At 62.7% G+C, this 56,523-nt stretch carries 51 protein-coding genes and 2 riboswitches (1 of these 53 only partly in view); of the genes, 26 read left to right on the forward strand and 25 right to left on the reverse strand.

The features are described 5' to 3' along the window. Positions 1-222: 222 nt before the first annotated feature. The 4 genes from LQK84_RS14735 to LQK84_RS14750 form a co-directional block, all read right to left on the reverse strand. Positions 223-1,065, reverse strand: a complete 843-nt coding sequence (locus LQK84_RS14735; RefSeq protein WP_230829488.1) for an ABC transporter permease — start codon at positions 1,063-1,065, stop codon at positions 223-225. A gap of 5 nt (positions 1,066-1,070) precedes the next feature. After that, positions 1,071-1,952 (reverse strand): ABC transporter permease, encoded by an 882-nt coding sequence (locus LQK84_RS14740; RefSeq protein ID WP_230829489.1) that lies wholly within the window; start codon positions 1,950-1,952, stop codon positions 1,071-1,073. Then, positions 1,949-3,061: an ABC transporter ATP-binding protein gene (locus LQK84_RS14745; protein ID WP_230829490.1), complete on the reverse strand. Its 1,113-nt coding sequence runs from the start codon at positions 3,059-3,061 to the stop codon at positions 1,949-1,951. Before LQK84_RS14745 ends, LQK84_RS14740 begins: the two co-directional genes overlap by 4 nt. Before the next feature lie 62 nt (positions 3,062-3,123). After that, positions 3,124-4,299, reverse strand: coding sequence for an extracellular solute-binding protein (locus LQK84_RS14750; protein ID WP_230829491.1), 1,176 nt, complete (start codon positions 4,297-4,299; stop codon positions 3,124-3,126). Positions 4,300-4,467: 168 nt separating this feature from the next. Here LQK84_RS14750 and LQK84_RS14755 point away from each other — a divergent pair, with 168 nt between their 5' ends. Genes LQK84_RS14755 through LQK84_RS14770 form a run of 4 tightly spaced genes read left to right on the forward strand, consistent with a single transcriptional unit; the run spans position 4,468 to position 9,301 of the window. Next, positions 4,468-5,190: a GntR family transcriptional regulator gene (locus tag LQK84_RS14755; protein ID WP_230829492.1), complete on the forward strand. Its 723-nt coding sequence runs from the start codon at positions 4,468-4,470 to the stop codon at positions 5,188-5,190. A 53-nt stretch (positions 5,191-5,243) separates the two neighbouring features. Further along, positions 5,244-6,431, forward strand: coding sequence for a mannonate dehydratase (uxuA, locus tag LQK84_RS14760; RefSeq protein ID WP_230829493.1), 1,188 nt, complete (start codon positions 5,244-5,246; stop codon positions 6,429-6,431). A 9-nt stretch (positions 6,432-6,440) separates the two neighbouring features. Next, positions 6,441-7,856, forward strand: coding sequence for a glucuronate isomerase (uxaC, locus tag LQK84_RS14765; protein WP_230829494.1), 1,416 nt, complete (start codon positions 6,441-6,443; stop codon positions 7,854-7,856). Continuing rightward, positions 7,853-9,301: a mannitol dehydrogenase family protein gene (locus tag LQK84_RS14770; protein WP_230829495.1), complete on the forward strand. Its 1,449-nt coding sequence runs from the start codon at positions 7,853-7,855 to the stop codon at positions 9,299-9,301. Before uxaC ends, LQK84_RS14770 begins: the two co-directional genes overlap by 4 nt. An 18-nt stretch (positions 9,302-9,319) precedes the next feature. Here the strand turns inward: LQK84_RS14770 and LQK84_RS14775 are convergent, their stop codons facing one another. The 7 genes from LQK84_RS14775 to LQK84_RS14805 all read right to left on the reverse strand — a co-directional run bounded on the left by LQK84_RS14775 (position 9,320) and on the right by LQK84_RS14805 (position 16,468). Beyond that, the gene (locus LQK84_RS14775) at positions 9,320-10,675 is read right to left on the reverse strand and encodes an FGGY-family carbohydrate kinase (RefSeq protein ID WP_230829496.1); all 1,356 of its coding nucleotides are present in this window, start codon (positions 10,673-10,675) and stop codon (positions 9,320-9,322) included. A gap of 14 nt (positions 10,676-10,689) precedes the next feature. After that, positions 10,690-11,019 (reverse strand): L-rhamnose mutarotase, encoded by a 330-nt coding sequence (gene rhaM, locus LQK84_RS14780; RefSeq protein WP_230829497.1) that lies wholly within the window; start codon positions 11,017-11,019, stop codon positions 10,690-10,692. Further along, entirely contained in the window at positions 11,016-12,017 is a 1,002-nt protein-coding gene (locus LQK84_RS14785; protein WP_230829498.1) for an ABC transporter permease, read from the reverse strand. Before LQK84_RS14785 ends, rhaM begins: the two co-directional genes overlap by 4 nt. Beyond that, positions 12,014-12,994: an ABC transporter permease gene (locus LQK84_RS14790; RefSeq protein WP_230829499.1), complete on the reverse strand. Its 981-nt coding sequence runs from the start codon at positions 12,992-12,994 to the stop codon at positions 12,014-12,016. Before LQK84_RS14790 ends, LQK84_RS14785 begins: the two co-directional genes overlap by 4 nt. Then, positions 12,991-14,505, reverse strand: coding sequence for a sugar ABC transporter ATP-binding protein (locus LQK84_RS14795; protein ID WP_230829500.1), 1,515 nt, complete (start codon positions 14,503-14,505; stop codon positions 12,991-12,993). Before LQK84_RS14795 ends, LQK84_RS14790 begins: the two co-directional genes overlap by 4 nt. A gap of 128 nt (positions 14,506-14,633) precedes the next feature. Further along, on the reverse strand, positions 14,634-15,626 hold the full coding sequence (rhaS, locus tag LQK84_RS14800; protein ID WP_230829501.1) for a rhamnose ABC transporter substrate-binding protein: 993 nt from the start codon (positions 15,624-15,626) through the stop codon (positions 14,634-14,636). Positions 15,627-15,664: 38 nt separating this feature from the next. Next, positions 15,665-16,468, reverse strand: a complete 804-nt coding sequence (locus LQK84_RS14805; protein ID WP_230829502.1) for a DeoR/GlpR family DNA-binding transcription regulator — start codon at positions 16,466-16,468, stop codon at positions 15,665-15,667. A 181-nt stretch (positions 16,469-16,649) separates the two neighbouring features. Here LQK84_RS14805 and LQK84_RS14810 point away from each other — a divergent pair, with 181 nt between their 5' ends. The 11 genes from LQK84_RS14810 (at position 16,650) to LQK84_RS14860 (ending at position 31,015) form a co-directional block, all read left to right on the forward strand. Continuing rightward, positions 16,650-18,752, forward strand: coding sequence for a bifunctional rhamnulose-1-phosphate aldolase/short-chain dehydrogenase (locus LQK84_RS14810; RefSeq protein ID WP_230829503.1), 2,103 nt, complete (start codon positions 16,650-16,652; stop codon positions 18,750-18,752). Positions 18,753-18,865: 113 nt separating this feature from the next. After that, on the forward strand, positions 18,866-20,152 hold the full coding sequence (gene rhaI, locus LQK84_RS14815; protein ID WP_230829504.1) for an L-rhamnose catabolism isomerase: 1,287 nt from the start codon (positions 18,866-18,868) through the stop codon (positions 20,150-20,152). 203 nt (positions 20,153-20,355) lie between these two features. Beyond that, positions 20,356-21,282, forward strand: a complete 927-nt coding sequence (locus LQK84_RS14820; RefSeq protein WP_230829505.1) for an ArsR/SmtB family transcription factor — start codon at positions 20,356-20,358, stop codon at positions 21,280-21,282. A 172-nt stretch (positions 21,283-21,454) separates the two neighbouring features. Continuing rightward, positions 21,455-22,966: an arabinosylfuranosidase ArfA gene (arfA, locus tag LQK84_RS14825; RefSeq protein WP_230829506.1), complete on the forward strand. Its 1,512-nt coding sequence runs from the start codon at positions 21,455-21,457 to the stop codon at positions 22,964-22,966. Positions 22,967-23,002: 36 nt separating this feature from the next. Next, the gene (locus tag LQK84_RS14830) at positions 23,003-24,103 is read left to right on the forward strand and encodes an ABC transporter ATP-binding protein (protein ID WP_230829507.1); all 1,101 of its coding nucleotides are present in this window, start codon (positions 23,003-23,005) and stop codon (positions 24,101-24,103) included. Further along, positions 24,096-25,019 carry a carbohydrate ABC transporter permease gene (locus LQK84_RS14835; RefSeq protein WP_230829508.1) on the forward strand — a complete coding sequence of 308 codons (924 nt, stop codon included), beginning with the start codon at positions 24,096-24,098 and terminating at the stop codon, positions 25,017-25,019. Before LQK84_RS14830 ends, LQK84_RS14835 begins: the two co-directional genes overlap by 8 nt. After that, positions 25,019-25,867 carry a carbohydrate ABC transporter permease gene (locus tag LQK84_RS14840; protein WP_230829509.1) on the forward strand — a complete coding sequence of 283 codons (849 nt, stop codon included), beginning with the start codon at positions 25,019-25,021 and terminating at the stop codon, positions 25,865-25,867. The genes LQK84_RS14835 and LQK84_RS14840 overlap by 1 nt, the downstream gene beginning before the upstream one ends. Before the next feature lie 91 nt (positions 25,868-25,958). Next, positions 25,959-27,278, forward strand: a complete 1,320-nt coding sequence (locus tag LQK84_RS14845; RefSeq protein ID WP_230829510.1) for an ABC transporter substrate-binding protein — start codon at positions 25,959-25,961, stop codon at positions 27,276-27,278. 272 nt (positions 27,279-27,550) lie between these two features. Next, positions 27,551-28,933, forward strand: a complete 1,383-nt coding sequence (locus LQK84_RS14850) for an aspartate aminotransferase family protein (RefSeq protein WP_230829511.1) — start codon at positions 27,551-27,553, stop codon at positions 28,931-28,933. A gap of 65 nt (positions 28,934-28,998) precedes the next feature. Beyond that, entirely contained in the window at positions 28,999-30,378 is a 1,380-nt protein-coding gene (locus LQK84_RS14855) for a glutamine synthetase family protein (protein ID WP_230829512.1), read from the forward strand. Positions 30,379-30,481: 103 nt separating this feature from the next. Beyond that, positions 30,482-31,015: a lipocalin family protein gene (locus LQK84_RS14860; RefSeq protein WP_330166414.1), complete on the forward strand. Its 534-nt coding sequence runs from the start codon at positions 30,482-30,484 to the stop codon at positions 31,013-31,015. 15 nt (positions 31,016-31,030) lie between these two features. Here the strand turns inward: LQK84_RS14860 and LQK84_RS14865 are convergent, their stop codons facing one another. After that, positions 31,031-31,732: an SDR family NAD(P)-dependent oxidoreductase gene (locus LQK84_RS14865; protein WP_230829513.1), complete on the reverse strand. Its 702-nt coding sequence runs from the start codon at positions 31,730-31,732 to the stop codon at positions 31,031-31,033. A gap of 119 nt (positions 31,733-31,851) precedes the next feature. Here LQK84_RS14865 and LQK84_RS14870 point away from each other — a divergent pair, with 119 nt between their 5' ends. Together LQK84_RS14870 and crcB are read left to right on the forward strand one after the other, a co-directional pair. After that, positions 31,852-33,126 (forward strand): DUF2254 domain-containing protein, encoded by a 1,275-nt coding sequence (locus LQK84_RS14870; RefSeq protein WP_230829514.1) that lies wholly within the window; start codon positions 31,852-31,854, stop codon positions 33,124-33,126. 48 nt (positions 33,127-33,174) lie between these two features. After that, positions 33,175-33,249, forward strand: a riboswitch (Fluoride riboswitch). Positions 33,250-33,342: 93 nt separating this feature from the next. After that, positions 33,343-33,729, forward strand: a complete 387-nt coding sequence (crcB, locus tag LQK84_RS14875; protein WP_230829515.1) for a fluoride efflux transporter CrcB — start codon at positions 33,343-33,345, stop codon at positions 33,727-33,729. On the opposite strand, the gene LQK84_RS14880 is transcribed toward crcB, so the two are convergent. The 7 genes from LQK84_RS14880 to LQK84_RS14910 form a co-directional block, all read right to left on the reverse strand. Next, positions 33,730-34,491: a LamB/YcsF family protein gene (locus LQK84_RS14880; RefSeq protein WP_230829516.1), complete on the reverse strand. Its 762-nt coding sequence runs from the start codon at positions 34,489-34,491 to the stop codon at positions 33,730-33,732. Positions 34,492-34,503: 12 nt separating this feature from the next. After that, a complete protein-coding gene (locus LQK84_RS14885; RefSeq protein WP_230829517.1) occupies positions 34,504-34,878 on the reverse strand; it encodes a hypothetical protein in 375 nt (124 codons plus the stop codon). Then, positions 34,875-36,242: an acetyl-CoA carboxylase biotin carboxylase subunit gene (gene accC / locus LQK84_RS14890; protein ID WP_230829674.1), complete on the reverse strand. Its 1,368-nt coding sequence runs from the start codon at positions 36,240-36,242 to the stop codon at positions 34,875-34,877. Before accC ends, LQK84_RS14885 begins: the two co-directional genes overlap by 4 nt. A 2-nt stretch (positions 36,243-36,244) precedes the next feature. Beyond that, a complete protein-coding gene (locus tag LQK84_RS14895; protein ID WP_230829518.1) occupies positions 36,245-36,694 on the reverse strand; it encodes an acetyl-CoA carboxylase biotin carboxyl carrier protein in 450 nt (149 codons plus the stop codon). A 7-nt stretch (positions 36,695-36,701) separates the two neighbouring features. After that, the gene (locus LQK84_RS14900; protein ID WP_230829519.1) at positions 36,702-37,661 is read right to left on the reverse strand and encodes a biotin-dependent carboxyltransferase family protein; all 960 of its coding nucleotides are present in this window, start codon (positions 37,659-37,661) and stop codon (positions 36,702-36,704) included. Then, on the reverse strand, positions 37,658-38,317 hold the full coding sequence (gene pxpB / locus LQK84_RS14905; RefSeq protein WP_230829520.1) for a 5-oxoprolinase subunit PxpB: 660 nt from the start codon (positions 38,315-38,317) through the stop codon (positions 37,658-37,660). The genes LQK84_RS14900 and pxpB overlap by 4 nt, the downstream gene beginning before the upstream one ends. A gap of 133 nt (positions 38,318-38,450) precedes the next feature. After that, entirely contained in the window at positions 38,451-39,623 is a 1,173-nt protein-coding gene (locus tag LQK84_RS14910) for a fumarylacetoacetate hydrolase family protein (protein ID WP_230829521.1), read from the reverse strand. Between the two features lie 292 nt (positions 39,624-39,915). Between LQK84_RS14910 and ytfQ the strand changes: the two genes are divergently transcribed. From ytfQ to LQK84_RS14935, 5 genes are all read left to right on the forward strand, one after another. Beyond that, positions 39,916-40,887: a galactofuranose ABC transporter, galactofuranose-binding protein YtfQ gene (gene ytfQ / locus LQK84_RS14915; protein ID WP_230829522.1), complete on the forward strand. Its 972-nt coding sequence runs from the start codon at positions 39,916-39,918 to the stop codon at positions 40,885-40,887. A 122-nt stretch (positions 40,888-41,009) separates the two neighbouring features. Further along, positions 41,010-42,554 (forward strand): sugar ABC transporter ATP-binding protein, encoded by a 1,545-nt coding sequence (locus LQK84_RS14920; RefSeq protein WP_230829523.1) that lies wholly within the window; start codon positions 41,010-41,012, stop codon positions 42,552-42,554. After that, positions 42,551-43,558: an ABC transporter permease gene (locus LQK84_RS14925; RefSeq protein ID WP_230829524.1), complete on the forward strand. Its 1,008-nt coding sequence runs from the start codon at positions 42,551-42,553 to the stop codon at positions 43,556-43,558. Before LQK84_RS14920 ends, LQK84_RS14925 begins: the two co-directional genes overlap by 4 nt. Next, positions 43,555-44,541: a galactofuranose ABC transporter, permease protein YjfF gene (gene yjfF, locus LQK84_RS14930; RefSeq protein WP_230829525.1), complete on the forward strand. Its 987-nt coding sequence runs from the start codon at positions 43,555-43,557 to the stop codon at positions 44,539-44,541. The genes LQK84_RS14925 and yjfF overlap by 4 nt, the downstream gene beginning before the upstream one ends. Continuing rightward, positions 44,534-45,277: a FadR/GntR family transcriptional regulator gene (locus tag LQK84_RS14935; RefSeq protein ID WP_230829526.1), complete on the forward strand. Its 744-nt coding sequence runs from the start codon at positions 44,534-44,536 to the stop codon at positions 45,275-45,277. The genes yjfF and LQK84_RS14935 overlap by 8 nt, the downstream gene beginning before the upstream one ends. A gap of 6 nt (positions 45,278-45,283) precedes the next feature. On the opposite strand, the gene LQK84_RS14940 is transcribed toward LQK84_RS14935, so the two are convergent. Beyond that, on the reverse strand, positions 45,284-46,333 hold the full coding sequence (locus tag LQK84_RS14940) for a GGDEF domain-containing protein (protein WP_230829527.1): 1,050 nt from the start codon (positions 46,331-46,333) through the stop codon (positions 45,284-45,286). 375 nt (positions 46,334-46,708) lie between these two features. Here LQK84_RS14940 and LQK84_RS14945 point away from each other — a divergent pair, with 375 nt between their 5' ends. Then, entirely contained in the window at positions 46,709-49,012 is a 2,304-nt protein-coding gene (locus LQK84_RS14945) for a xanthine dehydrogenase family protein molybdopterin-binding subunit (RefSeq protein WP_230829528.1), read from the forward strand. 222 nt (positions 49,013-49,234) lie between these two features. Here LQK84_RS14945 and LQK84_RS14950 read toward each other — a convergent pair whose 3' ends face one another. The 4 genes from LQK84_RS14950 to LQK84_RS14965 form a co-directional block, all read right to left on the reverse strand. Next, entirely contained in the window at positions 49,235-50,245 is a 1,011-nt protein-coding gene (locus LQK84_RS14950) for a FecCD family ABC transporter permease (RefSeq protein WP_230829529.1), read from the reverse strand. Between the two features lie 2 nt (positions 50,246-50,247). Beyond that, the gene (locus LQK84_RS14955) at positions 50,248-51,195 is read right to left on the reverse strand and encodes an ABC transporter substrate-binding protein (RefSeq protein WP_230829530.1); all 948 of its coding nucleotides are present in this window, start codon (positions 51,193-51,195) and stop codon (positions 50,248-50,250) included. A 30-nt stretch (positions 51,196-51,225) separates the two neighbouring features. Further along, positions 51,226-51,996: an ABC transporter ATP-binding protein gene (locus tag LQK84_RS14960; protein WP_230829531.1), complete on the reverse strand. Its 771-nt coding sequence runs from the start codon at positions 51,994-51,996 to the stop codon at positions 51,226-51,228. Positions 51,997-52,092: 96 nt separating this feature from the next. Beyond that, positions 52,093-52,306, reverse strand: a riboswitch (cobalamin riboswitch). A 58-nt stretch (positions 52,307-52,364) separates the two neighbouring features. Continuing rightward, positions 52,365-53,348: a CobW family GTP-binding protein gene (locus LQK84_RS14965; protein WP_230829532.1), complete on the reverse strand. Its 984-nt coding sequence runs from the start codon at positions 53,346-53,348 to the stop codon at positions 52,365-52,367. Positions 53,349-53,495: 147 nt separating this feature from the next. On the opposite strand from LQK84_RS14965, the gene LQK84_RS14970 reads away from it, so the two are divergent. Further along, entirely contained in the window at positions 53,496-54,629 is a 1,134-nt protein-coding gene (locus LQK84_RS14970) for a CobW family GTP-binding protein (protein WP_230829533.1), read from the forward strand. Continuing rightward, positions 54,626-54,913, forward strand: coding sequence for a hypothetical protein (locus LQK84_RS14975; protein WP_230829534.1), 288 nt, complete (start codon positions 54,626-54,628; stop codon positions 54,911-54,913). The genes LQK84_RS14970 and LQK84_RS14975 overlap by 4 nt, the downstream gene beginning before the upstream one ends. On the opposite strand, the gene LQK84_RS14980 is transcribed toward LQK84_RS14975, so the two are convergent. Further along, positions 54,904-55,938, reverse strand: coding sequence for a substrate-binding domain-containing protein (locus LQK84_RS14980; protein WP_230829535.1), 1,035 nt, complete (start codon positions 55,936-55,938; stop codon positions 54,904-54,906). The two genes, LQK84_RS14975 and LQK84_RS14980, sit on opposite strands and share 10 nt — an antisense overlap. A gap of 124 nt (positions 55,939-56,062) precedes the next feature. On the opposite strand from LQK84_RS14980, the gene LQK84_RS14985 reads away from it, so the two are divergent. Then, positions 56,063-56,523 carry the 5' portion of a Gfo/Idh/MocA family protein gene (locus LQK84_RS14985; RefSeq protein ID WP_269072089.1) on the forward strand. 571 nt of this gene lie beyond the right edge of the window, so 461 of the gene's 1,032 nt are visible here — the first part of the coding sequence; its start codon is at positions 56,063-56,065; its stop codon lies off the right edge, out of view.

Here is a 56,523-nt window from a genome sequence, read left to right on the forward strand (position 1 = left end):
GCATTCGCAAGAATGGCGGCCTCGCATTTCACGATCCATCCCCCATCGCCGGAGAAGGATGGCCGTCCTCTCCGGCGCTTCTTTATCTCACGAAGAAGCCAGAAAATCATAAGACAAGCAATTCCAGCAAAAGTGGAAACCGGTTTCGCGTCCGGAATTGCGTAAAAACAAAGAGATAGAGCGTCTTCGCGTTTCGATGAAACGCGGAAACGCGCTAGCCGCTCAATGTGACGACTGCTGCTTGGCGCGCGTCACGATCTGCGTCGGATTGACGAATTGCAGCGCGATCACCAGCCAGAACAGCGTCGTGACCATGTAGACGACCGCCATCGCATCAATCGACTGCGAGGCCCGCACGCCCGAGGCGAATACCGCGTAATAGAGCGAAACGACGAGTGTCTGTGTCGTCGGCCCGGCGACGAGGAAGGTCAGCTCGAACATGGCGAGCGCCCTGACCAGAACCAGAAGCAGCGCGGCGAGCATTCCCGGCAACAGCAGAGGCAGCAGGATGCGCAGGAAAAGGCTCGTGGTCCCTGCCCCGAAGACGCGCGCCGCCGCCTCGATGCGCGGATCGATCTGCTCGATGAAGGGGATCATCACCAGCACCACGAAGGGGAAGGACGGGACGAGGTTGATGAGCACCACGCCCCAGAAGGTGCCGCCAAGGCCGAACTGGTAAAGCACGGTCGCCAGCGGGATGCCGTAGGTCAGCGTCGGGATCAGGAGCGGCAGCAGGAACAGGAGAACGACGATCTTCTTGCCCGGAAAGTCGCGCCGCGCCAGCGCATAGGCGGTCATGACGCCGAGCACGCCCGAGAGGATCGTCACGGTAAAGACGATCTCGAAGGTCACCAGCACGACATCGGACAGCTGGAACTCCTTCCAGGCGTCGAAATACCAGCGCGTCGTCCAGCCGGCGGGAAGCCAGGTTCCAAGCCAGCGCGTGGCAAAGGAATTGATGATCACGACAGCGATCACGCCCGCCAGATTGAGGACGAAGAGGCCGGCGATGGCCCAGATGGCAAAGCGCCAGATCTTCGAGGTGAGGCCCTTGTCACGGATCATCTGGATCAACCTTTCGTGCCGCCGGCAGGGCCGCGATAGAAGAGAGACCGGCCGGCGAGCACCAGCACGACAACGACAAGCTCGACGCCGCCCATGACCAGCGCAATCGCCGAGCCCATCGAGTGGTCATATTGCTCGAAGGCTGCCTGATAGGCCGCAATGGAGATCACGCGCGTCGGTCCGGCCGGCGCGCCAAGAAGGACGGCGGACGGGAAGACCGCATAGGCCTGAACGAAGGACAGACAGAATGTGACCGCCATCCCCGGAACCAGCAGCGGCAGGAAGATGCGGCCGAACCTTTGCCGCGGTCCCGCGCCCAGCGTCGCTGCGGCCTGCTCGATGGCCGGATCGATGCCGGACACATAGGAGAGCGTCAGCAGGAAGGCGAAGGGAAAGCCGGTGATGAGCAGCGAGGCGAAAACGCCCCAGTAATTGTTCGTGAGCTTCAGCGGCTCATGCAGAATGCCGAGCAGCATCAGGACATGGTTGAACCAGCCGCGGGGCCCGAGGAACGTCAGCAGGCCATCGGCGACGAAAACCGTTCCGAGCGTGATCGGCAGGACGAGGATCGTCGTCAGCAGCCGCTGCCGGCGCATCAACCGGACGCGAAAGGCGATCGGAACGGCGAGCGCGAGGTTGACGATCGTCACCGGCAGCGCCAGCCAGAGCGTCGCAGCGATCGTGCCGTACTGATAGGGATCGCTGAAGAATTTCGCGTAGTTCGCATACCAGACGCCGCCATCCTTGGGACGCAGGGAATCGATGACCCCGAAGGCGAAGGGATAGATGAACAGCGCAAGGATGAAGAGCAGCCCCGGCAGAATCAGCATCGTCGTGCCGTCAAGGCCACGGGCGGCAAGCCGGCTGCGAAGCGAAGGCGTACTCATGCCACATCTTCCCGGAAGATCAGGGCACGGCCGGGAGCCGGCGAAAGAAAGGCCGACGACCCGCGCGGCAAGGCCTCGTCGGCGCGGAAATAGAGTTCCGCTCCGGCAGCGGTGCGCGCCAGACCGAAGAAGGCGCGGCCACGATATTCGATGCTGACGACGGTCGCCGCAATGCCGGGACCCACGGCACTTGCCACGAGATCTTCGGGACGGATCGCGAGCACGGCGCTCTCCCCGCTTCGCAAGGCCTCGCGCGCAAGCCCGGAGAAGCGGCTGCCATCGACCTCGATTTCGGCGTCGTCACCGGACACCGAGACGATGCGACCCGGCATGCGGGTGCGGAAGCCCATGAAGTCGGCGACCGTCAGATTGACCGGCCGCTGGTAAAGCTCTTCCGGCGTGCCGATCTGCTGGATGCGGCCCTGGCTCATGACGACAATGCGGTCGGCCAACGACAGCGCCTCGTCCTGGTCATGCGTCACATAAATGGTGGTGGAGCCGACCTGGTCGTGAATGGCACGGATTTCGGCACGCATTTCCAGCCGGAGCTTGGCGTCCAGATTGGAGAGCGGTTCGTCCATCAGCACGACGGGCGGACGGATGACGATGGCGCGGGCAATCGCCACGCGCTGCTGCTGGCCACCGGAAAGCTGGCCCGGCAACTTGTCGGCCTGGCTTTCGAGCCGCACCATGGCGAGCGCATCGCGAATACGCCGCTCGGCCTCGGGGCCCTTGATGCCCTGCATGGCAAGGCCGAAGCCGACATTCTTGCGCACGCTCATGTGCGGAAACAGCGCGTAGCTCTGGAAGACCATGCCGAAGCCGCGCTTTTCCGGCTCCAGCTGGTCGATGCGGCGGCCGCCCAGGCGGATTTCGCCGCCGGTGAGATCCAGAAGACCTGCAATGCAGTTGAGTGCCGTCGACTTGCCGCAGCCCGATGGGCCGAGCAGGGCGATGAACTCGCCGGGCTCGATGGCAATGTCGATGCCGGCCAGTGCATGATAGGCGCCGAAGGCCCGACGAAGGCCGTCGAGTTCGAGACGTCCACCAATTCGGGATGCGCCGGTCCCCGCTGCGGGGGCCGCATGTTCTGCCAGTGCGTTCACCATATGCTCCATTCCGGAAAGACAGGCGATGCGGGGCGCGTGCTCCGCATCGCGAGCGCTTGCAATCAGCCCTTCTTGGAACCGATCTTTTCGTCCCAGATGCGGAAGGCTTCGACCATCTGCTTGGGCTTCAGCGGCACTTCCAGCGGATTGCCGGAAATCCACTCGGCATATTCCGGCCGGCCGAATTCCTTGATCACGTCCTGGCTGGCCTTCGGAGCCATATCAAGCGTGACGTCCTTCACGGCCGGGCCGGGATAGAAATAGCCGGCGTCGAAGGCGATCGCCTGCTGCTTGGGCTGCAGGATGAAGTTCAGGACGTCCATGAGGACGGCGACCTTCTCGTCCGACACACCCTTCGGAACCACGGCATAATGCGCATCCGTCACCCAGTGGAAGCCGTCGAGCTTGGCGACCTTGGCTTCGGCCGGCACGATGCCGAGCGCGCGCGGGTTGATGTCCCAGCCGGTGGTCGAAACCATCATGTCGCGGGTGCCTTCGCCGAGTTCCTTGCAGACCTGCGTCGTGCCGCTCGGGTAGTACTGGATGTTTTCGCCAAGGGCGGCGAGATATTCCCAGGTCTTGGCCCAGCCGTTGGCCGGATCAAGCGGATCCTTGTCGCCGAGCAGATAGGGGAGCCCCATCAGGAAGGTGCGGCCCGGACCGGAATTGGCGGGACGGGCATAGATGAAGCGGTTCTTGTTCTGCTTCGTCCACTCCAGCAGTTCCTGCGCGTTCTTCGGCGGGGTCTTCACCTTGTCGGGCATGTACTCGATGAGCGGGCCGGACGGATAATAGGTGACGACGATGCCCTGGTCCTTGGCCAGCGCCTGCATCTTCCAGGCCTGCGGCAGATAGATCTTTTCCAGATCCGGCAGATCGGCCTTGCGGGCCGAAAGGTCGAGCCAGAGTTCCTGGTCGAGACCGGCCGAAAGCGCATCCGTGCCGGTCAGAACGAGATCGATATCGACCTTGCCTGCGGTCTGCTGCGCCTTGATCTTGCCCGGCAGTTCGGGCGCCGGCGCCTTGGTGAAGGCGAAGCGCGAAACCCAGTCCGGCTTCTGCGCGGCATAGGCCTCGAACATGCCCTGCGTGAGCGCCAGATTGCCGGCAACATCGGTCACCGTTATTGTGACCGGGCTCGCCGGCTTCTTGATTTCCGCGAACAGGCGGCTGGGAAAGGACCCCATGACAACCGCGCCGGCCGCGCCTCCGACAAATGTTCTACGCGTAATTTTCATGCTGGCTCCTCCCTTTGTTTCAGGCCGGCACACAGGTGCCGCAACCGTGAAATCGACTGCAAAATGGTCTGAAATCTTCAGTCGGGCCCGACCTCCTCCGTCGTGGCCCTTGGCAAGTCTGATCAACTGATATACTAGTACACTTAACCCTGTCAACAGAGCCCTTTGATGACACAGAATGAGACCGTTTCCAGTTTCGACGACCCTTCGGCCGGCAGAAGGCCGGTTGGCCTTGTCCGCGTGACCACGGCGCGCGCCATCTACGAGCGGCTTCATGCGGACATCCTGTCGCTGAAAATGCCGCCCGGCATGGCGCTGCAGGAAAAGAAGATCGCCGAGGAATTCGGCGTCAGCCGCACGCCGGTGCGCGAGGCGCTGCTGCGCCTGTCGGAAGGCGGTCTGGTCGATATCTATCCGCAATCGGGAACGGTCGTCTCGCGCATCCCGGTCTCCGCCATCCCGGAAGCGGTCGTCGTGCGCAAGGCGCTGGAGGCCACCACGGTCGAGCGGGCGACCGAGATTGCCGATGCGGCTGCCATTGCGCGGCTTGACGCCATCATCGCGCGGCAGCGCACGCGCTCGGCGCTCGGCGACACATCGGGCTTCCACGAGGAAGACGAGGCCTTTCACGAGGCGATCACCCAGATCGCCGGCTATCCGGGGATCTGGAACATCCTGAAATCGGTCAAGGTGCAGATCGACCGCGCCCGCCGCATCACGCTTCCGATCCTCGGACGCATGGACAAGGTGATCCAGGAACATGTCGACATTCGCGACGCCATCGCTGCACATGATCTTGGTCGCGCCAGGGAGGCGATCCTGCATCATTTGAGCGCCGTCATTCCCGACGTTGCGGAATTGCGGCTGAAACACCCGGATTACTTCCGGTAAGCACAGACGAACATAAAAAAGACAGGCAGGCCGAAAGGCGGGAGGAGCAAGAGTTGCGGCAGGGTTGGAGATGGTTTGGGCCGGAAGCGCCGGTCACGCTGGATGAGGTGCGCCAGACGGGTGCGACGAATATTGTATCTTCGCTGCATCAGGTCCCGATCGGTCGGGCCTGGACGGAAAGAGAGGTCGCCGAGCGCAAGTCGCTGATCGAGACGACGCCGGCGGGCCGCTCGCCCCTCGCCTGGTCGGTGGTGGAGAGCATCCCGATCCCGGATGCCGTCAAGCGCATGGGCGGCAAGGCGAAGGCGGAGATCGAGGCGTGGATTGCCAGTCTCGAGGCGGTCGCCGCCTGCGACATCCCGATCGTCTGCTATAATTTCATGCCCGTGGTGGACTGGACCCGCACCGATCTCGATTACGAGATCGAGACGGGCGCAACGGCGATGCGCTTCGACCACGAGCGCTTTGCCGCCTTCGACCTTCATATCCTGCAGCGCCCCGGCGCGGAGGCTGAATATTCAGCCGAGGATCGCGCCCGCGCCCGCACCGTCTTCGAGGCGATGAGCGAGGCGGAGATCGCGGAAATCACCCGCAACATCGCATCGGCCCTGCCTGGCTCAACCACCGAGCCGATGACCGTGCCCGGTTTTCGCGAAAAGCTCGCGCAATATAAGGGCATCGACGCCAAAATCCTCAGGCAGCACCTCATCGAGTTCCTGGAGGCCGTGACGCCTGTCGCCGAGGCGCGCGGCGTCAAGCTGACGCTGCATCCCGACGACCCGCCGCGCCCGCTCTTCGGCCTGCCGCGCATTGCCTCGACGGCCGAGGATTATGCCGCGCTGTTCGATGCCGTTCCCTCGCCTGCCAATGGCATGTGCTACTGCACAGGCAGTCTCGGCGTGCGCGCCGACAACGACCTGCCCGCCATTGCCCGCCGTTTTGCGGAGCGGATCCATTTCGTCCATCTGCGCGCCACGAAGCGCGAGGGCGATGGCCGCTCGTTCCATGAGAGCGCGCATCTGGAGGGCGATGTCGACATGGTCGCCGTCCTCAAGGAGCTCGTCACTGAAGATCGCAAGCGTGATGGCGCGTCGCAGATCGTCTTCCGCTCTGACCACGGTCACCGGATGCTCGACGATCTCAGCAAGACGGTAACGCCCGGCTACCCGGCCATCGGGCGCATGCGGGGGCTCGCCGAGCTGCGCGGCATTCTCTACGCGCTCGGCGCGATCCCGAATTGAGGAACTGACATGGACTCCAGGAACGGCATCCTCCACCCTGACCGGCTTTTCCCGTCGGATCCTGCGACACGCACGGTCGCGCGCGACCTTTATGAAACCGTCAGCGATCTCCCGATCGTCAGCCCGCACGGCCATACGGAACCCGCATGGTTTGCCAATGACACGCCCTTCGAGGATGCTTCGGCCCTGCTGGTCATCCCCGACCACTACCTCTTCCGCATGCTCAACAGCGTCGGCGTCAAGCTCGACGATCTCGGCGTCCCGCGCCTTGATGGACAGCCGGTCGCCAGGGGGCGCGATATCTGGCGCGCATTCGCCCGGCACTATTCGCTGTTTCGCGGCACGCCGTCGAGCCTCTGGGTCGATCACGCCATGTCCGCCGTGCTCGGCTGCGACGAAGCCTTGAACGCGGAAAACGCCGACCGGCTCTACGACCACATCAACGCGCAGCTCGCAAAGCCCGAATTTCGCCCCCGCGCGCTGCTGACGCGCTTCGGCATCGAGACGATCGCCACGACCGAAGGCGCGCTCGATCTCCTGCCGCATCACCAGAAACTCGCCGTCGACGGCTGGATCGGCAAGGTGCGCACGACCTATCGGCCCGACACCGTCACCGACCCGGATGCGCCCGGCTTCCGCGACAACCTGATCAGGCTCGGCGAGTTCACCGGCGCAGACGTCACCCGCTGGGACGGCATGATCGAGGCCCATCGCAACCGGCGCGCCTATTTCCGCCAGTTTGGCGCCACCGCAACCGATCATGGCGTCCCCTCCGCCTTCACTGCCGATCTCGCACCGACGGAAAAGCAGGCGCTGCTCGACAAGGCGCTGAAGGGGCCGCTCTCCGCCACCGACGCCGAACTCTTCCGCGGCCAGATGCTGACGGAGATGGCGGGGCTTTCAGCCGAAGATGGCATGGTCATGCAGATCCATGCTGGATCGCGCCGCAACACGGATGGGCAGCTTTTCGCCACCCGTGGACCCAATATGGGTGCCGATATCCCCGGCCGGACCGACTGGGTTGGCGGCCTCAGCGCGCTGCTTGGCAAGCACGGTCATGCGCCGGGCCTGAAAATCCTGCTCTTCACGCTGGATGAAACGACCTATGCCCGCGAACTCGCCCCCATGGCCGGCTATTGGGAATGCCTGATGATCGGGCCTCCCTGGTGGTTCCATGACAGCCCCGCCGGTATTCGCCGCTATCTCGATCAGGTCTCGGAAACGGCGGGCTTCGCCAATCTCGCCGGATTCAACGATGACACCCGCGCCCTTCTGTCGATCCCGGCGCGACACGACGTCTGGCGTCGCGAGGTCTGCCGTTACCTCGCGGGTCTGGTGACGGAACATCGGATGACGAAACAGGAAGCGGAACTCGTCGCGCACGATCTCTGCTACGCGAATGCGAAGAAGGCCTACAAGCTGTGACGACACGCCTGCAAAATCCGGATGGCCTGCCCGCCTCCGTCACCCGCCCTGCCTATCGTCGCGATGCGCTCACCACCGGCATCCTGCATCTCGGACCGGGCGCCTTTTTCCGCGCCCATCTCGCCGTCTATACCGATGATGTGCTGGGTAAGGACACCCGCTGGGGCATCGAGGCCGTCAGCCTGCGCAGCACCGATGTGGTCGATCATCTGAACGAACAGAACGGCCTCTACAACCTTCTGGTCCGCGACACGGCCGGCACGACCGCGCGGGTGATCGGCTCGATCGTCAAGGCCCGCGCCGCCGTCCCCGATCCGGCGGGCCTGCTCGCGCGCCTCGCCGATCCCGCCATCCGCATCGTCAGCCTGACCGTCACCGAAAAGGCCTATGGGCTCGACCCGCGCACCGGCGGGCTCGATCTCGCCCATCCCGACATCGCCGCCGACCTTGCCAATCCCACCAAGCCACGCGGCGTCATCGGATATATCGTGGCTGGTCTCGCCGCCCGCCGGGCGCTGGGCCTGACTCCCTTCACGCCGCTCAGCTGCGACAACCTGCCGGGCAATGGCGCGGTGCTGAAGCGCCTGACGCTGGAGTTTGCCGAGCGCGTTGACGCGTCGCTGCGCCACTGGATCGAGGAGACGGTTCCCTTCCCCTCCACCATGGTCGATCGCATCACGCCGGCAAGCACCGACGAGACCTATGCGGACGCGGAGCGCCTGACCGGCCAAACCGATCTTGCCGCCATCGAGACCGAACCCTTTTCGCAATGGGTGATCGAGGATCACTTCGCTGACGGCCGGCCGGCCTGGGAAGCGGCGGGGGCGGTGATGGTTTCGGATGTCTCGGCCTATGAAAAGATGAAGCTGCGGATGCTGAATGGCGCGCATTCGCTGCTCGCCTATCTCGGCTTCATCGCCGGCCACGAATTCATCCGCGACACGATGCAGGACGCCGCGCTGAAATCGCTTGCCGAACGCCACATGGAGGCCGCCGCGAGAACGCTCGATCCGGTCTCCGGCATCGACCTTGGCGCCTATGCGTCCGACCTCATCGCCCGCTTCGAAAATCGCGCGATCGCCCACCGCACCTATCAGATCGCGATGGACGGAACGCAGAAACTGCCGCAGCGGCTGCTTCAGCCCGCGACAGAGGCGCTGGCGCGCGGCGAGGATGCCGAAACCTTTGCCATCGCCGTCGCCGGCTGGATGCGGTACGCGACAGGCCTCGACCGCGACGGCAAGCCCTATGAACTCCGCGACCCCCGCGCGGCCGAAATCGCAGAGCTGTTGAGCGGATCGGAGAAGGACAGCGGGAGCATCAGCCGCGCGCTCTTCTCACTGCCCGGCCTCTTCCCGGGAGCGTTGACCAGCAATGCGGCCTGGACGAGCAGGGTCGAGCAGGCGCTTGCGGACCTGCTTCGCGAAAACCGGATCTCCGCATAAGCGACCCTGGCGCGGTTTTCAAAGAGAAGCGCGCCAGGCCTCTGCATAACGCCGCAAGGCGATTTCATTCGCAGGCCGTTCGGCCTCACCTTTGGCCCCGGCAAGGCGCGCACCCCCGACCAGAAGGGCCGCGCCAATGCTGGTGCCAGTGCCCGCCACCGCCTCGACCGGACGGCCAGCGACAGCGGCGAGCATGGCGAGATAGGCACGGTTTTCCGCAAACGGCCCTTCGACCAGAACCGGACCTTGCGCGCCGACAATCTCGAGCCCCGTTGACGTCATCAGCGCCAGATAGAAGGAAACCGTGACATATCGCTCGGCCGGCGTAAGCCGTGACTGGTCGACCGTCCACACAGCATTGCGCCCCTGGAACGGGCCCGACTGGTTTTCGATCGCCGGCAGAAGCATGGACGCGCGCGCTAGAACGGAATCAATGTCGGCGGGCGCAAAATCCTTCGGCTGGTCGCCGATCAGCCGTTCGAACTCGCGTCCGCCCATGAAGCGGGCAGACGGCACCGGGTCGCCATAGGCGTTCACATTGACCAGCGTGTCACGGGCCGGATCAAGCGCCACTTTGGCGCCGCCGACGGCCATGGAAATCACCCAGGTTCCGGTGGAGACAACGGCAAACGGGGCCTCGCGCGCGGAAAGATGCGCATAGAGCGACGCGTTGGAATCGTGGATGCCGCAGATCACGGGTATATCGGCAGGAAGACCGGTTGCCGCCGCGATCTCCGGCAGGACCGGCCCGAGCCGATCGGCAGCACGCGCCACAGGCGCCATCAACTCCCGCCATCCCTCGCGGTCCACCAGCGAAGAGTAACGCCCCTCCTCCGGCATCCAGAGATCGGTATGGCAGCCAAGCGAGGTCACTTCGTTGACCGCCACGCCGCTCAACCGAAAGGCCCAGTATTGCGGATAGGTCAGGATCGTGCGGGTCTTTTCCTTGAGGCCGGGGAACGTGCGGAACTGCCAGAAAAGCTGCGCGCCGAGGTTCAGGCCGAGCGGCAGCCGGGCCGAGCCGGTCTCTGCAAATGGGGGACGCGCGGCATCATATTCGGCGGCCAGCGTATCGGGGCCGTCGAATTCATAGTCGAGCGCCGGCGCGGCAAGCTTGCCCTCCGCATCCAGAAGAACGGCAGACGCCCCATGCGTGGTGATCGAAATCGCGTCGACGCTGAACTCGGCCTGAAAGCGCTTCAACCCGTCGAGAATGAAAGCCCAAAGCCCCTCGACATCATAATGCGGATAGGGCGGGCCCTTGAGCACCGCATTCGGCCGCTTGGCGACGGCGATCTCGGTCAGGCTGCTCAGCTCGACGAGGGCGACCTTCGCATTGGTCTTGCCGATATCGATGACGGCGATGTGGCGCATGAGGGGCTTTCTGTTCATTCCATATGGAAGACGGGCGTGAGGTCGATGGCGATGGGCTCGTGTCTGTCGTTCGTCGCCATGATATCCGCCATATGCGCCCACCATTTCTGCATGACCGCCGTCTGAGGCAGCGCAGCCATCGTGTGGTCGCGGCGACGCCAGAGCACGCCGTAGAGCACGTTCGTCTCCTCATCGAGAAAGATCGAATAGTCCGAGACACCGGCCTCGTGCAGCAGGTCGACCAGTTCCGGCCAGATCTCGTCATGCCGACGCTGGTATTCCTGCCGCATGCCCGGATTGAGGAACATCTTGAAGGCATGTTTTTCGAGATTGGCGTGGCTCATCGGCGGCGGTTCCTGAATTTCCGGAAGACGATTGGCAAGGCGATGACGAAGATCAGCAGCACGCCGATGAAGATCGACATGACGATGCCCGGCACGTTGAGAAGCCCAAGCCCGAATGTGACAAGGCCCATGATGAGGGCTGCGATCACCACACCCTGGATCGTCCCCGCCCCGCCGAGAATGGACACGCCGCCCAGCACGACCATGGTAACGGCCTCCAGCTCCCAGCCGGCGGCAATCGAGGGCCGGGTGGAATCGAGCCGCGAGGTCAAGAGCACCGAGGCAATCCCCGACATCAGTCCCGTCAGCAGGAAGAGGATGAACTTCACCCGCTCGACGCGGATGCCGGAAAAGCGGGCGGCCACGTCATTATTGCCGATGGCAAAGACCTGCCGGCCAAAATTCGTCCGGTGCAGCAGCAGGTAATAGATGAACGAGAAGACGATGAAGAGAACGAATTCGAAGGAAAAGACCCAGAAGACATAGCCCTGCCCGAAATAGGCAAAGCTCTCCGGATAGCCTTTGAACGCCTGATCGCCGAGCACGATATAGGAAATGCCGCGAAAGAAGCTCATCGTACCGATGGTGACGACGATGGAGGGCAGGCCGAGCCCGGTGACGAGGAAGCCATTGAACGCGCCGCAGATGAGGCCTGTGACAATGCCGATCAGCACCAGTTCCGGCGTGCCCGCCCCATGCTGCAAGGCCAGCCCCATCATGGTCGAGGAAAGCGCAATGATCGAGGCGACCGAGAGATCGATTTCGCCGGCGATGATCAGCAGCGCCATGGCCAGAGCGATCAGCACCTTTTCGGTGAAATTGAATGTGGCATCCGACAGCGACCAGGGCGACAGGAAGTAGGGCGAAGCCAGCGAATTGACGATGAAGAGCACCACGCCGACGACGAGCAGCAGGCTCGGCCAGGAGAAGATCGCAGCCTTCAGCGGCGTGCCGAGACGGTCAGGGATGTGGCGGGTTTCGGGGGATTGCAGGCTCATGCCGCGGCCTCCGCTTGTCTGAGAATGAGGCGCTGGCTGCGCTTGGCGCCACGCCCGTTGAGGACCACGGCGAGGATGATGGCAGCACCCGAAATCGCCATCTGCCAGAAGGGCGAGATGTTGATGACCGGCAGCGCACCGTTGATGACGCCGAGGAAGAGCGCGCCGAGAACAGCGCCGGCGACTGTGCCGACGCCACCGGAAATCGAGATGCCGCCGATGACGCAGGCGGCCACCACGGTCAGCTCATAGCCGCGCGCCACTTCGACCGAGCCGATGACATAGCGCGACACCCAGAGATAACCGCAGAAGCCCGAGAGCAGGCCGGACAGGCAGAAGGCATAGAAGGTCGTGCGCCCGACATCGATCCCGGCATAGACGGCAGCCGTCGGATTGACGCCGACCGCATAGAAGGACCGGCCAAGCGAGGTGCGCGACATGAGGATCACGAAGGCGGCAACGACGGCCACCGCATACCAGATGAGCAGCGGCAGGCCCAAAAACTCGATGCGTGTATAGGCGACGAAAGAGGCCGAGAAGGCATCCGCATTCACCCATTGCCCGCCGGCAATCAGGAAGATGACACCGCGATAGATGGTGAGCGAACCGAGCGTCACGACGATCGCCGGAATGCCGAGCCGCCAGATGAAGAGACCGTTGAGCGCGCCGAGCAGCAGGCCGCAAGAGGTGGCAATCAACATCAGCGCAGGCACCGGAATGCCGGGTGCCGCCTTGTTGATGAGCGCCACAATCATGCCCGAGAGTGCGAGGTTCGAAGCCATCGAAAGATCGATGGAACGGGTCAGGATCACCACCATCTGGCCAAGCGCCAGGATCATCAGGATCGAGGAATCCTCGACGATGCCGGAAAGCCGGCCGGGATTCGCAAAGCCCGGCGCGCGCATGTCGGTGGCAAAGACAAGGGCTGCGATCAGCACGGCCAGCCAGAATTCCCGCAACTTGAGGATGGAACTCATGCGGCTTCTCCAATGCCTGCCGCCGCCCGGACCAGCGCTTCGGGTCGCAGAGCGGCATTGTTTTCAAATTCGGTGACGATGCGGCCCTCGCGCATGACGACGATGCGGTCGCTCATGCCCATGATTTCGGGCAATTCGGAAGAGACCATGATGACGGCGAGACCTTGGCCGGCGAGTTCCGACATGAATTCATGCACGGCCGCCTTCGAGCCGATGTCGATGCCCTTGGTCGGCTCGTCGAGAATGATGACGCGCGGCTTCGTCGCCAGCCATTTGGCGATGACGACCTTCTGCTGATTGCCGCCGGAAAGATTGCCGACATGCTGGTCGAGCGAGGCGGCGCGCAGATCCAGCCGCTCGGTATATTCGCGCGCCAGCCTGAACTCTTCGGCCAGACGCAGGAAGCCATGCTTCGAGGTCTTGTTGAGCGAGGCGAGCGTGACATTCTGGAAGATCGGCAGGCCCGTGATCGCCCCCTGCTTGCCGCGATCTTCCGGCACATAGACAATGCCCCGGTCAACGGCTTCGGCGGGCGAGCGGATGACGGCGACCTCGTCATCAATGCGCACCGCGCCCTTCGATGGTTTGGTGATACCGAAGAGCGATTGCATGACCTCGCTGCGGCCGGCGCCGACAAGGCCGTAGAAGCCGAGAATTTCGCCCTCGCGGAGCGAAAAGCCGATGTCGTCGAATTCGGTCGGATGGCAATAGCCGACGACCTTCAGCACTTCCGCGCCTGGCGTGACCTGCTTTTTCGGGAAGACCTGATCGACCGCGCGGCCGACCATCATGCGGACGATCTCCTGCTGGGACGTGTCCTTCAGCAGCCCCTCGCCCACCATCTCGCCATCGCGGAAGACGGTGTAGCGGTCGGCGATGCGATAGATCTCGTCGAACTTGTGCGAGATGAAGAGAATGGCCTTGCCCTGGCCTTTCAGGAGTTCGATGAGCTCGAACAGGTCCTGGATTTCCTTGTAGGAGAGTGCCGCCGTCGGTTCGTCCATGATCACGACCTCGGCATTCACCGACAGCGCGCGGGCAACGGCGACCAGATGCTTGTTGGCAATCGACAGGTCTTTCAGCTTCGTCTCCGGCGCGATATGGCCGGCGCCGATTTCGGTCAGCAGAGACTTTGCCCGCGCATTCATTGCACGCCAGTCGATCAGCTTCAAAGCCGTACGCGGGGCATGGCCGAGAAAGATGTTTTCCGCCGCCGACAGCTCGTCAAACAGAACCGTTTCCTGATGGATGGCGGTGATGCCGGCCTGAAAGGCGGCATGCGGGGAGGCGAGCGTGACCGGCTTGCCCGAGACGCGGATTTCGCCCTCGTCCGGCTGGTAGATGCCCGTCATGGTCTTGACCAGCGTCGACTTGCCGGCGCCGTTTTCGCCGATCAGGGCGGTCACTTCGCCGGGATAGAGGCGCAGCGCCACCTTGTGCAGCGCGCGCACGCCGGGGAAGGACTTCGAGATGCCCGACAGCTCTATCTTCGGCTCTTTTTGAGGGTTCATCGGCTCTGGTCCGGTCTGCTTCTGGAGATGGCAAAAGGGGATAAAAGAAAGCCGGCAAACCGGCTTTCGCGAGATCAGGATGGGGGGCAGCGGAGCCAGATGCTCCGCCGCCTTAAGCCTTGGGAGGCTCAGTAGATCTTCGAGAACTTCTCGATGTTCGACTTGTCGAACTGGTAGGGAGCCGCCATGGCAGCCGAGTTCGTGTCGTCGAGCTTGATCGAGCCGACCTTGCCGAGCGAGAAGGAAGCACCCGGCTCTGCCTTCTTGCCCTTGATCAGCTGGTCGGAGATGTAGACAGCCGAGTAGCCGAGGTCGATCGGGTTCCACAGCGCCACGCCCTGCGACGCGCCGTTGTCGATGAACTTCTTGAACTCGGAGGGCAGAGCGAGACCGGTGACGTTGATCTTACCGATCAGCTTCTGGTCGGTGACGACCTGGGCAGCCGCCACGACGCCGACGGTGGTCGGAGCGATGATGGCCTTGAGGTTCGGATAGGACGAGATCAGGCCCTTGGCTTCGTTCGTCGACTTGACCGAGTCGTCATCGCCATAGGCGACGCTCACGAGCTTGATCTTGGGGAACTTGGTTGGCAGGATCTTCTTGGCGGCGTCGATCCAGGCGTTCTGGTTGGTCGCCGTGGAAGAAGCCGACAGGATCGCAACTTCACCGCCATCCGGCAGATGGTCGGCAGCAAGCTTGATGATCGTTTCGCCGATCAGGTTGGTGTCGGACGGGTTGAGGTGCAGCATGCGGCCGCCCTTGGCGACGCCCGAATCCCACGAAATCACCTTGATACCGCGGTCCATGGCCTTCTTCAGCGCCGGAACGAGTGCGTCGGGGTCGTTGGCGGAAATCGCAATCGCATCGACCTTCTGGGCGATCAGCGAGTTGATGATTTCGATCTGGCCTTCGGCCGTGGCCGAGGTCGGGCCGGTATAGATGACCTCGATGCCACCACCGAGTTCCTTGGCGGCATCCTGCGCGCCCTTGGCGGCAGCGTCGAAGAAGCCGTTGCCGAGCGACTTGACGACGAGCGCGATCTTCTCGGCGGCAGAAGCCGGTCCGGCCATCAGGGCGGCGGCAATCGCCGTCGAGATTGCGAGTTTATGCAGAAGTTTCATGTTCATTCCTCCCGTTGAAGTTCTCCCCCCGGCTGGCGTCACGCCACGACCGAGGCCTGTTCCTTGGCTATTTTATCCGCGATGATCAGCTCGACGCCCGCTTCCTCAAGCATCTGTCGGTCCTCGTCGCGAATTCCGTCATCCGTGATGATCGTCGTCACGCGGTCCAGCGGGCAGAGCACCAGGCTGGAACGCTTCTTGAACTTGGACGAGTCGGCGAGCACGACGAGTTCGTCCGCCTGGCCGATCAGCTTCTGCTCGGCCTGGATCAGCAGCGGATCGGCCTCCATGAGACCAAGCTTGCTCAACCCTTGAGCCCCCATGAACATGCGCTTGGCGTAGAAATTCCGCGTCACGTCGTTCTCGAAGGGGCTGAGAATGATGTTCTGCTCGCGATAGATGACCCCGCCCGAGAGCATGATCGTATTCTTCGAATTCCTGAGCAGATGTTCCGCAATCGGGAACGAATTGGTGAAGATCTGCATGCGCCGCGACGCGAGCAGATGCACCATCTGGAAGGTCGTCGTGCCGCCATTGATGATGATCGGATCGCCATCGGCGCAAAGTTCGACCGCTTTCAGTGCAATCGCGCGCTTCTGAGCGATATTGATCGTTTCGTTGACCGAGAAGGGTCGGCCGGCAAGACCGGGGAAGGCCGGCGGATTGATCGCCTCGGCCCCGCCGCGCACCCGGCGCAGCTTCTTCTGCACATGCAGCGTCGCAATGTCCCGCCGGATCGTCGCTTCCGACGATTCCGTGAGTTCAACCATTTCGCCGACGGTCACGACAGGCTTTTCCTGGACCGCTGACAGAATGATGCGATGGCGCTCTTTCTCGTGCATGAATTCCTCCCTGCCCTGAACATATTCACTCAATGTTAAATTTGTCAATCACATCCGATCAGAAATAATCATATTGCGCTGCAATATGATTGAAATTGATCGAAATCGATTGACTTGCGACAAGTTTTGCAGCATCGATACCGCAAAACTCGAAACATGCGTGTTACGCAGGGAGGAAGATATGTCGATACAAGAGGCCGGTTCGCGGCTGAAAAACCTGTGGGATAAGGCCCGCGCGAGCGGCATGAGCGAGCCCGAACTGCTTCTCTATCGCTCCAACCTGCTGGGTTCCGACAAGCGCGTCACCAATTACGGCGGCGGCAATACGTCGGCCAAGGTGATGCAGAAGGATCCGCTGACGGGCGAACTCGTGGAAGTTCTCTGGGTCAAGGGTTCCGGCGGCGATGTCGGCACGATCAAGATGGACGGCTTTGCCACGCTCTATATGGACAAGCTGCGCGCGCTCAAGGGCATCTATCGCGGCGTTGCGTTCGAAGACGAGATGGTCGGCTATCTGCCGCACTGCACCTTCAATCTGAATGCACGCGCCGCCTCCATCGACACGCCGCTGCATGCCTATGTGCCGAAGAAGCACGTCGACCACATGCATCCCGACGCGATCATCGCGATTGCCGCGTCGGCCAATTCGAAGGAACTGACGCAAAAGATCTTCGGCGGCGAGATCGGCTGGCTGCCCTGGAAGCGTCCGGGCTACGAGCTGGGCCTCTGGCTTGAAAAGTTCTGCCTCGAAAACCCGTCCGCCAAGGGCGTGGTGCTCGAAAGCCATGGCCTCTTCACCTGGGACGATGACGCGGAAGCCTGCTATGCGCTCACCATCGACATCATCAACCGGGCGATTGCCTGGTTCGAGACGGAAACTGCCGGCAAGGCCGTCTTCGGCGGCGAGAAGCACAAGTCACTCGCCCCCGCCGAGCGCCGCGCTGTGGCAGCAAGCCTCATGCCCGCCATTCGCGGCATGATCTCGAAAGAGGCCCACATGGTCGGCCATTTCGATGATAGCGATGCCGTGCTGCAGTTCGTCTGCGCCAAGAACATGGAAGCGCTCGCGGCCCTCGGCACCTCCTGCCCCGACCACTTCCTGCGCACCAAGATCCGCCCGCTGGTCGTCGATTTCGACCCTGCAAAGCCGGATATCGCCGCGACGCTCGAAAGCCTGAAGCCGAGCGTGGAAGCCTATCGCAAGGACTACGCGGCCTATTACGAACGCTGCAAGCATCCCGACAGCCCGGCGCTGCGCGATCCCAACGCCATCGTCTATCTCGTCCCCGGCGTCGGCATGATCACCTTCGCCAAGGACAAGGCAACGGCGCGCATTTCCGGCGAGTTCTATACGAACGCCATCAACGTGATGCGCGGCGCCTCCACCGTGTCGACCTACGTCGGCCTGCCGGAACAGGAAGCCTTCGACATCGAATACTGGCTGCTCGAGGAAGCCAAGCTCCAGCGCATGCCGAAGCCGAAGTCGCTTGCCGGCCAGATTGCCATCGTCACTGGCGGCGCCGGCGGTATCGGTTCGGCGACAGCCGCCCGCCTTCTCTCCGAAGGCGCCTGCGTGGCGCTCGCCGATATCGACGAGACCGCCCTTGCCTCGACAATCGACAATCTCGCCGGCCGCTACGGCAAGGATGTCGTGCGTTCGGTCAAGATGAACGTCACGGACGAGGCTGCGGTCATTGCGGCTTATGCGGATATCGCAGTCGAATTTGGCGGCATCGACATTATCGTGTCCAATGCCGGCATCGCCTCCTCCGCTCCGGTCGAGGAAACCTCGCTGGAACTCTGGAACCGCAACATGTCGATCCTGTCGACCGGCTATTTCCTCGTTGCCCGCGAAGCCTTCAAGGTTCTGCGCCAACAGGCTATCGGCGGCTCGATGATCTTCATCGCCTCGAAGAACGGCCTTGCCGCTTCGCCGAATGCGTCCGCCTATTGCACCGCCAAGGCCTCCGAAATCCATCTCGCGCGCTGCCTGGCGCTCGAAGGGGCGGAAGCCGGCATTCGCGTGAATGTGGTGAACCCCGACGCGGTTCTGCGCGGCTCGAAGATCTGGTCCGGCGAGTGGCTGGACCAGCGTGCCTCGACCTACAAGACCGACAAGGAAGGTCTCGAGGAAATGTACCGCCAGCGCTCCATGCTGAAGCGTTCGGTCCTGCCGGAGGATATTGCGGAAGCGACTTATTTCTTCGCCTCCGATGCCTCGTCCAAGTCGACGGGCAATATCATCAACGTCGACGCCGGCAACGTTCAGGCATTCACGCGCTAAGGCCACACCCCTTCCTCTCCCCTTGTGGGAGAGGAAGAAAAATCAGCATCTTAGCTTTAGCTAAGTGCTAGATTTTTCAGGTGAGGGGTCACGCACATGAGGAGGAGATTCCCATGACACAGATCGACAAGAGCGTCGTAGACGCACACAACGAAAGGGCGTCCGCAGCCCTCAAGGCGGATTATGCAGCCCTTGGCGAACATCTTTCCCGCCGGGGCATAGACATCGATGCCATCAAGGCGAAGGTCGCCCGCTATGGCGTCGCCATCCCGTCCTGGGGTGTCGGCACGGGCGGCACGCGCTTTGCCCGCTTCCCCGGCGCCGGCGAGCCGCGCAACATCTTCGACAAGATGGACGATTGCGCCGTCATCCACCGCCTGACCGGGGCAACGCCTGCCGTCTCGCTGCATATCCCGTGGGACAAGGCCGATCCGGCAGCCCTCAAGGCCAAGGCGGAAGAAACCGGCCTCACCTTCGACGCGATGAATTCCAACACGTTCCAGGACCAGCCGGACCAGGCGCATTCCTACAAGTTCGGCTCGCTCTCGCATGCCAATGCCGCAACGCGCGAGCAGGCAGCCGAGCACAACATCGAATGCATCGAGATCGGCAAGGCCATCGGCTCCAAGGCGTTGACGGTCTGGATCGGCGACGGCTCCAACTTCCCGGGCCAGACGAATTTCACCAGGCAGTTCGAGCGTTATCTCGATGCGATGCGCACCGTCTACAAGGCCCTGCCGGATGACTGGCGCATCTTCACCGAGCACAAGATGTATGAGCCGGCCTTCTATTCGACCGTCGTGCAGGACTGGGGCACGAACTACATGATCGCCGAAGCGCTGGGCCCGAAGGCCTTCTGCCTCGTCGATCTCGGCCACCATGCCCCGAACGTGAACATCGAAATGATCGTCGCCCGCCTCATCCAGGCGAAGAAGCTCGGCGGCTTCCATTTCAACGATTCCAAATATGGCGACGACGACCTCGATACGGGCTCCATCGACCCCTACCGCCTCTTCCTCGTCTTCAACGAACTGGTGGACGCGGAAACGCGCGGTGCCGATGGCTTCAACCCCGCCCACATGCTCGACCAGTCACACAACGTCACCGACCCGATCGAAAGCCTGATGGTCTCGGCCATGGAAGTGCAGCGCGCTTATGCGAGCGCCCTGCTTGTCGACCGCAAGGCACTGGAAGGTTTCCAGGACGGCAATGACGCGCTGATGGCGACGAACACGCTGAAAAAGGCCTTCCGCACCGATGTCGAGCCGATCCTCGCCATGGCGCGTCTCGAAAAAGGCGTGGCCATCGATCCGGTCGCGGCCTATCGCGCGTCCGGCTACCGCGCCAAGGTCGCTTCCGAGCGCCCGGCCGTTTCCGGTGCCGGCGGCGGCATCGTCTGAGGGGATCGGCAGGTCTGAAGGCCTGCCCAAACCCGTCATTCGGCACGTACTCCAATTGCGCCCCCGATCGTCCCCTGTGTCGATCGGGGGCGTTTGCGTGTCCGGGGTCGGTCCCGAGACGCGGCACTCCTCCTGCTTGAGGCAGGTCTTGCAAAAATCAGAAAGCAGGATACAAATCGGGAAATCGGTAGCAAAAGAGTGCCATGACGAAAAGCTTCCTCATCGTCGACCCCGAGGTCGATCAGGTCGTCCTCAAGGCGATCGCCTCGCCGGCCCGTGCGGCCATGCTCAAGCTTTTGCACGAGCGCGGCCCGATGAATGTCAACGACATCGCCGCTCTCCTGGCGCAGCCGCAATCGACGGTTTCGACGCATATCCAGATTCTCGAAGATGCCGGCCTCGTGCAAAGCGAGACGCAGAAGGCACGCAAGGGAAACCAGAAAATCTGCCGCGCCACCGTGGAAGAAGTGATCGTCGTTTTCAAGAACGAGGTGCGCGAACCGCGCAAGGACCTGATCGAGGTCTCGATGCCAGTCGGGCTCTATACGAGCTTTGAAGTGACGGCGCCCTGCGGCCTCTGTTCGCCGGAAGGGATCATCGGCCTGCTCGACGTCCCGAATGCGCTTCTCGACCCGGACCGCATGAAAGCCGGGCTTATCTGGTTCACGCGCGGCTATGTCGAATATCAGTTTCCCAACAATGCGAAGCTCTCCAACACCGCCATCAAGGAGCTGGAAGTCGCTGTCGAGCTCAGTTCGGAAGTGCCCGGCACCAGCGCCGACTGGCCTTCGGATATCACGCTCACCATCAACGGCAAGAAGGTCGGGGTGTGGACCTCGCCCGGCGATTTCGGCGACAAGCGCGGCGTCTATACGCCGGACTGGTGGAAGCTCAAGGGCTCGCAATATGGCAAGCTGAAGAACTGGCGCGTCGGTCCGGACGGCACCTTTGTCGATGGTGTCCAGATCTCCAACGTAACGCTTGCCGACCTCGATCTTGCCAGCCATCACTCGATCCGCGTGCGCATCGGCATCGACGACGACGCCTCCCATCCGGGTGGCATCAACATCTTCGGCAAGGGCTTCGGCAATTACGATCAGGACATCGTTCTCAGGCTGAAAATCGAATAGCATCAGATATTCCGATATTTAAAATATCGTCATGAAAACAATATATTGCGTCTCCAATATGGAATAGATCAGGCCAAATTCCGCCGAATGCCTTGACCTTTACCGGATTTTTCGATTTAGTATCCGTAATAGCGATCCATATCGCTTTTTATGATACTAATGGGAGGAATGCATGAAGGTTTCGGTCGTGGCGCATCCGCAGTTCGTTGTCGCGGATATCGACCCCAGGCTCTACGGGTCCTTCATCGAGCATCTGGGTCGCGCCGTTTATACGGGCATCTATGAGCCGGGCCACGCAACCGCCGACGAAGCCGGCATGCGCAAGGACGTGATCGACCTTGTGAAGGAACTCGACGTTCCGATCGTGCGCTATCCGGGCGGCAACTTCGTTTCGGCCTATAACTGGGAAGACGGTGTCGGTCCGAAGGACGAGCGCCCCGTCCGCCTCGATCTCGCCTGGCACACGTCCGAAAGCAACGAGGTTGGCCTGCACGAATTCGCCGACTGGTGCGTTTCGGCCAATACCGAGATGATGCTGGCCGTCAATCTCGGCTCCCGCGGGCTCGATGAGGCGCGCAATCTTCTCGAATATGCCAATCATCCCGGCGGCTCCGAATGGAGCAACAAGCGTATCGCAAACGGTCGCAAGGAACCCTTCGACGTCAAGCTCTGGTGCCTCGGCAACGAGATGGACGGCCCCTGGCAGATCGGCCACAAGACGGCCGACGAATATGGCCGCCTGGCCCACGAAACCGCCAAGGCCATGCGCGCCTTCGACAAGTCGCTGGAACTCGTCGTCTGCGGCTCGTCGAACGCCAAGATGCCGACCTATCCGGAATGGGAAGCGACCGTTCTCGACCACACCTACAATGAAGTCGATTACATCTCGCTGCACATGTATTTCGACAACCATGCCAACAACACGCCGAACTATCTGGCGATGAACGAGAAGCTCGACGACTACATCATGTCGGTCGCCGGCGTCATCGATTACATCAAGGCGAAGAAGCGCTCGTCCAAGCAGGTCTATATCTCCTTCGACGAATGGAACGTCTGGTATCATTCCAAGGAGCAGGACAAGAAGATCCTGGAAGGTGCCGATGGCTGGCCCTTTGCCCCGCCGCTGCTGGAAGACATCTACAATTTCGAGGATGTCCTGCAGGTCGGCCTCATCCTCAACACCTTCATCCGCCGCTCCCATGTCGTGCGGATTGCCTGCCTGGCGCAGCTCGTGAACGTGATTGCGCCCATCATGACCTCGCCGGACGGTGCGGCATGGCGGCAGACGATTTACTACCCGTTCCTGTTTGCCTCGCGCTTCGGCCGCGGCAAGGCGCTCGACCTCAAGGTCGCGGGCCCGACCTACAAGAGCGATGTTGCAGGCGAGGTCTCCTGCCTCGACGTTTCGGCGGTCCATGACGAGGAGGCGGGTGCGGTGAGCTTCTTCATCGTCAACCGCTCGGACAAGGACGTTGACGCTGATTTCGACGTTGCGGCCTTCGGCAAGAATGCCAGCATCATCGACCATCAGGTGATGACCCATGCCGATCTCAAGGCGGTCAACACCGAAGCCGACATGATGAATGTTGCACCGAAGAAGGCCGATACGGCAGCTCTCGCGGATGGCAGCCTCACGGCCAAGTTCGCCCCCTATTCCTACCAGATGATCCGGATCAAGGTCTGATCCGGCATCGCCAGTCTGGTCATGGGAGGAGAGACAATGACGGCAAGCATCGACATCAACAAAGTGACCAAGCGGTTCGGTTCGCTCACCGTTCTGGATGAGCTGTCGCTTTCCATTCCAGCCAATGAGTTCGTGGTCTTCCTCGGACCATCGGGCTGCGGGAAGTCCACGCTTCTGCGCATGATCGCCGGGCTTGAAAGTGTCGATTCCGGCGAAATTCTCATCAATGGCGAGCGCATCGACGATCAGCCGCCCGGCCAGCGCGGCGTCGCCATGGTGTTCCAGTCCTATGCGCTCTACCCGCATATGACCGTGCGCGACAACATGGCCTTCGGGCTGAAGAACATCTCCGTCGACCGCGCCGTCATCGAGGCGCGCATTGCCGAAGCCGCGCGCATGCTCGAAATCGGCCATCTGCTGGATCGCAAGCCCGGCCAGCTCTCCGGTGGCCAGCGCCAGCGCGTGGCGATCGGCCGCGCCGTGGTCAAGGAGCCGAAGGCCTTCCTGTTCGACGAGCCCCTTTCCAACCTTGACGCGGCGCTGCGCACCCGCACCCGCATCGAACTTGCCCAGCTGCACCAGCGGCTGAAATCCACCATGATCTTCGTCACGCACGACCAGATCGAGGCCATGACGCTGGCCGACCGGATCGTCGTCATGAACAACCGGAAGATCGAACAGATCGGCGCGCCGATGGAGATCTACAACCGGCCCGCCAGCCGTTTCGTTGCCGGGTTTGTCGGCGCACCGGCGATGAATTTCCTGCCGGTGACGATCCGGGAAAATGCCGGTTTCGTTGCCGCCACGACGGGGGCCGGACTTGAGCTGACGACGGCGATCCCGACAAGCGGTCTTCCGGACGGCCCGTTCGAACTCGGCATCCGCTCCGAGCATGTGCGCATCACGCCCCCAACGGCCAATGCGGCCGAAGGCGTGGTCGATGTGCTCGAACGGTTGGGCGAACGGACGCTTGTCTATGTGCGCCTCGGCGACGGCCAGCAGATTGTCGGCTCGGACAGCGGCGACAGCCGCGTCGCCGTCGGCGATCGTGTGGGTCTCGCCTTCGAGGGCGCAAAGGCGCATCTCTTCGATGCGTCGGGCCGCGCCTGGCATGGCGGGGAGGCTGGCCATGGCTGAGCCTCGGACTGCCGGAACCGCCACCGCTCGGTCGCGCCGCAAAAGCGTCGACATCTATGCGCCGCAGTGGCGCAACTTCCTCTTCGTCGCGCCCTATCTCACGATCTTCGCGACGCTTCTCGTCTTCCCGCTCTTCTGGGGAATCTGGCTGTCCTTTCACAAGGCCGACACGTTCTCATCGGGCCGTTTCGTCGGTCTGGACAACTATTTCCGGCTGTTCCGCGATCCGATTTTCATGCAATCGATCTGGAACACCTTCTATTTCGTGTTTCTGACCGTTCCGGCGCTGGCGCTCATCGGCCTTTTCCTGGCGCTCTGCCTCAACCGGCGCACGCGAAGCGCGGCGGTCCTGCGCGCGCTCTTCTTCTCGTCCTCGGTTCTGTCGGTCACCATCGTCACGCTGATCTGGCGCATCGTCTTCATTCCCGATCTAGGGCTTCTGTCGATGGTCTATGGCCTGTTCGGAGCCCAGGCGCCGGCCTTCCTGGCCGACCCCCACCTGGCCATGATCGGGATCGCCATTGCCACCGTCTGGTGGTGCATCGGCCTGCCGATGATGCTCTTCCTCTCGGCCCTGCAGCAGATCCCGCAGGATATCTACGAGGCAGCGGCCCTCGACAACGCCAACCGCTGGCAGACGCTGTGGTCGATCACGCTGCCCTCGATCAAGCGGACCTTCATCCTGGTGATCATCATCCAGATCGTGCTGCAGTTCCAGCTCTTCGGGCAGGCGTGGCTGATGACGCGCGGCGGACCCAACAACCTGACCAAGCCGATCGTGCTCTATATCTACAACACCGCCTTCCAGCGCTGGGATATCGGGCTGGGTGCGGCTGCCTCTGAAATCCTGTTCCTGCTGATCCTCATCGCGGCCATGGCGCAATATCTCGTCACCCGCAGAAAGGCAGATGCGTGATGGCCTCGCACAATTCCGAAATCATCGGCAGATCCTTTGGCGATCGCGTCCTCTTCGGCCTCGTCATCCTGCTGGCGCTCGTCATGGCCGGGCCGGTGCTCTACGTCATCGCCCTGTCGCTCAAGGACAACAAGGAGCTGATGGTCGATCCGCATTCGGTCTTCCACATGCCCTACACGATCAAGAATTACATCGACACGATCGGCACATCGAACGTCTTCTCCTGGGTGTTCAACAGCATCATCGTTGCGGGCGGCCTGACCGTCTTCACGCTGATCCTCTCGTCGCTTGCCGGCTACGGCTTTGCGCGGCTGAACTTTCCGGGTCGCGCTGTCCTCTTCGTGATCGTTCTTCTGGGGCTCGCGGTCCCGGAACAGGCCGTGCTGATTGCCCGCCACCAGATCTTCAGCTGGCTCGGCCTGCACAATTCCTATCCGGGCCTGATCCTGCCCGGTCTGTCGAGCGCTTTCGGCGTGTTTCTGATGACACAGTATTTCCGCGCCATTCCGAAGGAACTGGACGAGGCGGCGATCCTCGACAATGCAAGCCGCTTCCGGGTGTTCTGGAAGGTTCTGCTGCCGCTGACGGTCCCGGCGCAGGCAACGCTCGGCATCTTCACCTTCCTCGGCGCCTGGAACGACTATTTCTGGCCGCTGATTTCGGCCACCAAGAAGGAAATGTTCACGCTGACGGTCGGCATTGCCTCGACACAGATGAATTTCGCCCAGTCGCAAGGCATCGGCTTCCTGATGGCGCAGGCGGTCTTTGCCGGTGCGCCCATCCTGATCATCTATCTGTTTTTCCAGAAATATATCGTCACCGCCGTCTCGGGAGCGGCGGTTCGGTAAAGCATGCGCCGGGGGGAGAATTTGAGCCCGGCGATTGAGGGAACGGCGCCGTTCACTGTTGGACGGTGAAAACCAACTAGGAGGAAATGACATGACATTGAGAAAACTGTTTCTCGCGACCATCTCCGCTGCGACGGTGATGATGGCGTCGCCGAGCTTCGCGGCGACCGAACTGCAGGTGCAGCGCTTCTTCGGCGCCTGCGACGCCGATTTCGGCAAGAACACCGACGTCACCAAGGCCGTCGGCGAATGCGGCATCATCACCTCGCTGATCAACAAGTTTGCCGCCGACAATCCGGATATCAAGATCAATGTCACGACGGTCGAATGGCCGGGCTACGACCAGCTGACCGCGCAGTTTGCCTCGGGCGACGCGCCGGACATCGTCACGATCCATGAATCGGTTCTGTCCGACTATCAGTCGAAGGGCCTGCTGATGCCGCTCGATGACGTCCTGAAGACGGTCGGCCTCACGACGGACCAGTTCACCGGCGCCGCCAAGGAAGGCGCGACGAAGGACGGCAAGATCTATGGCCTGCCGATCGACAACTGGACCATGCTCTACCATGTGAACATGGACCTCTTCAAACAGGCCGGCCTGGTCAATGCCGACGGCACGCCGATGCTGCCGAAGTCGCCCGAAGAGCTGCTGGCGCAGGCCGAGCAGTTCAAGCAGAAGACGGGCAAGCCCTATTTCGTGCAGAACCTTGCCAATGAAACGGCGCTCTTCACCCGCAATCTCTACACCTATCTCTTCCAGCAGAATTCCGACTTCTTCGCCGATCCGAAGAAGGCAAAGTTCAACACGCCGGAAGCCAAGAAGGTTGTCGAGATGTACAAGGCCATCTTCGACAAGGGTTACACGACGAAGAACCTGGATTACGGCGGCGCCATCAACGCATTTCTTGCCGGTGAAGGCGGCGTTCAGCTGAACGGCACCTGGGTCGTCGGCGACTATAATGCCCAGTCGGAAAAGGCCGGCACCGCGCTCAACAAGGGCGGCTATGCGGTCTATCCCTATCCGCAGCTCTTCTCCGGCGCCAAGGCGCAGTATGCCGACGGCCATACCTGGGCGGTCTCCAAGAAGGATCGTTCGCCTGAGCAGACGGCTGCCATCGGCAAGTTCCTGAAGTTCTTCGCCGACAACGACTTCGAATGGTCGCGCACCGGCCACCTGCCGGCCTACAAGGCCGTGATGGAGTCCGCCAAGTTCAAGGCGCTGCCGCATCGTGACACGATCGCAGCCATCGCAACCCTCGGCAAGCCGCTGCCGTCCGCCGTCCAGCGCCAGTTCGCCATCCAGGACATCGTCGGCGAAGAAATGAGCGCCGCCGTGACCGGCCAGAAGCCTGTCGACAAGGCACTTGCCGACATGGAAAGCCGCGTCAACGAGTTGCTTGCCAACCTCTGATCGGCTCCCGAATGCGGCCCAGCCGCAACCGCGTCGCGTCATCCCTCCCGGAGGCGCGGCGCGGTTTTTTGTAGGCCTCCGCACGGTCAAAGCTGGCGGACGAAGGGCATTCCCCGGCATCGAATTCCCATCGTAACGCACCCTCGTAGAGTGCCCTGAAGCAACCTCCGCACCCGCTTGAAATTTTTGATCAAAGATCGTAGAAATATTTTGATCAAATTTGAAACGCGCCTTGCCGCAGGCGATGCAGCGAATTCACAAGGGGGCGAACCATGACCATTCTGAACAATACGCGCGAGCTTCAGAGCATCGACGCCGCGCATCACCTGCATCCCTTCACCAACACGCGCGAAATCAACGAACGCGGCGTGCGCATCATCACCTCGGCCAGCGGCATCTACGTGAATGACGCCGAAGGCAACCGGATCCTTGATGGCATGAGCGGTCTGTGGTGCATGAATGTCGGCCATGGCCGCAAGGAAATCATCGACGCCGTCGCCCGGCAGATGGAAGAGCTGACCTATTACAACACCTTCTTCAACACGGCGCACCCGCCGGTGATCGAGCTTTCCCGCCTTCTGGCGGAAGTCACGCCGCCGCAGTTCAACCACTTCCATTTCACCGGCTCGGGCTCGGAATCCAACGACACCATCTTCCGCCTCGTCCGCTACTACTGGGAGCTGGAAGGCAAGCCGGAGAAGTCGATCTTCATTTCGCGCCGCGGCGCCTATCACGGCTCGACGGTCGCGGCGGCCTCGCTTGGCGGCTTCAGCTCCATGCACAAGCAGGGCGGCCTGCCGATCGACGGCATCTACCACGCACCCTCGCCGGACTGGTGGAGCTATGGCGGCGAACTCAGCCCGGAAGATTTCGGCATCAAGGTGGCCGAGCAGACACTGGCGCTGATCGACGGCATCGGCGCCGACCGGATCGGGGCGATGATTGCCGAGCCGATCATGGGCGCTGGCGGTGTCATCATTCCGCCGAAGACCTACTGGCCGATCCTCGCCAAGGGGCTGAAGGAACGCGACATCCTGCTGATCTCGGATGAAGTCATCTGCGGTTTCGGCCGCACCGGCCAATGGTTCGGCTGCGAATTCATGGGAACCCAGCCCGATTTCATGACCATGGCCAAGGGCATCACCTCGGGCTATGTGCCGATGGGCGCCGTTGCGGTCTCCGACCGCGTGGCCAATGTGCTTCTGGAAAAGGGCGACGAGTTTGCCCATGGCTACACCTATTCCGGCCATCCGGCTGCCTGCGCCGCTTCGATTGCGACGATCGGCATCATGCGTTCGGAAAAGCTGGTCGAAAATGTTCGCGACGATGTCGGCCCCTATCTCAAGGAAAAGTGGCTGCAGCTGGCGGACCATCCGATGGTGGGCGAGGCCGTGATGGAAGGCCTGATCGGCGCTTTCCAGTTCTCCTCCGACAAGAAGGCCCGCGCCGGCTTCCCGGACGGATCCAAGATCGGCTTCACCGCGCGCGAGCATTCCTTCCAGAACGGGCTTGTCATGCGCGCCGTTGGCGATCGCATGGTCATCGCACCGCCGCTGACGCTGACCCGCGCCCAGGCTGACGAACTTGTCGAAAAGGCTGTCAAGGTGATCGATCTGACCTATGCCTACGCCAAGAAACAGGGCCTTATGGCCTGAAGCACTTCGCCCCGCGACATGGTTGCGGGGCGCGCGAACACCTGGCCGGAACGGATAGAACAGACATGACGACAGCATCGCCCAGCGGCTCGCATCTGCAGGAAGCGGAAGATTTCCTGGCCCGGTATCCGGAGCTCGAGGCGATCGACATCGTGATGACCGACTTTCACGGCATCGGCCGCGGCAAGATCATCCGCCGCCACGAGCTGGCCTCGCTTTACAAGTCGGGCCGCGGCATGCCGGCCTCCCTGTTCGGACAGGATGTGGCGGGCGACGACGTCGACAGTTCCGGCCTGATCCTGACCGATGGCGGCGGCGACAAGCTTTGCTGGCCCATTCCCGGCACGCTCGGCATGATGCCCCATACCGGCCGCGGCCAGGTTCTGGTCAGCATGTACAATTCCGACGGCAGCCCCTTCGATGCGGAGCCGCGTCACGCGCTGGTGCGCCAGGTCGAACGGGCAGCAAAGGCTGGCTTCTCGCCAATGGGCGCCTTCGAACTCGAATTCTACCTCATCGACCGCGAGCGCGACGGCAAGGGCCGATACCAGCCGGCGCGCTATGCGCTCAACGGTCGCGATTGCCTCCATCGCAGCACCATGTCCGTCGACGAACTCGACGAGATGTCGCCGCTGTTCGATGTCATCTATCAGGGCGCAAAGCATCTCGGCCTGACGCTGGAATCGCTGATTTCCGAATATGCCGCCGGTCAGTATGAAATGACCATCCGCTATCGCGATCTGCTGCGCGCCGCCGATGATGTGATCGTCGCCAAGCGGCTGATCCGCTCCGCTGCCCGCCGTTTCGGCATGGAGGCCTGCTTCATGGCCAAGCCCTTCGGCCAGCAGGCCGGCTCCGGCATGCACCTTCATCTCTCATTGGCAAACGGTGCGGGCGACAATCTGTTCGGCGACCCGACGGAGGGCACGCTCAGCCCCCTGATGCTGAACGCGATCGGCGGTATCCGTGAGACGGTTGGCGACACGATGCTGGTGCTTGCCCCCTTCCTCAACTCGTGGCGACGCTTTGCCTCGGTCTCCTATTCTCCGGCCTCCGACGACTGGGGGATCGAGAACCGCACGGTTGCGCTGCGCGTGCCCGGAGCGCCAGGCAAGGGCCGCCACTTCGAACACCGCGTCGCAGGCGTCGATGCCAACGCCTACATGGTCGGCACCGTCACGCTCGCCGGTGCCCTGCAGGGCATCGAAACGAAGGCTGATCCCGGCCCCGCCGTGGAACCGGACGCCGGCGGTCAGGACCGGACCAGCAACCTGCCCAACAGCTGGCAGAATGCCATTCAACGCGCCGGGCAATCGGACTTTCTGCGCGACGCCCTGGGCCAGACACTTCATCACGGCTTCGTCGCCGTCAAGCAGGCGGAATATCAGCGGCTTGCGCTTGAGGTCACCGAGGCGGAATGGGGCCTCTACGGCTTCGTCGTCTGACGGCAGCCGCCTGATCGAAGGCACGGAAGGCAGGGCGTCTGGTCGCAAAGGTGATCCGGCCACGCCCCGAAGTCGTAACCCTCCTTAAATGGAGGATCAAACGATGTCAGCTTTCAGCCGCCTGTCCCTCGCCGCCCTGCTCATGACCGCCGGTCTCGGTCTTGGAACCGCTCCGGCACAGGCCGAGCCCAATGTCGTCAAGGTCGGCCGCGATCACTACACCGGCACCTGGCTGGAAATCGCCCGCACGCCGATGAAGATCACCGACGGCTGCGTCGCCGGCTACACGACCTACATGCCATCAGCCAGCAGCGATGTGTTCCGCATCGAAGACGGCTGCCGCACCGGCTCGCCGAAGGGCGAGCTGCTCACCATCGACGGGATCGGCAAGCTCGAGGATGCCGGAGCCACGAATGCCAAATTGACGGTACGCTACCTTGGCGGCATCGTCACGTTCAAATACTGGGTTCTCTACAAGTCGCCGGACAAGAGCTGGTTCATCAGCGCCGATCCGCAGATGCAGAACCTCTGGATCTACGCCCGCAAGGCGCCGTCGAAGAAGGAGCTCTCGGTCATGGTCGCCAAGGCGAAAGCGCTCGGCTATGACACGCGCAAGCTGGAATATCCCGAGCCCTGAGGGCTCGGCGCCATTTCACCACTCGATAGCGGACCCGTCATAGGCAAAGAAACCGCCGGTCTTTTCCGGCGGTAATTCGTTGAGCACGGCGAGAAGATTGGCCGCAGCCTCTGCCGGCGAAACGGCAGCATGGGTGCCGCGATAGCCGACAGACAGGCCGGTCTCCACCGTTCCCGGATGCAGCGCCGCGACCACCGCAAGCGGCCGGGTGCGCGCGATCTCGATGGCCGCCGTGCGGACGATCTGGTTCTGCGCCGCCTTGGCGGCCCGATAGGAGATCCAGCCGCCGAAATGGTTGTCGCCGATCGAGCCGACGCGGGCGGAGAGGGAACAGAAGATCCCCCTGCGGTCGCGCGGCAGCAGAGGCGCAAAGTGCTTGAGCAGAAGCGCAGGCCCGACGGCGTTCAACGCAAATTGCCGGAGCATGGCTTCCGGATCGATCGCCTTCAGCGCCTTTTCAGGTCCCGCACCTTCAATCGTCAGCGCACCAGTCGCGTTGAAAATCAGATCAAGGCCATCCGAACCCGCCGCAAGGCGTGCCGCTTCTCTTGCAACGGAGGCTTCGTCTGTGACATCGAAACCGAAATTGTCGCGCCGCGACAGGCACATCACCGCGCCGGCGCGCGGGTCGCGCCCAAGCGCCTCCGTAACTGCCGAACCTATGCCACCGGATGCGCCGATTACCAGGGCACGATAGCCGTCTCTTAAGGAATTCATCTTGATCATGTTCCTGATACGAAGTGCGCGATGGCGCGGATTTCCGGGAACGAAACTGGATGACTTGCTTTTGAGGTTGAAAGCCGGGGATAGTGGACCCGAGGACACGGCGAGGATCAATGAATTTCAAACTCTGGAACATCTACAGGGCCTGGCGGCAGAAGATCTGGATGCGGGTCGTCGCCATTGCCTGCCTTTCGGTGCTGTCTGTTATTCTGGCGCAATTGCTCGCCCCCTATGTGCCCGAACTTGTGGCGCTCAAGGCGGGCTCCGACGCCGTGTCGCAGATCCTCGAAATCCTCGCCTCCTCGATGCTGGCCGTGACGACGTTCTCGCTTTCCATTGCCGTGACTGGCTTCGGCACCGCCGCAGCGACGGCAACACCGCGCGCCACCGCGCTCCTGCAGGAAGACACGACGACACAGAATGTCCTTGCAACCTTTATCGGCGCCTTTCTCTTCAGCCTGCTTGGGCTGATCGCGCTCAACGCCCAGCTCTATAGCCAGTCCGGCAAGGTCGTACTCTACATTTTCACCATCGCCGTGGTGCTCCTTGTCGTCATCGCGCTCATCCGGTGGATCGGGCATCTGCTGAGCTTCGGGCGCATGGACGATACGCTCGACCGCGTCGAGACCGCCACGCGCGATGCACTGATCGCGCGGGTAGCCAATCCCTATCTCGGCGGACGCCCTTTGAACGGCCCAATCCCTGAAGGCTGCCTCGAAATCCCGGCCCCCGTCACCGGCTATATCGAACACATCGACATGGCGACCTTGCAGGCCCTTGCCGAGGAGATGAAAGGCGAGGCCTATCTCCTGCAGATCCCCGGTTCCTTTGTCGTCGAACGGGGGCCGTTGATGTATCTGCGGGCCGAAAGCCTCTCCGACGAGGAGACGGGGAGCCTGCAGGCGGCATTTGCCATCAGCCGACAGCGCGCTTTCGATGGCGATCCGCGTTTCGGGCTCATCGTGCTCTCCGAGATCGCCTCGCGGGCGCTTTCGCCTGCGGTCAACGACCCGGGCACTGCGATCAGCGTTCTCGGACGGCTTGTCCGCATCCTCACGGAATGGAACGGGCGGGCGGTTGTCGAGCCTGACTATGCATCATTACATGTCAGTCCGATCAGACCGGAAGATGCCATCGAGGACGCTTTCCGGCCGATGGCGCGCGATGGAGCCGAGATGATCGAGGTTCAGGTGCGGCTACAGAAAGCTCTTTCGGCGCTTCGCCGCTCTGTGCCCGAGGCGTTTGATGCGCCCGGCGCAGACCTGTCGGCCTATGCCTTGGCGCTTGCCACCAAAGCCGGCCTGCCTGAGGCAGAAATCGCACTCCTGCGCAGGCTCTCTCAAGCGGGCACGCATCGAACGACAGGAAACGTTGACATGTCGGTCTGACAGGGAACAGGCAAAGATTGCAATGGCGCCATTCTTGCCCTAGATCATCAAACCGATGGGAATGGGGCTTCCCGAGAACCGCCGGCCTTTGAAGAAGGTGTGGCTGATAGCTCCTGCCGAATGCGGAATGGTCGAAAGCCGTCCGCGATGGCGGGAGCGTGTCTTGACCTTCCCCTCGTCGCCAGGCTTTCGTTGCAACAACGAAAGGACAAATCCATGAACTATCTGATCGTCTTCATCGGCGCCGGCATCGGCGGCATGCTGCGCCAGGGCGTGAACGTCGCAGCGCTGAAGTGGCTCGGCCCGAGTTTTCCCTGGGGAACGCTTTGCGTCAATATTCTCGGTAGCCTCATCATGGGGCTGATCGCTGAATACTGGGCGCTGAAATCCGGCCTGCCGCAATCGGCGCGGCTGTTTCTGACCACCGGCATCCTCGGCGGCTTCACCACGTTCTCGACCTTCTCTCTCGATACGTCGGTCATCTTTGAGCGCGGTGAAACATGGCTTGCCGTTGGCTATGCCATCGCCTCAGTGGTCCTGTCGGTCGGCGCCCTGTTCGTTGGCCTGGCGATCGTGCGCAATCTCGTCGCCGTCCAGGGCTGATCAAGCCGCCAGAAACGACCTGAGCGCCACGCCACGCGCAGTCAGCTCTCCCCGGATATGGACTGCCATGGCGATCGCGCTCGGCCCGTCGCCGTGAACACAGATCGAATGGGCGTCGAGCTTGATCGGCGCGCCATCGACGACCGGCATCAGCCCGGTTTCGAGATAGGAGACCAGCCGGTCGGCGGCCTCTTGCGGATCATGGATCATCGCATCAGCCCGCGAGCGCGGCACGAGGCGGCCTGTGGACAGATATCCGCGATCGGCAAAAATTTCGCTGTAGACCGGAACGCCGAGTTCGCGGGCGGCAAGCTCGAGCTCCGTCCCGGAAATCGCCAGAACCGCCATGTCGGGCCCGAAGGCACGGGCGGCACGGGCGACGGCGGACGCGGCGGCGCGATCATCTGCGCAATGGTTGGCGAGCGCCCCGTGGGCCTTGATATAACGCACCGTGACGCCGGCCAGCGCTGCCGCGCCCATCAGCGCGCCGGTCTGCGTCGCCACCAGCCGCTCGATTTCGCCCGGCGTCATCGGGATCAGCCGGCGGCCGAAGCCCTCGCGATCGGCAAAGCCCGGATGCGCACCCACCACGACGCCCCGGTCACGCGCGATTTCCAGCGTGCGGAACATGGTTTCGGGATCGCTGGCATGACCGCCGCAGGCGACGTTGGCGCTGGTGACGACCTGCAGGATCGCCTCGTCATCACCCATCTTCCAGGGGCCGTAGCTTTCGCCGAGATCGGAATTGAGGTCGATGCGCATGGTCGGACAATCCTATTCAAACTCGAAGACGGTTTCGCCATAGCCGACAAGGTCACCGGGCCTGACGGGTTTCGCGGCGACCCGACCGGGCTTGTCCGCCTCGATGGCAAAGCGGATCTCGCCAAGCTCCAGAAAGCCGACGATCTGGTGTTCGGCGACCGGATCACCAACACGGATTGCCGGGACGGTATCGGCGAAGACGCCGAAATAGCGGGTGCGGATCGCGGCCTTCGGCTTCACCGCTTTCGGTGCCGCCACCTGAACCGGCTTTTGCGGCCGGTTGACGATGACCTTCAGCCGTCCGCCCTGGCCGATGGCACATTCGAGTTCGGCAAGCCCGCGGGATTTGGCCAGCGCAATTGCGCGTTCGATTTCGTCGAGCGTCATTGTCCGCCCTCCGGCTTCAGGCCGCCATCGGCAATCAGCGCTTCGAGATAATGGATATCGAAGCCTCCGTCCCGGAAGCCCGGATCATCCATCAGCCTCCGTTGCAGCGGAATATTGGTCGTCAGCCCGCCGATCTCATATTCGGCCAGCGCCGCCTTCATCCGCGTCACGGCCTCGTCACGCGTGTCGCCATAGGCAATCAGCTTGGCGACGAGTGAATCGTAATGCGGCGGCACTTCGTAGCCGTCATAGAGATGTGTATCGAGCCGGATGCCCGGCCCGCCCGGCGGACGGTGCGTCTCGACGCGGCCGGGGGCGGGCGTGAAGGCAAAGGGGTCCTCGGCATTGATGCGGCATTCGATGGCGTGGCCATGCATCGCGATATCGCTTTGGGTAAACGACAGCGGCTCGCCCATGGCGATGCGGATCTGCTCACGCACGATGTCGATGCCCGTCACCATTTCCGTGACCGGATGCTCGACCTGCACCCGCGTGTTCATCTCGATGAAGAAGAAGTCGCCGTTTTCGTAGAGGAATTCAAACGTGCCGGCGCCGCGATAACCCATCTGCTGGCAAGCCGCCACGCAACGCGCGCCGACGCGTTCGATTGCCTCGCGGGGAATGCCGGGGGCTGGCGCTTCCTCGATCACCTTCTGGTGCCGGCGCTGCATCGAGCAATCGCGCTCGCCGAGCATGACGGCATTGCCATGATTGTCGGCCATTATCTGGATCTCGACATGGCGCGGATGTTCCAGGAACATCTCGATATAGACATCCGGATTGTTGAAGGCGCGGCCCGCTTCCTCGCGGGTCAGCGCCACGGCACCGGCGAGATCCTCCTCGCGCCGCACGATGCGCATGCCGCGACCGCCGCCGCCACCCGAGGCCTTGACGATGAGCGGATAGCCGGTCTCGGCGGCGATATGGCGAACCCGCCAGTCCTCGTCCGGCAAGGCCCCGCCGGAGCCCGGAACGCACGGCACGCCCGCGGCGCGCATCGCTGCCTTGGCGGCGATCTTGTCGCCCATGGTGCGGATGGCGTCGGCTGGCGGGCCGATGAAGACGAGCCCCGCCTTTTCCACCGCCTCGGCAAAGCCGGCATTTTCGGAGAGAAAGCCATAGCCCGGATGGATGGCACCCGCCCCGGTCGCCTTCGCCGCCAGAAGGATCGAGGCGATGTTGAGATAGCTGTCGCGCGCCGGCGCGGGGCCGATGCAGAGGCTCTTGTCGGCAAGCTGCACATGACGCAGATCGCGGTCGGCTTCGGAATGGATTGCAACCGTCTTCAAGCCCAGCGACCGGCAGGCGCGCAGGATGCGGAGCGCGATCTCTCCCCGGTTGGCGATGAGAACCGTGTCGAACATGGTCATCCTTCGATTTCGGGAAGGAGGGCGCCGATCTCGAAGAGAAGCGCGCCACGCGTAACCGGAGCACCATCCTCGACCGCAATGGAGACAATCCTGCCTGCGCGGTCGGCCTCGATGGGCGTCAGCATCTTCATCGCCTCGATAAGACCGAGCACCTGCCCCTCCGCGATCGTGTCACCCGGCTTCACATAGGGTTCCGCCCCCGGCGCCGAGGCGCGATAGAAGGTGCCGGCCATGCCGGAATTGAGCTTGTGCAGCGCCGGCGGTGGCGGAGCGGCGCCCTCGCCGGCCGCCTTCGTCTCGACATGCGCGACGCGATCGGTCGAGCTTTCCTCCTCTTCGTCGCCCAGCGTGATGCGCACGGTCTCGCCATTCACCTCATATTCGAGGCCGGCAATTCCGCTCTTCTTCGCCAGTTCGATCAGGCGTTCGATGAAGTCGATATCCATGTCAGTCCTAACCAGCCAGCGACCGGGCCACGGCCACGGTACGGGCGAGTGCGTCGATCTCAAGGCGCTGCCTGCGAAGCGCGGCATTGGCTTCGTCCGGCGTCACTTCGGTGAAGAGAAAGCGGCTTTCGGGTCCGGCCTGCCCGACGATCCAGAGATCCGCCTCGATGATGGTCGCGATCTTCGGATAGCCGCCGCATGTATTGGCATCCGCCAGCTGGATGATCGGCTTGCCGGAGGGCGGAACCTGGATCGTGCCGGGCAGGATGCCATGCGACATCAGTTCCAGCCGGCGCTCAAGCTTCAGTTCCGGGCCTTCGAGGCGATAGCCCATGCGGTCCGCCTCCGGCGTCACCCGCCAGGACCAGCGCGAGAAAAGCTTGCGGGCATCGGCAGAGAAGACCGAAAACTCCGCCGCCGGCACGGCCCGAACGGGGAGCGGATTGGCAAAGTCGAGCATCGCGAAAGGGTCGAGCGCCGCGCCGAAGGCCCGCATCGGCGGCATGGCCGCCACCGTCAGCCGGTCGCCGCGCCTCAGGCCGCGCCCTTCCAGCCCGCCATAGCCGGATTTGAGGTCCGTCGCGCGTGAGCCCAGCACCGGCTCGATCTCGATGCCGCCGGCGAAAGTGATATAGACGCGCGCACCCTTTTCCGGCGGCGCGATCACCAGCGTCTCGCCTTCGGCCGCACTTGCCGCCCAGCGCGGCGGCAGCGGGCGTCCGCCAAGCGTAACGTCACCTTCCGCGCCGGTGACGGCAAAGCGGGTCGGCTGATCGAAGCGCAAGCGGAAGGGGAAGATGGCGATCTCCAGGCCCGCCGCATTCAGATCGTTGCCCAGCAGCGCATTACCGATCATCAGCGACAGGCGATCCATCGCGCCGCTGCGGCTCACCCCGATATCGAAGCGACCATTGCGGCCGAGATCCTGGATCGAATTCGCCGCACCCGTCGTCAGCACCTCGATCATAGCCAGACATCCTCGATGGTGAAGCGGACGATGTCGCCCGGTGCCAGTGTCGAGGGCTCGTCGCGATGCGGATCGAAGAGTGCGATCTTGGTATGGCCGATGATATGCCAGCCCGAAGGCGAGGTCTGCGGCATGACGGCGGCCTGCGCGCCGCCGACGATCACCGATCCGACGGGGACGGCAAGCCGCGGCGTCGAGCGCCGGGCAATCGCCAGCGCCGGATCGAGACCGGACAGATAGGGAAATCCCGGCATCGCGCCAATCGCCGCCACCTGATAGGTCCCCGCCGCATGGCGCTGCGCGGCCTCAAGCGGGGCGAGCCCGCAATGGCGCGACCAGGGCTTGAAATCCTCGCCATTCTGCCCGCCATAGACGACGGGAATTTCCACCGTCTTGCCACGACGCGGCAGCGGCTGCGCCTTGGCCCAGCGGTCGGTGAGTTCCCGGCGCGCCTCTTCCGGCGCGATCTGCTCGGGGTCAAAGAGCGCAAGGATGTTGTTCATGCCCGGCACGGTTTCGATGAAGCCCGGTGCCGAGGTCAGGTCGCTCGCCAGCGACCAGATGCGCTTCTGGAACTGGTCATCGAAACGGCTTGAATTGGATTGCAGGAGCAATGCACTTCCGCCGGAAAAACTGATCGTGATCGGCTCTCGCATGACGGTTGGCGGCTCCCCTTTCGCCGGATCGGAAGCGCGAGACTCATGCCCGCCCTTCCGTTGCGTCAGGATGGCCCTTTCAGCCAACGAAAACAAGGAACAGACAAGGTTATCCCCTGCCCTCGTCCCAGGCTCAGAGACGATCGATCAGCCCGCGCGCGGCCAGGTTCTTCATCAGTGCCCGCACGCCGAAGCTCCATGGCGGGCAGGCATCCGTGCGGTCCACGAAGTTGACGAGTCGGCCGAGACGGGGCGAAGCGATCTCCACCCGGTCGCCGATCTCGTGCGTGAAGCCGAGACCCGGGCCACGGCGATCCTTGACGGGCGCGAACATGGTGCCGAGGAAGAGAGCCGCGCCATCGGGATATTGATGGTTGCGGTTCAGCATCTGGCCGGCCAGGTTCTTCGGCGTGCGGCTGATCGCCGACATGTGGCTGACGCCGGTCATCTCGAACCCATCGTCCCCCGTCACGCTCAAGGAGACGCTCAGGCTGCCGACATCGTCCAGCGTGAAGCCCTGATCGAAGAGGCGGATGAATGGGCCGATGGCGCAGGAGGCATTGTTGTCCTTCGCCTTGCCGAGCAGCAGGGCCGAACGGCCTTCGACGTCGCGAAGGTTCACGTCATTGCCAAGCGTCGCGCCGACAATGGTTCCGTCCGAGCGCACGGCGAGCACCACTTCCGGCTCCGGATTGTTCCATTCGGAGATCGGATGGATGCCGACCTTCGCCCCGCAGCCAACGGCCGACATGGGCTGCGCCTTGGTGAAGATTTCCGCATCCGGGCCGATGCCGACTTCAAGATATTGCGACCAGAGCCCCATGTCCTGCAGCAGCGCCTTGACCTTGGCGGCCTCCGGCGAACCGGCGACCACACCCTTCAGGCTCTCGCCGAGCACGGGCGCGAGCCGCTTGCGGATCTCCTCTGCCCGGCCGCTGTCGCCTTTTGCCTGTTCCTCGATCACACGCTCCAGCATGCTGCCGGCAAAGGTGACGCCCGCCGCCTTGATGGCCTGGAGATCGACAGGCGCCAGAAGTTCGCCCGCCTCACCGCTCAGAAACGCGTCGAGCGGGCCGAGATCTGCAAGCCCGGTCAGGCCGGAAAGCCATGTCGCCACATCCGGCTTTTCCAGAAGCGAGGCGATCGTGGCGACGTGACCGGAGAGGTCGAGGAGACGTCCGGCGCGCAAGATCACCGGCGACGGGCCATCGGCGGCCTTGGACCAGACGCGGCCGACCAGCAGCGCCTCATCGGAATCCTCCGGCAAAATGGTTGCTGCGGTGAGCGGCGGTCTCGCATTTGCCATGAATTCCTCCCGAATTTTTATCTGGCGCGGAGTTCCGTTTTGGACGATTCAGACGCGTCGCGCAATCGTCGCCGTTGCGCTGCGCCTGCACAACGCAGGTGCGGGAAGCTCTTGATTCAATGTTGATTGCGGAACCTTTCCGGCAGCATCTCCTGCGGGCATTTTCATCTTTTACGTGCATAAAATGGTGCCAAATACACTTTTTATGAGGATATATTTACATATAATAGTACTTTTGATAGCGTCCCCTCAGCTACCCGGAGAGAGTGGGTAAGCATTGTGGGAGGAAATCATGAAGTTCTTTACGAAGCTCGCGGTCGCCGCGGGCGTTGCTGCCCTGTTGTCTTCTGCTGCCTATGCCGACAGCCTGAAGGGCAAGACGATCGGCTTCTCGCAGATCGGTTCGGAATCCGGCTGGCGCGCCGCTGAAACCTCGGTCACCAAGCAGCAGGCTGAGAAGCGTGGCATCAATCTGAAGTTCGCCGATGCCCAGCAGAAGCAGGAAAACCAGATCAAGGCCATCCGCGGCTTCATCGCCCAGGGCGTTGACGCCATCCTCGTCGCTCCGGTCGTATCCACCGGTTGGGATGCCGTTCTCGGCGAAGCCAAGGACGCCAAGATCCCGGTCATCCTTCTCGACCGCGGCGTTGACGCTCCGCAGGACCTCTACCTGACCTCGGTTGCTTCCGACCAGGTGAAGGAAGGCAAGGTCGCCGGCGACTGGCTCGTCAAGACCGTTGGCGACAAGAAGTGCAACGTCGTCGAACTCCAGGGCACCGTCGGCTCCACGCCGGCCATCAACCGCAAGAAGGGCTTTGAAGAAGCCATCAAGGGCCACGACAACATCAAGATCGTGCGCAGCCAGACCGGCGACTTCACCCGCTCCAAGGGCAAGGAGGTCATGGAAGGCTTCCTGAAGGCTGAAGACGGCGGCAAGAACATCTGCGCCATGTATGCCCACAACGACGACATGGCTGTCGGTGGCATTCAGGCCATCAAGGATGCCGGCCTGAAGCCGGGCAAGGACGTTCTCGTCGTCTCCGTTGACGCCGTTCCGGATATCTTCAAGGCCATGATGACCGGCGAAGCCAACGCGACGGTCGAACTGACGCCGAACATGGCAGGCCCCGCCTTTGACGCGCTCGACGCCTACTGGACGAGCAAGAAGGCACCGGAAAAGTTCATCATCACGGAATCGAAGCTCTACACGCCGAACGACGATCCGAAGAAGGTGTACGAAGAAAAGAAGGGTCTGGGTTACTGATCCCGGAGTAGCCCTCAAGCCATGAAACTCATGGCTGAAAAGCGTTCCGTCGGACCATCCGGCGGAACGTTCTTGTCTTCGGTTGCAACACCGTAAAAGATTGCGAAAACGGGAGGGGAACGATGGTCGATCATCAAACCGACAATTCGTTCGTGCTGGAAGCACGCGGCGTCATCAAGATATTCGGCCAGAGCCGGGCGCTCGACGGCGTCAATTTCGGCCTAAGGCGCGGCGAAGTCCATGCGCTGCTCGGCGAAAACGGCGCCGGCAAGTCGACACTCATCAAGATCCTGACGGGTGCCTACCAGCCGGATGGTGGCGAAGTCCTGCTCGATGGCGAGCCCGTGCATTTCGCCGATCCGCTGCATGCCCAGTCGCATGGCATCGGCACGGTCTATCAGGAGGTCAACCTCCTGCCGAACCGCTCGGTTGCCGAAAACCTCTTCCTCGGCCGCCAGCCGACCCGCTTCGGCTTCGTGCGCAAGTCGCTGATCGAGAAAAACGCCCGCGAGCTTCTGTCGCGCTATGGCCTCGACATCGACGTGCAGGCCGAGCTTGGCACCTATTCGGTTGCCGTCCAGCAAATCGTGGCGATTGCCCGCGCCGTCGAATTGTCCGGCAAGGTCCTCGTGCTCGACGAGCCGACCGCCAGCCTCGACAAGCTCGAGGTCGAGAAGCTGTTCGAAGTGGTCACGCAGCTTAAAGAACGCGGCATGGCCATCGTCTTCATTACCCATTTCCTAGATCAGGTCTTCGCCATTTCCGATCGCGTCACGATCCTGCGCAACGGCCGCCTGATCGGCACCGAACCGCTCTCTGGCCTGACGCGCACCGATGTCGTGCGCATGATGCTCGGCAAGGACATTACCTTCGCTCCCGCCGTCACCGGCATCGAGGAGCGTGCGGCCGGCCCGGCGCTGGTGGAATTCACGGAGTGCGGCAAGGCCGGCAAGATCCATCCCTTCTCGCTCAAGATCCGCCGCGGCGAAGTGGTCGGCGTTGCCGGCCTCCTCGGATCCGGGCGCACCGAAATGGCGCGCATCATGTTCGGCGCGGACCAGTGCGATGCCGGCGAAATCCGCATCGGCGACAAGCCGGTCGCGCTGAAATCGCCGGTGCAGGCCATCGCCCACGGCTTCGGCTTCTGCCCGGAAGACCGCAAGGTCGAGGGCATTCTGGGCGACCTGTCGGTGCGCGAAAACATCGTCATCGCGCTCCAGGGCAAGCTCGGCTGGTTCAAGGCGTTGAACCGCGACGAGCAGATGGAGATTGCCGGCAAGTTTGCCGAAGATCTCGACATCCGCGCCGCCTCGCTCGACATGCCGGTCAAGCTCTTGTCCGGCGGCAACCAGCAGAAGGTGATCCTCGCCCGCTGGCTGGCAACCGACCCCAATTTCCTGATCCTCGACGAGCCGACCCGCGGCATCGATGTCGGCGCCCATGCCGAAATCGTGCGCACCATCAACCGGCTGCGCGAGGAAGGTCTCGCCCTTCTCGTCATCTCGTCGGAACTCGACGAAATCGTCGCCTATTCGTCCCGCATCGTCGTGATGCGAGACCGCGAAATGGTGGCCGAGCTGACCGGCGACAACATCAACCCGTCCGTCATCGTCCAGGCGATTGCCGCCCAGCATGAAACGGTTTCGGCCGAGGGAGCAAGCGTATGAAACTGAAGAAACTCTCCCCGCTTGTGAACCCGCAGTCGATCGCGCTTGTCGTCGTGCTGCTCGTCAACTGGGCCCTGTTCCCCGGCTTTTTCAACGTCACCTGGCAGGACGGCCGGCTTTTCGGCAGTCTGATCGACGTGCTCAATCGCGGTGTCCCGGTGGCGATCTTGGCCATCGGCATGTCGGCCGTCATCGCCACCAAGGGCGTCGACCTGTCGGTCGGCGCGGTCATGGCCATTTCCGGCGCCGTTGCCGCCACGCTGGTCACGGACGGCTATCCGGCTTCTGTCGCCGTGATTGCGGCCCTGGCCATCGGCGTCCTCTGCGGCGTCTGGAACGGCGTCCTCGTCGCCTTCCTGGAAATCCAGCCGATCATCGCAACCCTCGTTCTCATGGTTGCCGGGCGCGGCATCGCGCAGCTGATCACGGCGGGCTCGATCGTGACCTTCGCCGATCCGCTGCTGATTTCGATCGGCACGGGCTCGTTTGCGGGGCTGCCAATGCCGGTCGTCATCGCGATCGTCCTGCTCTTCATCAGCGTCTTCGTGGTGCGCTCCAGTGCCGTCGGCCTGTTCATCGAATCCGTCGGCGTCAACCGCGCGGCGGCGAGCCTTGCCGGCATCCGCAGCGGCCTTCTTCTGGTCGCCGTCTATGGCTTCTCCGGCTTCTGCGCCGCCATCTCCGGCCTCATCGTTGCCGGCGACATCAAGGGGGCTGACGCCAACAATGCCGGGCTCTGGCTCGAGCTGGATGCGATCCTCGCGGTCGTCATCGGCGGCACGTCGCTGCTCGGCGGGCGGTTCTCGATTGCCATGTCGGTGCTGGGCGCCATCATCATCCAGGCGATGAACACCGGCATTCTCGTGTCGGGCTTCCCGCCGGAATTCAACCTCGTGGTCAAGGCCGGCGTCATCATCCTGATCTTCACCATGCAGTCGCCGCTCGCCACCCGCCTCATCGAAATGCGCAAGACCCAGCGCGCTGTCGCCAGGAAAGCATCATGAACCGCAGTCTCCGTCCGCTGGCGGCCACCGCCGTCATTTTCGCGCTCGCCTATGCGGCCAGCATCTTCCAGTTTCCGGGCATGTTCTCCACGCGCGTGCTCGGCAACTTCCTCACCGACAACGCCTTCCTTGGCATCACCGCCGTCGGCATGACCTTCGTCATCATCTCGGGCGGCATCGATCTTTCGGTCGGCGCCATCATCGGCTTCACCGGCGTGCTGATTGCCGTGCTCATCGGCTGGGCGGGCATCCACCCGCTCGCGGCCTTTGTCATCGCGCTCGTTGTGGCCGGGGCCTTTGGCGCCGCTATGGGAGCCGCGATCCACTATCTGGAAGTGCCGCCCTTCATCGTAACGCTGGCCGGCATGTTCCTGGCGCGCGGGGCAGCCTCCGTCATCACGCAGGATTCCATTCCCGTCACGCATGAATTCTATTCCAAGGTCACCTCCACCTACTGGCTGATGCCGGGCGGCGGTCGCTTGAGCATGATCGGCGCGCTGATGATCATCGTCTTCATCGTCGGCGCTCTCGTTGCACATCGCACCCGCTTCGGCTCGAATGTCTATGCGCTCGGCGGCAACGCCACGTCGGCTGCCCTCATGGGCGTGCCGGTGGCGCGCACGACGATCCTCATCTACACGCTCTCTGCAACGCTGTCCGGTCTCGCCGGCATCGTCTTCTCGCTCTACACGTCCGCCGGCTATCCCCTGGCCGCGGTCGGCGTCGAGCTCGACGCGATCGGCGCTGTCGTCATCGGCGGCACGCTGCTCACCGGCGGCTACGGTTTCGTGGCCGGCACCTTCATCGGCGTCATGCTGCAGGGTCTTGTCCAAACATACATTATTTTCGATGGAACCCTTTCAAGCTGGTGGACGAAGATAGTAATAGGTGGCCTGTTGTTCGTCTTCATCGTGCTGCAGAGGCTCGTCTTCTCTGCGTCCTCTTCGCGGTCCAAGGTGTTTTGGAAATTGAAACATGAGTGAACCCGGCAGCCTGATTCGCTCCCGAACAGGGCGGTCGGCTGCGCCGAACTTCCACTCCTTCGTCATCAACGAACTGGGGCTCGGCATCGTCACCGGCAAATTCCCTGCGGGCTCGATCCTGCCGCGGGATGCCGAACTCATGGACATGTACGGGGTCTCGCGCACCGTGTTGCGCGAGGCGCTGAAGACACTGGAAGCCAAGGGCATGGTCGAGGCGCGGCCAAAGGTCGGCACGCGCGTGGCGGCGAAGAACCGCTGGGCCTATTTCGACCAGCAGGTGCTGCTCTGGCTCTTCGAAGGCGGATTTGATGCCAGCCTTGCGGCACATTTCTTCTCGATCCGCCGCCTGATCGAAGGCGAGGCCGTGCGGCTTGCCTGTCGCAACCGCACGGCGGATCAGGTCCGCACCATGTATTACTGGCTGCAGCAGATGAGCATTTCACGCGGCGTGTCGGAGAGCTTCGCGCTGGCCAATCTGGAACTCCACCAGATTTTTCTCACCGCCTCGCAGAACCCTCTGATGCGTGCGGCACTCGGCGTCGTCGAATTCACGCTCGCAGCCGCCATGCCGAAGGGCGAGTTCACCGACGGAACCTCGCCCTATTACGAAACCTCGATCTTCACGCAGCGCGCGCTGGCCCAGGCCGTCGAGGCCGGCAATCAGGACAACGCCTGCGAAAATCTGCTGCGCATTCTCGAGCTTGAAGAGGCGAGCGCCTCGGCAAACCTGAAATAGGCGGGCTCAGATCGCCTTCGTGTACATCATCCTGTTGTTGCTCAGCGCGCCGCGCAGCTCCATCGAATAGACGGTGGTGCGATTTCTGCCGCCGTTCTTGGAGGAATAGAGGGCAAGGTCGGAGTTCTGATAGAACTCCACGCCATCGAGCGCATCGTCTGCCATGCTGACGCCGAGCGAGATCGTCACGGGATCCACCTTCGCGCCGCCCTTGATTTCGAAGATGATCGAGGCGACTTCCTGGCGAACCAGTTCGGCGAGGCGTCCCGCCTCTTCCGACGACATGTTTTCTGCAATGAGCGCGAATTCCTCGCCGCCCGGACGTGCCACGAAGATGTTGCGCCCGGCGAACTTGGCAAGCGACTGGCCCACGGCCGTCAGGACCTTGTCGCCGACCGGGTGGCCATAGGTGTCGTTGAAGCGCTTGAAATGATCGATATCGGCGAGAATCAGCGCGCAGCCGCCAAGCTTGCGGTATTTCGCGAAGGCGGATGCCATGCGGTCGTCGAAGGCGCGGCGATTGAAGAGCCCGGTGAGGCTGTCGATATAGGCGAGCCGCTTGTATTCGTTGAGCTTGCGGCGCATTTCCTGCAGGCTCGCCGACTTGTTCTCCGCCTCGGCCATGACATTGCCGTTGGCGGCCAGCGTCTTTTCGGTCACCGTCTGGATGTCCGCAATCGCCTGCGCGATCTGGCCGAGCGACTTGTCGTCATTGGCGGCCAGCGTCTTCTTGAGGCCGTTGAGCGACGCGCCGTGATTTTCCAGCTCGTCCTTCTCGCGGCCCAGCAGGTTCAGCAGGGCGGCAAGCTCCTCGGAAAGGTTGCTATGCGCCTTGTCGATCTGCCGGTTTCGGCGCAACTCGCCCATATATTTGTCGAACAGGGCATCGAGCTGCACCTGCATCGGCTGCAGACCGAGCGCCGCAAGCTCGGAAGACAGCTTCGTATTCGAACCTATGACCGCCTCGTAAAACAGCTCATAGTTGCGAGGCAGCGGCGGAACCTTGCGCCTGCGCATTAGCTCTGTCACCGGATTGCTGACGACAACGGCACACATGCTCGATCATTCCCTTTGATCCAAAGAACATCAACCGGGGGTAACAGGGCCACGCGCACCGCCTGCGGATGCGCCGAAAGCCCGGTCTCGGGCGGTTCGGCATCTCCATGATCCGCGACCCGCCATCCCCAAGTTTCATTCCCTATTTCTTGGGGTAATGTGTTGAGATATTGCTAACGTTAACCTGCTCATTTCAGAAAAACTGCAACTTCTGGCAATCGGCGCGACATCCTTCCCTCAAGCGCGATCACAGATTGACAAATGCCTGTTGCGCCTTCGATAGTGGGCTATCAGCAATTGCCGGACAGCGACTCGTGATCGTCCGGCCACAGCAGCACCGCCCGGTGCGCCGCCTGCCTGATTCCGGAGGAAAATATGAACGTCTACACCGCGAAATTCGGCTTGGGAGCCTCTGTTCTGCGCCTTGAAGACAACGCGCTTCTCAAGGGCGAGGGCAAATTTACCGACGACCTGAAATTCGAGGGCGTTCTGCACGGCTATGTCCTGCGCTCGCCGGTCGCCTGCGGCACATTCCGGATCAATTCGGTGGAGGCCGCACGCGAAGCGCCGGGCGTGCATCTGGTGCTGACGGCCGAGGACATCACCCACCTGCCGGACTTGCCGCCGCAGGCGTTGCTGCCGGGCGAGGACGGCAATAAGCCGGTGCCGCATGGCATTCCGCTCCTCTGTCGCGATCGCGTGCGCTATGTCGGCGATGCGGTGGCCTTCATCGTTGCCGAAAGCCGCGCGCTGGCGCAGGACGCTGCCGAACTCATCGACCTCGACTATGACATGGAAGAGGCCGTCATCGGCGCGGAGGCCGCACTGGCCGAAGGCGCACCGAAGGTCTGGCCCGATCTCGCCTCCAACGCCGCCGTCACCTACCGCATGGGCGACCGCGCCAGGAGCGACGCGGCTTTCGAAAAGGCTGCCCATGTCAGCCGTGTCGAATTCATCAACAACCGCCTCGTCTGCAACTACATGGAGCCGCGCTCGGCGGTCGCCGAATGGAAGGGCGAAGACGAAGGCTTCGTTCTGACCACCGGCACGCAGGGCGTCCATGGTTTCCAGGAGATCCTGTCGCGCGATATCTTCAAGATCGATCCGGCAAAGCTGCGCGTCCTGACCTTCGACGTCGGCGGCGCGTTCGGCCCCAAGGGCTTCGTCTATCGCGAATATCCGCTCGTCATGGAAGCAGCCCGCCAGCTTGGCCGGCCGGTCAAGTGGACCGCCGACCGCACCGAGCATTTCCTCACCGATGCGCAAGGCCGCGACAATCTCTCGGTTGCTGAAATGGCAATGGACGAAAACGGCCGCTTCCTGGCGCTGCGCGTGCGCACCAAGGCGAGCTTCGGGGCCTATATCTCGCAGTTCGGGCCTTACATCCCTTACGTCGGCGCGACCATGCTGACCGGCGTCTACGACCTTCCCGCCGTCGATATCGCCGTCACCTGTTATTATGACAATGCCTGTCCGGTGGACGCCTATCGCGGCGCCGGCCGGCCGGAGGCAGCACTTCTCCTTGAAAAGCTCGCCGACCAGTGCGCCCGCGATCTGAATGTGGGTGCGGACGAAATCCGCCGGCGCAATTTCATCCGGCCGGAACAGTTTCCCTACAAGACCGTGCTCGGCCGCTCCTACGATGTCGGCAATTTCGACGGGCATCTGGAAGCAGCACTGGAAAAGGCCGGCTGGGCCGATTTTGACGCACGGCTGAAGGCGTCCAAGGCGCGCGGGATGATCCGCGGCATCGGCCTTGCCACCTATATCGAATGCTGCGCCTTCCCGGGCGGCGAGCCGGTGCATCTGACGCTGGAAACCGACGGCACGGTGACCCTCGACATCGGCACGCAGACCGGCGGCCAGGGGCATGCCACGGCCTATACGCAATTTGTCTCTGACAAGCTGAACCTGCCGCCGGAGAAGATCATCGTCCGGCAGGGCGACACATCACGGCTGAAAACCGGCGGCGGCACGGGCGGCTCTCGCTCGATCCCGCTCGGCGGCGTCTCGGCCGCCCGCGCCGGCGAGGATCTGGCAAAGAAGATCCGCAAGCTCGCCGCCGACGAGCTGGAAGCAGCGGAAACCGATATCGAATTCGACAACGGCATTGCCCGCATCGCCGGCACCGACCGGACAGTGGACTTTGCAACGCTTGCCGGCAAGGCGAAGAACCCGGAAGACCTGAAGGGCCTCGGCGAATTCACCTCGGAAGAATGCACCTATCCGAACGGCACGCATATCTGCGAAGTCGAGATCGACCCGGAAACCGGCGCGCTCGAAATCGTCGGCTATACGGTCGTGGACGATTTCGGCGTCGTGGTGAACCCGATCCTGCTTCAGGGCCAGGTCCATGGCGGCATCGTGCAGGGCATCGGCCAGGCGCTGAGCGAAGGTGCGGTCTATGCGGAGGACGGACAGCTGCTGACGGCGAGCTTCATGGATTACGCCATGCCACGCGCCGACAATCTGCCGATGTTCGACTGGGACGGCGCGCATGTGCCCTCCACCATCAACCCGCTCGGCATCAAGGGCGCCGGCGAAGCCGGCACGATCGGCGCAACACCCGCCGCCCTCAATGCCGTGACCGACGCGCTCTACCGCGCCTATGGCATTGGCCATATCGAAATGCCGACGACCCCGCAGCGGATCTGGCAGGCGATCCAGTCGGTGAAATAGTCTTGCTTGGCGCTTGAGGGACCCAACCCCCTCTGGCCTGCCGGCCATCTCCCCCGCAAGGGGGGAGATTGACTCGTGGCGCGAACGCCGTCCGATAACTGCGCATCAAACCAGGACGTCAGCTGTTGGAGTAAGCGTGCTCGTCTTGCCGATCTCCCCCCTTGCGGGGGAGATGCCTGGCTAGGCAGAGGGGGGTTCCGCAGACGCGATGCTCGAACGCGTTCACCGCTTCCCGTGCATCAGCATGGCAATCACAAAAAACGCGCCGATCGAACTCGTCACCACCCCCACCGGCAATTCCTGCGGCGGCAGAAGCGTGCGGGCCAGCAGATCGCTGCCCAGCATCAGCGCCGCCCCGATCAGGCTGGACACAATGGCAAGGCGTGCATGCAGCGGGCCGGCAAAGGCTCGGGCGATATGCGGCACCATGAGGCCGATGAAGCCGATGACGCCGGTGATCGAGACAAGCAGCGCGGTCGAGAAGCTGGCGACAAGGAAGGTCACATTGCGCAGCCGCTTCACCGGCACGCCGAGACTTTCCGCCGTCTGCTCGCCACCGAGCAGGGCATCGAGCTGCCGGTGCCGCGCCAACGTATAGGCAAGCACCATCCCGGCACCCGCCACGCCGATGCCGATATTGTGCCAGCTGGAAAGGCCAAGCCCGCCCATCGTCCAGAAGAGCACCGAATGGGCGGCGCGCTGGTCGCCGGAAAAGACGAGATAATTGGTCAGCGCCGTGAAGAGAAACGACACGGCAAGCCCGGCCAGAACCAGCCGCTCATTGCCCTGCCCCTCCGTGCGCCGCAGCAGGAAGAGCACGGCCCCCGTTGCGCACATGCCGCCGGTGAAGGCGGCAATCGGCAGGGTGAAGACGCCAAGCTGATCGCCGACGCGGGTGATGACGGCCACAGCACCAGCCGCCGCCCCCGCCGAGAGACCAAAGAGAAACGGGTCGGCGAGATCATTGCGGGTGATGGTCTGGAGCAGCAGGCCGATGACGGCAAGGCCAGCCCCGACCGCAATTGCCACCAGCGCGCGCGGCAGGCGCAGATCGACGATGATCCGATCAATCGGCGTGGCGGCGCTGGCATGGCTCAAGCCCACGGCGCGGGCAATCGCGCCCACCACCTGATCGAGCGGAATGACCGTCGAGCCATAGGCAACCGAAATGCAGGCCAGGATGACGACAGCGAGGATCGCCGCCGTCACACCAAAAGCAAAGCGCGCGGTCACGCTCAGAAGGCTTCCGGATGGAGCGCGCGGGCGATCTTGCCGATGGCCTTGATATTGTCCGGGCCGGGGGTCAGCTCTTCATAGCGCAGCGCCACGAAACGGTTGTTCTTCACCGCATCCGTTTCCTTCATGGCCGGGTGAGCCTTCAGGAAATCGAGCAGCTTCTTGTAGCCGGCGCCGTCCTGATAATCGAGCAGGACGAGGAATTGCGGATTGCGCGCGGCAACCGTTTCCCAATCCGTATTGCCCCAGCTCGTCTGCATGTCGGCCATGATGTTCTGGCCGCCGGCCGCCTCGATCATGGCGCTCGGGATCGCGAACTTGCCGGCGGTGAAGGGCTTGTCCTCGCCGGAATCATAGAGGAAGACGCGCGTGCCGGCATTCTTGCCGACTTTTTCCCGGATACCGGCCAGCTCGACCTTCCAGCCGTCGATCAGCTTGCCGGCTTCGGCTTCCTTGCCGAAGATCTTGCCGAGCTTTTCCATGTCGCCGAAGAGCAGGTCCATGGAGGCGGCCGGGCGGTTCTTGTCGAGATGGACGCAGCTTTCGGTCAGCACCAGCGTCTTGATGCCATGTTGGGCCAGCGTATCCGGCGTCACTTCGCCGCCCGGCTTCATGCCGTAATACCAGCCGGCGAAGAAGAAATCCGGATTGGCCGAGAGGATGTTTTCCATCGTCGGATATTTCGGCGCAAGCTCGGGGATCGAGCCCTGCTCCTTCTTGAATTCGTCATCCAGCTTGTACCAGCCGGACACGCCGGTGATGCCGACGATTTCGGGCTGCAGGCCCAGCGCGAAGGCCATTTTCGACATGTTGATGTCGTTGATCACGGCGCGCTTCGGGGCGGCGTCAAAGGTCAGCGGCTTGCCGCAGCTGTCAACGGTGACGGGGAAGGCAAAGGCGGAGCTTGCGGCAAGCGAAAGCAGGAGGCTGAGCGTGAAGCGTCTCATGGGAAGATCATCCAGTCTTTGAGGGGTGGTTCAGTGGGCGAGCGGAATGTCGAAAACGGTCAGCTCGCGGTTTTCATGCGGATGCGGCAGGCGCAGAAGATCGATGCCGAAGACGTCGCGCACCAGATCGCGCGACAGGGTCTCATCCGACGAAATCAACTTTCCATCGCGCATGACGGCCACGCGCGTGGCGAAATCCGGCACGAGATTGAGATCGTGGAGAACGGCAACGACAGTGAGGTCGAGATTGGCGACGAGCGCCAGCAGCGCACCACGGGCGCGCGGGTCGAGATGGTTCGTCGGCTCATCAAGGAAGAGAATGCGCGGCTCCTGCGCCAGCGCACGGGCAATCTGCGCCCGCTGGCGCTCGCCGCCCGAAAGGAGGCCCATTTCGCGCGTGGCAAGCGCCGTGAGGCCCGTGCGCTCCATTGCGGCATCGACAAGATCGGCGTCTTCGGCACGGGTGCGGCGCGCGGCATGCGGGATACGGCCGAGCGCCACATAGTCGCGCACGGAAATGCGCCGGTCGGGCTGGTCGGCCTGGCCGACGACGGCGATCTGGCGTGCCCGATCAATGGGTTTCAGCGCATGAAGCGGCGTGCCGTCGAGGGTAATGGAGCCGGACGTTGGGCGGCTCATGCCGCACAGGAGTTTCAGGAGCGTCGTCTTTCCCGCCCCGTTCGGCCCGATGATGGCCATGCGGTCGCCGGTGCGGATATCAAGCGAAACGGCATCGACGATCGACGCGCCACTGGGGGTGCGGAAGGTCAGGTCCTGGGCTGCAAGCGCTGTCAAACTCATCTCATCTCTCGGCAATCGGCGCTGGAGAAGGATGATCGGCCGCACGGGCGCAGAGGCGCGTGGGTCCATCAACGCTTCCCGGCACACCCCGTCCGGTTGCTACGTGTCTTGACGGCAGGTCTCCTGGCTTGCGGGTCGATAGCCCTGTCTGCCTTCCCGGTCTTTTCAGACCAGTGGCGTCGTTGACAGAGCCTCACCGCTCACAGTTGCGGGGGCAGCCATGGTTTCGGCCCCATTCGGGTCGTCCTCACCATGTTCCCTATTAATCCCTTCGGCTTTGCCTTCAGGAACCGTCACCCGCAGTTATGCGCGGGCATGCGGCGGTGTCAAGTCGCATCACCGCCGCGCGCCCTCAACAGATTTGCGGACTATTCCGCCGCCTGCCTGAAGAGCCGGCATTTGTCGAAGCCATCGATGATGACGTCCTTCGGCAGGTTGCGGCCGATGAAGACGAGACGCGTGAAGCGCTCCTCGTTTTCACGCCAGGCGCGCTGGTGATTGCCTTCCATCAGCATATGCACCCCCTGAACCACATAGCGGTCGTCGTCGCGGTCGAAGCTGATGATCCCCTTCATCCGCAGGATATCGGTGCCGAAATGCTTCACCGTCAGTTCCAGCCAGGGGAAGAAGCGTTCGGGATCAAGGGGCTCACGGGCCGTCAGCGAAAGGCTCGAGACATGGTCGTCATGCTCGTGTTCATGCGTCTCGTCGAGGAAATCGGGCTCGACTTCGAGAATGCGGTCGAGATCGAAGGCATGGCGATCGAGAAGGGCGGCGATATCAACGTCGCAGCGCTGCGAACGGATGATGGAGGCCGCCGGGTTCAGCCGACGAATGCGCTCCTCGACGGCGGCAATCTCTTCTTCGCTGACGAGGTCAACCTTGTTGAGGATGATCGTATCGGCAAAGGCGAGCTGTTCCTGCGCCTCATGGGCCTGATCGATTTCGCCGAGCAGATGCTTGGCATCGACCACGGTGATGATCGAATCGAGCCGCGTCTTCGAACGCACGTCCTCATCGACGAAGAAGGTCTGCGCCACCGGCGCAGGGTCCGCCAGGCCCGTCGTTTCGATGAGGATGCCGTCGAAGCGGTCGCGGCGGCGCATCAGCGTCTCGATGATGCGGATGAGATCGCCGCGCACCGTGCAGCAGATGCAGCCATTGTTCATCTCGAAGACTTCCTCGTCGGTGTCCACGATGAGGTCGTTGTCGATGCCGACTTCGCCGAACTCGTTGACGATGACCGCGAATTTGCGGCCATGCGGCTCGGTGAGGATGCGGTTCAAAAGCGTGGTCTTGCCCGCGCCGAGATAGCCCGTCAGCACGGTGACTGGAGTTGCTTCGCGTTCCATCGGATTGTCCTCTTCGGGTTTCGGGCAGCGACATCGCATGGCTTGCGCAGCCATCATCTCGCCGTATATGTAATGTTATCACATTACTCATCTGCCGGCGTAATAACATTACATCTGCGTCGCTTGTCAACCCCGGATCGGGACCGCATGGAAACGCCAGAACTCTCCGATCACAACCCGGCTTCGGCACCGCGCACCGGCGGCAGGCGCGCGGATAATCGTATCCCCGTGACGCTGCTGACCGGCTTTCTCGGCGCCGGCAAAACGACGCTGCTCAACGAGATCCTCACCCATCCGGCGATGACCGGGACGGCGGTGATCGTCAATGAATTCGGCACCATCCCGGTCGATCACGATCTGGTCCATTCGGGCCGCGAAACCTATCTGCGCACCTCCACCGGCTGCCTCTGCTGCACGGCGACGAGCGATATCCGCGCCTCGCTCTACGAACTGGATCAGGCGATTGCGGCGGGCGATGTGCCGCCGGTCCGCCGCGTCGTCATCGAAACGACCGGCCTTGCCGACCCCGCCCCCATCGTCAACAGCCTGATTGCCGGCGGCGCGCCGGCCATGGGTCTGCGCGACCATGTCGTGGCGCGGCGCTATCAGCTTGCCGGCGTCGTGACAGCCTTTGACGCGTTGGAAGGGCTTTCGACGCTGGAGCGCTTCATCGAAGGCTGGAAACAGCTCGCCTTTGCCGACCATATCGTGCTGACGAAAACCGATCTGCCGCATCTCGCCTGCGACTTTGCGGCAGAGCTTCAGCATCTGAACCCCGCAGCAAAACTCCATGACCGGCATGCGCCAGGCTTCGACCTCGTGTCGCTCTTCGGCACTGGTGCCTATTCGCCTGACGGCAAGGCGGAAGACGTGGTCGGGTGGCTTGCCATGGAGCGGCTGAGAGGCCCGCATGAGCACGCGCACGACCCCGCCCGCCACGGCCGGATCGAGGCGGTCGCGCTGACGCATGACGTGCCGCTCGACCGGCGCTCGCTGGATGTTTTCCTGAAGGTCGTGACCAGCAATATCGATTCCGGGCTGTTGCGGATGAAGGGGCTGTTTGCCGTTTCCGATGCGCCCGAGCGCCCGGTCGTCGCGCATGCGGTCCAGCATCGGCTCTATCCGCTGGCCCAGCTTGACCGCTGGCCGGACGAGAACCGGCAGACCCGCGTCGTGCTGATCGGTCAGGACATGCCGATCAAACAGATCCGCGAGCTTTTTGCAGCCCTTGCCCCCGCCCCGCGCCGGGCATTCGGCTGGCTGCCAGGGAGAGATGCGTGAATTCCGGTTTCGTCAATCCGCTGAAACGGCGCGCGCCCGGGCTTGTCGATCAGGCCCGCTCGATCAAGCAATGGACGCGGGAAAGTCTTTCACTCACTGAGGATACCGTTGTGTCGGTCAATGAACTGGCCTGCCATGTGCCCGGCTGCCCCCCGCAGGAAACCGTCATTCTCGTGATCCGCCCGTCGGAGACCGTTCAGGCCTCGATCCACAAGGCGATGGCCGATGTGGCTGAGGCGGATATCCAGTCCGCCACCTGGAGCAGGCCGCTCGCTCAGCGCTGAAGCCCGCGCGGTGGCTGCAGTGATTTGCCGGGCATGAACTCCACCGGGATGATCTCGCCGCGCCGCTGGTTGCGCTGCTCATCTTTCGACAGGAGATCGAGCACGGTTTCGCCAAGCCGTGTGCCGAGCGCATCAAGGTCAATCCTGAAGCAGGCGGGCGCGGGGTTGAGGAAACGCATCAGTGGGTTCTCGCGGAAGGCGACGATGGAAATGTCGCGCCCCGCCTCGACGCCCATTTCGCCGAAGGCCGCATAGACCCCCGCGGCCGTCACTTCCGAGCAGAGCAGCAGCGCCGTCGGCTGATCGCTCATCCCGGCCACCTGCTTGCCGAGGCTGAAGCCTCCCATTTCGCTGGTCGGCACGCGGATGATGAGGCTTTCGTCGACCGCAATTCCGGCCTCTGCCAGCCCCTTGAGATAGCCGGCCTTGTAGTGATAGCCGAGCGCGACATCATTATCCGGCAAACCGACGGCGATCCGCCTGTGGCCGAGCTTGACCGCCTCCTGCACGGAGCGAAGCGCTACACCTTCGAAATCAAGGTCGATCCAGGAATAGTTGCCGGGCGTCTCGCTGCGGCCCAGCGTCATGAAGGGCAGCTTCGATTTTGCCAGCTGGGCGATGCGGTGATCGATGCGGCGCGTGGCGGTCATCACCAGCGCATCGACGATGCCGCGCGCAATCACCCGCGACAGGAACTCGACGGGATCATCCGCCGAATGGCAGGGCAGGATCACCAGATCGTAGCGCTGTTCGGCGAGATAGAGGTTCATCGCATCGAGCACGACGTAGAAGAACTGGTCGCCGGACTGGTGCGCCGGATGGCCCGTCTCGATGACGAAGCCGATCGTGTTCGTCGCGCCGCGCCTCAGCGAACGCCCGGACTGATTGGCGACATAGCCGAGTTCGGCGGCGGCTTTCAGAACCTTTTCAAGCGTTTCCGGATGAACACCCGGCCGGTTGTTGAGCGCACGCGACACCGTTCCGATCGAGATATTGAGATGGTCGGCCAGCCGGCGAATGTTCATAACGCATGCCTCGTAAACGTTTCCAAGATTTTCTTGACACGTCTCAAGACCCATGGCAACTTTCGTAAACGTTTACAAAACGGCCGCGACAGAGGAAACGCGGTGCTCTGGGAGGAGATCTGGTATGCTGACCGCCGTCATGGCGGGGTGCGGAGCTATGTCTGATGGCTGGCTCACCGCGCTTCGTGAAATTCCGTATCTGAAAGACAATATGCGTCTCGTCGGCATGGTCGATCTCGACCCCGAAGTGGCGGTGCGCCGCGCCGAAAAGCATGGGCTCGCCGGCTTGTCGATCAGCGCCGACCTCCCCGACATGCTTGCCGACCTGAAGCCCGATCTTCTCTTCGATCTCGTCGTTCCCCCGGCCCGCTTCGCCGTCGTCGAGGCCGGCCTTGCCGCCGGCTGCCATGTCCTGTCGGAAAAGCCGATGGCCAATACGCTCGATGAGGCGAAGGCGCTCGTCGGGCTCGCCTCAAAGTCCGGCAAACTTCATGCCGTCATCCAGAACCGCCGCTTTCTCGCCGGCATCCGCCGCGTCAAGGCGCTGATCGAGGCCGGCACGCTCGGCGACCTGACGGCCGTCCA

Origin of the sequence: Rhizobium sp. C4 (genome assembly GCF_021026315.1) — a bacterium.
GTDB lineage: Bacteria > Pseudomonadota > Alphaproteobacteria > Rhizobiales > Rhizobiaceae > Ensifer_A.

Excerpts from the sequence above, each read along its gene's own strand:
- LQK84_RS14850 (WP_230829511.1), top strand. The coding sequence starts at position 27,551 with ATGACCATTCTGAACAATACGCGCGAGCTTCAGAGCATCGACGCCGCG.
- accC (WP_230829674.1), bottom strand. The coding sequence starts at position 36,242 with ATGTTCGACACGGTTCTCATCGCCAACCGGGGAGAGATCGCGCTCCGC.
- LQK84_RS14920 (WP_230829523.1), top strand. The coding sequence starts at position 41,010 with ATGGTCGATCATCAAACCGACAATTCGTTCGTGCTGGAAGCACGCGGC.
- rhaI (WP_230829504.1), top strand. The coding sequence starts at position 18,866 with ATGACACAGATCGACAAGAGCGTCGTAGACGCACACAACGAAAGGGCG.
- LQK84_RS14750 (WP_230829491.1), bottom strand. The coding sequence starts at position 4,299 with ATGAAAATTACGCGTAGAACATTTGTCGGAGGCGCGGCCGGCGCGGTT.
- LQK84_RS14795 (WP_230829500.1), bottom strand. The coding sequence starts at position 14,505 with ATGAACCCTCAAAAAGAGCCGAAGATAGAGCTGTCGGGCATCTCGAAG.
- LQK84_RS14805 (WP_230829502.1), bottom strand. The coding sequence starts at position 16,468 with ATGCACGAGAAAGAGCGCCATCGCATCATTCTGTCAGCGGTCCAGGAA.
- LQK84_RS14775 (WP_230829496.1), bottom strand. The coding sequence starts at position 10,675 with ATGCGCCACATCGCCGTCATCGATATCGGCAAGACCAATGCGAAGGTC.
- LQK84_RS14840 (WP_230829509.1), top strand. The coding sequence starts at position 25,019 with ATGGCCTCGCACAATTCCGAAATCATCGGCAGATCCTTTGGCGATCGC.
- LQK84_RS14810 (WP_230829503.1), top strand. The coding sequence starts at position 16,650 with ATGTCGATACAAGAGGCCGGTTCGCGGCTGAAAAACCTGTGGGATAAG.
- LQK84_RS14965 (WP_230829532.1), bottom strand. The coding sequence starts at position 53,348 with ATGGAACGCGAAGCAACTCCAGTCACCGTGCTGACGGGCTATCTCGGC.
- LQK84_RS14855 (WP_230829512.1), top strand. The coding sequence starts at position 28,999 with ATGACGACAGCATCGCCCAGCGGCTCGCATCTGCAGGAAGCGGAAGAT.
- LQK84_RS14845 (WP_230829510.1), top strand. The coding sequence starts at position 25,959 with ATGACATTGAGAAAACTGTTTCTCGCGACCATCTCCGCTGCGACGGTG.
- LQK84_RS14940 (WP_230829527.1), bottom strand. The coding sequence starts at position 46,333 with ATGTGTGCCGTTGTCGTCAGCAATCCGGTGACAGAGCTAATGCGCAGG.
- LQK84_RS14925 (WP_230829524.1), top strand. The coding sequence starts at position 42,551 with ATGAAACTGAAGAAACTCTCCCCGCTTGTGAACCCGCAGTCGATCGCG.
- LQK84_RS14820 (WP_230829505.1), top strand. The coding sequence starts at position 20,356 with ATGACGAAAAGCTTCCTCATCGTCGACCCCGAGGTCGATCAGGTCGTC.
- LQK84_RS14790 (WP_230829499.1), bottom strand. The coding sequence starts at position 12,994 with ATGAGTTCCATCCTCAAGTTGCGGGAATTCTGGCTGGCCGTGCTGATC.
- LQK84_RS14980 (WP_230829535.1), bottom strand. The coding sequence starts at position 55,938 with ATGAACATTCGCCGGCTGGCCGACCATCTCAATATCTCGATCGGAACG.
- pxpB (WP_230829520.1), bottom strand. The coding sequence starts at position 38,317 with ATGCGAGAGCCGATCACGATCAGTTTTTCCGGCGGAAGTGCATTGCTC.
- LQK84_RS14910 (WP_230829521.1), bottom strand. The coding sequence starts at position 39,623 with ATGGCAAATGCGAGACCGCCGCTCACCGCAGCAACCATTTTGCCGGAG.
- LQK84_RS14885 (WP_230829517.1), bottom strand. The coding sequence starts at position 34,878 with ATGACGCTCGACGAAATCGAACGCGCAATTGCGCTGGCCAAATCCCGC.
- LQK84_RS14945 (WP_230829528.1), top strand. The coding sequence starts at position 46,709 with ATGAACGTCTACACCGCGAAATTCGGCTTGGGAGCCTCTGTTCTGCGC.
- LQK84_RS14835 (WP_230829508.1), top strand. The coding sequence starts at position 24,096 with ATGGCTGAGCCTCGGACTGCCGGAACCGCCACCGCTCGGTCGCGCCGC.
- rhaS (WP_230829501.1), bottom strand. The coding sequence starts at position 15,626 with ATGAAACTTCTGCATAAACTCGCAATCTCGACGGCGATTGCCGCCGCC.
- LQK84_RS14745 (WP_230829490.1), bottom strand. The coding sequence starts at position 3,061 with ATGGTGAACGCACTGGCAGAACATGCGGCCCCCGCAGCGGGGACCGGC.
- LQK84_RS14960 (WP_230829531.1), bottom strand. The coding sequence starts at position 51,996 with ATGAGTTTGACAGCGCTTGCAGCCCAGGACCTGACCTTCCGCACCCCC.
- LQK84_RS14865 (WP_230829513.1), bottom strand. The coding sequence starts at position 31,732 with ATGAATTCCTTAAGAGACGGCTATCGTGCCCTGGTAATCGGCGCATCC.
- arfA (WP_230829506.1), top strand. The coding sequence starts at position 21,455 with ATGAAGGTTTCGGTCGTGGCGCATCCGCAGTTCGTTGTCGCGGATATC.
- LQK84_RS14955 (WP_230829530.1), bottom strand. The coding sequence starts at position 51,195 with ATGAGACGCTTCACGCTCAGCCTCCTGCTTTCGCTTGCCGCAAGCTCC.
- crcB (WP_230829515.1), top strand. The coding sequence starts at position 33,343 with ATGAACTATCTGATCGTCTTCATCGGCGCCGGCATCGGCGGCATGCTG.
- LQK84_RS14935 (WP_230829526.1), top strand. The coding sequence starts at position 44,534 with ATGAGTGAACCCGGCAGCCTGATTCGCTCCCGAACAGGGCGGTCGGCT.
- LQK84_RS14895 (WP_230829518.1), bottom strand. The coding sequence starts at position 36,694 with ATGGATATCGACTTCATCGAACGCCTGATCGAACTGGCGAAGAAGAGC.
- LQK84_RS14860 (WP_330166414.1), top strand. The coding sequence starts at position 30,482 with ATGTCAGCTTTCAGCCGCCTGTCCCTCGCCGCCCTGCTCATGACCGCC.
- rhaM (WP_230829497.1), bottom strand. The coding sequence starts at position 11,019 with ATGAGCCACGCCAATCTCGAAAAACATGCCTTCAAGATGTTCCTCAAT.
- LQK84_RS14755 (WP_230829492.1), top strand. The coding sequence starts at position 4,468 with ATGACACAGAATGAGACCGTTTCCAGTTTCGACGACCCTTCGGCCGGC.
- LQK84_RS14880 (WP_230829516.1), bottom strand. The coding sequence starts at position 34,491 with ATGCGCATCGACCTCAATTCCGATCTCGGCGAAAGCTACGGCCCCTGG.
- LQK84_RS14735 (WP_230829488.1), bottom strand. The coding sequence starts at position 1,065 with ATGATCCGTGACAAGGGCCTCACCTCGAAGATCTGGCGCTTTGCCATC.
- ytfQ (WP_230829522.1), top strand. The coding sequence starts at position 39,916 with ATGAAGTTCTTTACGAAGCTCGCGGTCGCCGCGGGCGTTGCTGCCCTG.
- uxaC (WP_230829494.1), top strand. The coding sequence starts at position 6,441 with ATGGACTCCAGGAACGGCATCCTCCACCCTGACCGGCTTTTCCCGTCG.
- yjfF (WP_230829525.1), top strand. The coding sequence starts at position 43,555 with ATGAACCGCAGTCTCCGTCCGCTGGCGGCCACCGCCGTCATTTTCGCG.
- LQK84_RS14785 (WP_230829498.1), bottom strand. The coding sequence starts at position 12,017 with ATGAGCCTGCAATCCCCCGAAACCCGCCACATCCCTGACCGTCTCGGC.
- LQK84_RS14830 (WP_230829507.1), top strand. The coding sequence starts at position 23,003 with ATGACGGCAAGCATCGACATCAACAAAGTGACCAAGCGGTTCGGTTCG.
- LQK84_RS14900 (WP_230829519.1), bottom strand. The coding sequence starts at position 37,661 with ATGATCGAGGTGCTGACGACGGGTGCGGCGAATTCGATCCAGGATCTC.
- LQK84_RS14970 (WP_230829533.1), top strand. The coding sequence starts at position 53,496 with ATGGAAACGCCAGAACTCTCCGATCACAACCCGGCTTCGGCACCGCGC.
- LQK84_RS14740 (WP_230829489.1), bottom strand. The coding sequence starts at position 1,952 with ATGAGTACGCCTTCGCTTCGCAGCCGGCTTGCCGCCCGTGGCCTTGAC.
- LQK84_RS14870 (WP_230829514.1), top strand. The coding sequence starts at position 31,852 with ATGAATTTCAAACTCTGGAACATCTACAGGGCCTGGCGGCAGAAGATC.